The organism is Mycobacterium sp. E2989 (assembly GCF_001667595.1).
Taxonomy (GTDB): Bacteria; Actinomycetota; Actinomycetes; order Mycobacteriales; family Mycobacteriaceae; genus Mycobacterium.
This window is the reverse complement of the sequence record NZ_LZJX01000007.1, coordinates 1-57,173: the sequence shown is the minus strand read 5'-3', so window position 1 is coordinate 57,173 and position 57,173 is coordinate 1. Positions and strand designations below refer to the sequence as shown.

The 57,173-nt window shown below is 69.7% G+C and carries 54 protein-coding genes (1 of these 54 running past the window's edge); 22 read left to right on the top strand and 32 right to left on the bottom strand.

Going from position 1 to position 57,173, the window contains the following annotated elements; translation table 11 throughout:
- The 13 genes from secA to A5680_RS02075 form a co-directional block, all read right to left on the bottom strand.
- On the bottom strand, positions 1-2,771 hold the 5' portion of the coding sequence (gene secA, locus A5680_RS02135; protein ID WP_067815609.1) for a preprotein translocase subunit SecA. The gene continues 55 nt to the left of window position 1, outside the view; the window shows 2,771 of its 2,826 coding nt (coding positions 1-2,771); its start codon is at positions 2,769-2,771; the stop codon falls past the left edge of the window.
- A 91-nt stretch (positions 2,772-2,862) separates the two neighbouring features.
- Positions 2,863-3,534, bottom strand: a complete 672-nt coding sequence (gene hpf / locus A5680_RS02130) for a ribosome hibernation-promoting factor, HPF/YfiA family (RefSeq protein ID WP_055399080.1) — start codon at positions 3,532-3,534, stop codon at positions 2,863-2,865.
- 324 nt (positions 3,535-3,858) lie between these two features.
- Entirely contained in the window at positions 3,859-4,491 is a 633-nt protein-coding gene (locus tag A5680_RS02125) for a ComF family protein (protein ID WP_067815606.1), read from the bottom strand.
- Positions 4,492-4,527: 36 nt separating this feature from the next.
- The gene (gene lpqB, locus A5680_RS02120) at positions 4,528-6,285 is read right to left on the bottom strand and encodes an MtrAB system accessory lipoprotein LpqB (protein ID WP_156349391.1); all 1,758 of its coding nucleotides are present in this window, start codon (positions 6,283-6,285) and stop codon (positions 4,528-4,530) included.
- Complete coding sequence (gene mtrB, locus A5680_RS02115) at positions 6,285-7,970, bottom strand: MtrAB system histidine kinase MtrB (protein WP_082459687.1); 1,686 nt, start codon at positions 7,968-7,970, stop codon at positions 6,285-6,287. Before mtrB ends, lpqB begins: the two co-directional genes overlap by 1 nt.
- 13 nt (positions 7,971-7,983) lie before the next feature.
- Positions 7,984-8,670: a two-component system response regulator MtrA gene (mtrA, locus tag A5680_RS02110; protein ID WP_007168097.1), complete on the bottom strand. Its 687-nt coding sequence runs from the start codon at positions 8,668-8,670 to the stop codon at positions 7,984-7,986.
- Positions 8,671-8,750: 80 nt separating this feature from the next.
- Complete coding sequence (locus A5680_RS02105; protein WP_067815651.1) at positions 8,751-9,383, bottom strand: dTMP kinase; 633 nt, start codon at positions 9,381-9,383, stop codon at positions 8,751-8,753.
- Positions 9,384-9,478: 95 nt separating this feature from the next.
- A complete protein-coding gene (gene ahcY, locus A5680_RS02100) occupies positions 9,479-10,951 on the bottom strand; it encodes an adenosylhomocysteinase (protein ID WP_067815603.1) in 1,473 nt (490 codons plus the stop codon).
- A gap of 97 nt (positions 10,952-11,048) precedes the next feature.
- Positions 11,049-11,672, bottom strand: coding sequence for a TetR family transcriptional regulator (locus A5680_RS02095; RefSeq protein WP_055399178.1), 624 nt, complete (start codon positions 11,670-11,672; stop codon positions 11,049-11,051).
- Between the two features lie 50 nt (positions 11,673-11,722).
- Positions 11,723-11,905, bottom strand: coding sequence for a rubredoxin (locus tag A5680_RS02090; protein ID WP_055399090.1), 183 nt, complete (start codon positions 11,903-11,905; stop codon positions 11,723-11,725).
- Entirely contained in the window at positions 11,902-12,075 is a 174-nt protein-coding gene (locus tag A5680_RS02085) for a rubredoxin (protein ID WP_067815597.1), read from the bottom strand. The genes A5680_RS02090 and A5680_RS02085 overlap by 4 nt, the downstream gene beginning before the upstream one ends.
- Positions 12,072-13,325 carry an alkane 1-monooxygenase gene (locus A5680_RS02080; protein WP_067815594.1) on the bottom strand — a complete coding sequence of 418 codons (1,254 nt, stop codon included), beginning with the start codon at positions 13,323-13,325 and terminating at the stop codon, positions 12,072-12,074. The genes A5680_RS02085 and A5680_RS02080 overlap by 4 nt, the downstream gene beginning before the upstream one ends.
- 249 nt (positions 13,326-13,574) lie before the next feature.
- Positions 13,575-15,086 (bottom strand): APC family permease, encoded by a 1,512-nt coding sequence (locus A5680_RS02075; protein ID WP_067815590.1) that lies wholly within the window; start codon positions 15,084-15,086, stop codon positions 13,575-13,577.
- A 99-nt stretch (positions 15,087-15,185) separates the two neighbouring features.
- Between A5680_RS02075 and A5680_RS02070 the strand changes: the two genes are divergently transcribed.
- On the top strand, positions 15,186-16,574 hold the full coding sequence (locus A5680_RS02070) for an NAD(P)/FAD-dependent oxidoreductase (RefSeq protein WP_197499716.1): 1,389 nt from the start codon (positions 15,186-15,188) through the stop codon (positions 16,572-16,574).
- Here the strand turns inward: A5680_RS02070 and manA are convergent.
- From manA to A5680_RS02050, 4 genes are all read right to left on the bottom strand, one after another.
- A complete protein-coding gene (manA, locus tag A5680_RS02065; protein WP_067815584.1) occupies positions 16,552-17,778 on the bottom strand; it encodes a mannose-6-phosphate isomerase, class I in 1,227 nt (408 codons plus the stop codon). The two genes, A5680_RS02070 and manA, sit on opposite strands and share 23 nt — an antisense overlap.
- A gap of 8 nt (positions 17,779-17,786) precedes the next feature.
- Complete coding sequence (locus tag A5680_RS02060) at positions 17,787-18,887, bottom strand: hypothetical protein (protein WP_055399102.1); 1,101 nt, start codon at positions 18,885-18,887, stop codon at positions 17,787-17,789.
- Complete coding sequence (locus tag A5680_RS02055) at positions 18,884-20,281, bottom strand: phosphomannomutase/phosphoglucomutase (RefSeq protein WP_067815581.1); 1,398 nt, start codon at positions 20,279-20,281, stop codon at positions 18,884-18,886. Before A5680_RS02055 ends, A5680_RS02060 begins: the two co-directional genes overlap by 4 nt.
- Positions 20,282-20,403: 122 nt before the next feature.
- On the bottom strand, positions 20,404-20,865 hold the full coding sequence (locus A5680_RS02050) for a DUF3499 domain-containing protein (RefSeq protein WP_082970233.1): 462 nt from the start codon (positions 20,863-20,865) through the stop codon (positions 20,404-20,406).
- Positions 20,866-21,037: 172 nt separating this feature from the next.
- On the opposite strand from A5680_RS02050, the gene A5680_RS02045 reads away from it, so the two are divergent.
- Complete coding sequence (locus A5680_RS02045; RefSeq protein WP_067815575.1) at positions 21,038-21,460, top strand: metallopeptidase family protein; 423 nt, start codon at positions 21,038-21,040, stop codon at positions 21,458-21,460.
- Between the two features lie 20 nt (positions 21,461-21,480).
- On the opposite strand, the gene A5680_RS02040 is transcribed toward A5680_RS02045, so the two are convergent.
- Complete coding sequence (locus A5680_RS02040) at positions 21,481-21,819, bottom strand: WhiB family transcriptional regulator (RefSeq protein ID WP_055399109.1); 339 nt, start codon at positions 21,817-21,819, stop codon at positions 21,481-21,483.
- A gap of 352 nt (positions 21,820-22,171) precedes the next feature.
- On the opposite strand from A5680_RS02040, the gene cofD reads away from it, so the two are divergent.
- The 4 genes from cofD to A5680_RS02020 are packed head-to-tail and all read left to right on the top strand — an operon-like array spanning position 22,172 to position 26,663.
- The gene (gene cofD / locus A5680_RS02035) at positions 22,172-23,173 is read left to right on the top strand and encodes a 2-phospho-L-lactate transferase (RefSeq protein WP_055399111.1); all 1,002 of its coding nucleotides are present in this window, start codon (positions 22,172-22,174) and stop codon (positions 23,171-23,173) included.
- Positions 23,170-24,510 (top strand): coenzyme F420-0:L-glutamate ligase, encoded by a 1,341-nt coding sequence (locus A5680_RS02030; protein WP_055399113.1) that lies wholly within the window; start codon positions 23,170-23,172, stop codon positions 24,508-24,510. Before cofD ends, A5680_RS02030 begins: the two co-directional genes overlap by 4 nt.
- Before the next feature lie 27 nt (positions 24,511-24,537).
- The gene (locus A5680_RS02025) at positions 24,538-26,121 is read left to right on the top strand and encodes a class I SAM-dependent methyltransferase (RefSeq protein ID WP_067815573.1); all 1,584 of its coding nucleotides are present in this window, start codon (positions 24,538-24,540) and stop codon (positions 26,119-26,121) included.
- Positions 26,118-26,663: an NUDIX hydrolase gene (locus A5680_RS02020; RefSeq protein ID WP_067815570.1), complete on the top strand. Its 546-nt coding sequence runs from the start codon at positions 26,118-26,120 to the stop codon at positions 26,661-26,663. Before A5680_RS02025 ends, A5680_RS02020 begins: the two co-directional genes overlap by 4 nt.
- 54 nt (positions 26,664-26,717) lie before the next feature.
- Here the strand turns inward: A5680_RS02020 and A5680_RS02015 are convergent, their stop codons facing one another.
- The 3 genes from A5680_RS02015 to rfbD are packed head-to-tail and all read right to left on the bottom strand — an operon-like array spanning position 26,718 to position 29,575.
- Entirely contained in the window at positions 26,718-27,797 is a 1,080-nt protein-coding gene (locus A5680_RS02015) for a sugar phosphate nucleotidyltransferase (RefSeq protein ID WP_055399119.1), read from the bottom strand.
- A complete protein-coding gene (locus A5680_RS02010; protein WP_055399121.1) occupies positions 27,790-28,698 on the bottom strand; it encodes a glycosyltransferase family 2 protein in 909 nt (302 codons plus the stop codon). Before A5680_RS02010 ends, A5680_RS02015 begins: the two co-directional genes overlap by 8 nt.
- Positions 28,691-29,575, bottom strand: a complete 885-nt coding sequence (gene rfbD / locus A5680_RS02005) for a dTDP-4-dehydrorhamnose reductase (protein WP_067815567.1) — start codon at positions 29,573-29,575, stop codon at positions 28,691-28,693. The genes A5680_RS02010 and rfbD overlap by 8 nt, the downstream gene beginning before the upstream one ends.
- Positions 29,576-29,674: 99 nt before the next feature.
- Here rfbD and A5680_RS02000 point away from each other — a divergent pair, with 99 nt between their 5' ends.
- The 4 genes from A5680_RS02000 to ctpC all read left to right on the top strand — a co-directional run bounded on the left by A5680_RS02000 (position 29,675) and on the right by ctpC (position 34,414).
- Positions 29,675-31,147 carry an LCP family protein gene (locus A5680_RS02000; protein ID WP_067815564.1) on the top strand — a complete coding sequence of 491 codons (1,473 nt, stop codon included), beginning with the start codon at positions 29,675-29,677 and terminating at the stop codon, positions 31,145-31,147.
- The gene (locus tag A5680_RS01995) at positions 31,135-31,854 is read left to right on the top strand and encodes a TIGR03089 family protein (protein WP_197499715.1); all 720 of its coding nucleotides are present in this window, start codon (positions 31,135-31,137) and stop codon (positions 31,852-31,854) included. The genes A5680_RS02000 and A5680_RS01995 overlap by 13 nt, the downstream gene beginning before the upstream one ends.
- Before the next feature lie 88 nt (positions 31,855-31,942).
- Positions 31,943-32,224 carry a DUF1490 family protein gene (locus tag A5680_RS01990; RefSeq protein WP_055399127.1) on the top strand — a complete coding sequence of 94 codons (282 nt, stop codon included), beginning with the start codon at positions 31,943-31,945 and terminating at the stop codon, positions 32,222-32,224.
- Positions 32,225-32,236: 12 nt separating this feature from the next.
- Entirely contained in the window at positions 32,237-34,414 is a 2,178-nt protein-coding gene (gene ctpC, locus A5680_RS01985; RefSeq protein ID WP_067815561.1) for a manganese-exporting P-type ATPase CtpC, read from the top strand.
- Here ctpC and A5680_RS01980 read toward each other — a convergent pair.
- Positions 34,411-35,067, bottom strand: a complete 657-nt coding sequence (locus tag A5680_RS01980) for a cation transporter (RefSeq protein ID WP_067815557.1) — start codon at positions 35,065-35,067, stop codon at positions 34,411-34,413. The two genes, ctpC and A5680_RS01980, sit on opposite strands and share 4 nt — an antisense overlap.
- 140 nt (positions 35,068-35,207) lie before the next feature.
- Here A5680_RS01980 and A5680_RS01975 point away from each other — a divergent pair, with 140 nt between their 5' ends.
- Positions 35,208-36,401: a CoA transferase gene (locus A5680_RS01975; RefSeq protein WP_067815555.1), complete on the top strand. Its 1,194-nt coding sequence runs from the start codon at positions 35,208-35,210 to the stop codon at positions 36,399-36,401.
- A 4-nt stretch (positions 36,402-36,405) separates the two neighbouring features.
- Here A5680_RS01975 and A5680_RS01970 read toward each other — a convergent pair whose 3' ends face one another.
- The 6 genes from A5680_RS01970 to A5680_RS01945 form a co-directional block, all read right to left on the bottom strand.
- Positions 36,406-36,846: a response regulator gene (locus A5680_RS01970; RefSeq protein ID WP_055399136.1), complete on the bottom strand. Its 441-nt coding sequence runs from the start codon at positions 36,844-36,846 to the stop codon at positions 36,406-36,408.
- Positions 36,843-38,369, bottom strand: coding sequence for a CHASE3 domain-containing protein (locus tag A5680_RS01965; protein WP_369808478.1), 1,527 nt, complete (start codon positions 38,367-38,369; stop codon positions 36,843-36,845). The genes A5680_RS01970 and A5680_RS01965 overlap by 4 nt, the downstream gene beginning before the upstream one ends.
- Before the next feature lie 71 nt (positions 38,370-38,440).
- Positions 38,441-39,631, bottom strand: coding sequence for a PP2C family protein-serine/threonine phosphatase (locus A5680_RS01960; protein WP_055399139.1), 1,191 nt, complete (start codon positions 39,629-39,631; stop codon positions 38,441-38,443).
- Positions 39,632-39,769: 138 nt separating this feature from the next.
- A complete protein-coding gene (locus A5680_RS01955) occupies positions 39,770-40,939 on the bottom strand; it encodes an acyl-CoA dehydrogenase (RefSeq protein WP_067815552.1) in 1,170 nt (389 codons plus the stop codon).
- Between the two features lie 19 nt (positions 40,940-40,958).
- Positions 40,959-41,471 (bottom strand): 5-(carboxyamino)imidazole ribonucleotide mutase, encoded by a 513-nt coding sequence (purE, locus tag A5680_RS01950; RefSeq protein WP_055405323.1) that lies wholly within the window; start codon positions 41,469-41,471, stop codon positions 40,959-40,961.
- A complete protein-coding gene (locus A5680_RS01945; protein ID WP_082459990.1) occupies positions 41,464-42,693 on the bottom strand; it encodes a 5-(carboxyamino)imidazole ribonucleotide synthase in 1,230 nt (409 codons plus the stop codon). Before A5680_RS01945 ends, purE begins: the two co-directional genes overlap by 8 nt.
- Before the next feature lie 97 nt (positions 42,694-42,790).
- Here A5680_RS01945 and A5680_RS01940 point away from each other — a divergent pair, with 97 nt between their 5' ends.
- Complete coding sequence (locus tag A5680_RS01940; protein ID WP_055405325.1) at positions 42,791-43,450, top strand: GtrA family protein; 660 nt, start codon at positions 42,791-42,793, stop codon at positions 43,448-43,450.
- Here the strand turns inward: A5680_RS01940 and A5680_RS01935 are convergent.
- Positions 43,405-43,923, bottom strand: a complete 519-nt coding sequence (locus tag A5680_RS01935) for a PH domain-containing protein (protein WP_055405326.1) — start codon at positions 43,921-43,923, stop codon at positions 43,405-43,407. The genes A5680_RS01940 and A5680_RS01935 overlap by 46 nt on opposite strands.
- 10 nt (positions 43,924-43,933) lie before the next feature.
- Positions 43,934-44,737 (bottom strand): biotin--[acetyl-CoA-carboxylase] ligase, encoded by an 804-nt coding sequence (locus tag A5680_RS01930; protein ID WP_067815549.1) that lies wholly within the window; start codon positions 44,735-44,737, stop codon positions 43,934-43,936.
- Positions 44,738-44,787: 50 nt separating this feature from the next.
- Here A5680_RS01930 and A5680_RS01925 point away from each other — a divergent pair, with 50 nt between their 5' ends.
- The 7 genes from A5680_RS01925 (at position 44,788) to A5680_RS01895 (ending at position 52,152) form a co-directional block, all read left to right on the top strand.
- Positions 44,788-46,428: an acyl-CoA carboxylase subunit beta gene (locus A5680_RS01925; RefSeq protein WP_055405328.1), complete on the top strand. Its 1,641-nt coding sequence runs from the start codon at positions 44,788-44,790 to the stop codon at positions 46,426-46,428.
- Complete coding sequence (locus tag A5680_RS01920) at positions 46,425-46,673, top strand: acyl-CoA carboxylase subunit epsilon (RefSeq protein WP_055405329.1); 249 nt, start codon at positions 46,425-46,427, stop codon at positions 46,671-46,673. The genes A5680_RS01925 and A5680_RS01920 overlap by 4 nt, the downstream gene beginning before the upstream one ends.
- Positions 46,670-47,311 carry a nucleoside triphosphate pyrophosphatase gene (locus A5680_RS01915; protein ID WP_067815546.1) on the top strand — a complete coding sequence of 214 codons (642 nt, stop codon included), beginning with the start codon at positions 46,670-46,672 and terminating at the stop codon, positions 47,309-47,311. The genes A5680_RS01920 and A5680_RS01915 overlap by 4 nt, the downstream gene beginning before the upstream one ends.
- Before the next feature lie 154 nt (positions 47,312-47,465).
- The gene (locus tag A5680_RS01910; RefSeq protein ID WP_067815543.1) at positions 47,466-48,887 is read left to right on the top strand and encodes a serine hydrolase; all 1,422 of its coding nucleotides are present in this window, start codon (positions 47,466-47,468) and stop codon (positions 48,885-48,887) included.
- 38 nt (positions 48,888-48,925) lie between these two features.
- Complete coding sequence (locus A5680_RS01905; protein ID WP_067815540.1) at positions 48,926-49,837, top strand: class I SAM-dependent methyltransferase; 912 nt, start codon at positions 48,926-48,928, stop codon at positions 49,835-49,837.
- A gap of 153 nt (positions 49,838-49,990) precedes the next feature.
- Complete coding sequence (locus A5680_RS01900) at positions 49,991-50,920, top strand: class I SAM-dependent methyltransferase (RefSeq protein ID WP_067815537.1); 930 nt, start codon at positions 49,991-49,993, stop codon at positions 50,918-50,920.
- Between the two features lie 11 nt (positions 50,921-50,931).
- The gene (locus A5680_RS01895; protein WP_067815535.1) at positions 50,932-52,152 is read left to right on the top strand and encodes a peptidoglycan DD-metalloendopeptidase family protein; all 1,221 of its coding nucleotides are present in this window, start codon (positions 50,932-50,934) and stop codon (positions 52,150-52,152) included.
- Between the two features lie 12 nt (positions 52,153-52,164).
- Here the strand turns inward: A5680_RS01895 and A5680_RS01890 are convergent, their stop codons facing one another.
- Together A5680_RS01890 and A5680_RS01885 are read right to left on the bottom strand one after the other, a co-directional pair.
- A complete protein-coding gene (locus tag A5680_RS01890; RefSeq protein WP_067815532.1) occupies positions 52,165-53,208 on the bottom strand; it encodes a hypothetical protein in 1,044 nt (347 codons plus the stop codon).
- Between the two features lie 109 nt (positions 53,209-53,317).
- Positions 53,318-54,301 (bottom strand): NAD-dependent epimerase/dehydratase family protein, encoded by a 984-nt coding sequence (locus A5680_RS01885; protein ID WP_067815529.1) that lies wholly within the window; start codon positions 54,299-54,301, stop codon positions 53,318-53,320.
- A gap of 96 nt (positions 54,302-54,397) precedes the next feature.
- Between A5680_RS01885 and A5680_RS01880 the strand changes: the two genes are divergently transcribed.
- The 3 genes from A5680_RS01880 to A5680_RS01870 all read left to right on the top strand — a co-directional run.
- Positions 54,398-55,291, top strand: coding sequence for a sulfurtransferase (locus tag A5680_RS01880; RefSeq protein ID WP_055405331.1), 894 nt, complete (start codon positions 54,398-54,400; stop codon positions 55,289-55,291).
- Entirely contained in the window at positions 55,288-55,734 is a 447-nt protein-coding gene (locus A5680_RS01875) for a SufE family protein (protein ID WP_055405332.1), read from the top strand. Before A5680_RS01880 ends, A5680_RS01875 begins: the two co-directional genes overlap by 4 nt.
- Positions 55,735-55,833: 99 nt before the next feature.
- A partial coding sequence (locus A5680_RS01870) for an acetyl/propionyl/methylcrotonyl-CoA carboxylase subunit alpha (protein WP_231977541.1) occupies positions 55,834-57,173 on the top strand: 1,340 nt, incomplete at its 3' end.

Below are 57,173 nucleotides of genomic sequence, written 5' to 3'. Positions count from 1 at the left end.
GCCGCACGCCGTTCGCGCCGGGAACCTCCCCCGGACACGCCCGCCGGCGTCTTCTGACCGTTGCCGCCGTTGCGCTGCACCTGCGCCGAGCCGTCCTCCGACGGGCCGGAGTAGGTCATGGCCGGCGCCTCGGTCTCGATTCCCTTGGCGCGCAATTGGGTTGGCGCCTCTTCGCGCGCGGGCGGGGCGGTGTCGCCCTGATCGGCCGCGGCTCCCAGCTCCTTGAGTCCCTCCGGCGTTTCCACCGGGGCGACCTGCGGGCTGGGCACCGCCTCGACCGTCACGTTGAACAGGAAGCCGACCGACTCCTCTTTCATGCCGTCGAGCATGGCCATGAACATGTCGTAACCCTCGCGCTGGTATTCCACCAGCGGGTCGCGCTGCGCCATCGCGCGCAGCCCGATGCCCTCCTTGAGGTAGTCCATCTCGTAGAGGTGTTCGCGCCACTTGCGGTCGATCACGTTGAGCAGCACGTTGCGTTCGAGTTGACGCATCGCGCCCTCGCCGGCGATCTCCTCGAGCTCGGCTTCCCTTGCCCCGTAAGCGCGTTCGGCGTCCTTGAGCAGCTCGTCGAGCAGCTCCTCACGGGTGAGGTCGTCGCGCTCGGAGTCGGCATCCAGACGCATCAACGCGTGGTGGTCGATGCCGACCGGATACAGCGTCTTCAGCGCCGTCCACAGCGCTTCGAGGTCCCAGTCCTCGGCGTAGCCGTCGGCGGTCGCGCCGGTGACGTAGGCGGTGACCACGTCGCGGACCATGTCGAGCGCCTGCTCCTTGAGGTTCTCGCCCTCCAGGATGCGGCGGCGCTCGGCGTAGATCACCTTGCGCTGCTGGTTCATCACCTCGTCGTACTTGAGGACGTTCTTTCTGACCTCGAAGTTCTGCTGCTCGACCTGGGTCTGGGCGCTCTTGATCGCGCGGGTGACCATCTTGGCCTCGATCGGCACGTCGTCGGGCAGGTTCAGCCGGTTCAGCATCGCCTCGAGGGCGGCGCCGTTGAAGCGGCGCATGAGCTCGTCGCCCAGCGACAGGTAGAAGCGCGACTCGCCCGGGTCGCCCTGGCGGCCGGAGCGGCCGCGCAGCTGGTTGTCGATGCGCCGCGACTCGTGGCGTTCGGTGCCCAGCACGTACAGGCCGCCGGCCTCGACCACCTCGGCGGCCTCCTTGCCGGCCTCCTCCTTGACCTTGGGCAGCTCCTCGTGCCACGCGGCCTCGTACTCGTCGGGGGTCTCCACCGGATCCAGGCCGCGCTCGCGCAGCCGCTGGTCGGTGAGGAAGTCGACGTTGCCGCCCAGCACGATGTCGGTGCCGCGGCCGGCCATGTTGGTGGCCACGGTGACCCCGCCGCGCCGGCCGGCCACCGCGACGATGCCGGCCTCCTGCTCGTGGTACTTGGCGTTGAGCACGTTGTGCGGGACGCGGCGCTTCTGGAACTGCCGCGACAGGTACTCGGAGCGCTCGACGCTGGTGGTGCCGATCAGCACCGGCTGGCCCTTCTCGTAGCGCTCGACGACGTCGTCGACCACCGCGATGTACTTGGCCTCCTCGGTCTTGTAGATCAGGTCGGACTGGTCGGCGCGGACCATCGGCTTGTTGGTCGGGATGGACACGACCCCGAGCTTGTAGATCTCGTGCAGCTCGGCCGCCTCGGTCTGGGCGGTACCGGTCATGCCGGCGAGCTTGTCGTAGAGCCGGAAGTAGTTCTGCAGCGTGATGGTGGCCAGCGTCTGGTTCTCGGCCTTGATCTCGACGTGCTCCTTGGCCTCGATGGCCTGGTGCATGCCCTCGTTGTAGCGGCGGCCGTAGAGCACGCGGCCGGTGAACTCGTCGACGATGAGCACTTCGCCGTCGCGGACGATGTAGTCCTTGTCGCGGCTGAACAGCTCCTTGGCCTTCAGCGCGTTGTTGAGGTAACTGACCAGCGGCGAGTTGGCGGCCTCGTAGAGGTTGTCGATGCCGAGCTGGTCCTCGACGAACTCGACGCCCAGCTCGTGCACCCCGACGGTGCGCTTGCGCAGGTCCACCTCGTAGTGGACGTCCTTCTCCATCAGCGGCGCCAGCCGGGCGAACTCCAGGTACCAGTTGGAGGCGCCGTCGGCGGGCCCGGAGATGATCAGCGGGGTGCGGGCCTCGTCGATCAGGATGGAGTCGACCTCGTCGACGATGGCGAAGTTGTGGCCGCGCTGCACCAGGTCGTCGAGCGAATGCGCCATGTTGTCGCGCAGGTAGTCGAAGCCGAACTCGTTGTTGGTGCCGTAGGTGATGTCGGCGGCATACGCCACCCGCCGCTCGTCGGGCGTCATCTGCGCGAGGATCACGCCGACGTCCAGGCCGAGGAAGCGGTGCACGCGGCCCATCCACTCGCTGTCGCGTTTGGCCAGGTAGTCGTTGACCGTGACGACGTGCACGCCCTTGCCGCCGATGCCGTTGAGATAGGCCGGCAGCACCGAGGTCAGCGTCTTGCCCTCACCGGTCTTCATCTCCGCCACGTTGCCGAAGTGCAGCGCCGCGGCGCCCATCACCTGCACGTCGAACGGGCGCTGGTCGAGCACCCGCCAGGCCGCCTCGCGGGCCACCGCGAACGCCTCGGGCAGCAGGTCGTCGAGGCTTTCGCCGTCGGCGTGCCGCTTCTTGAACTCATCGGTCTTGGCGCGCAGCTCCGCGTCGGTGAGCTTTTCGACCTCGTCGGACAGGGTGTTGACGTAGTCAGCCACCCGCTTGAGACGTTTGAGCATGCGACCTTCGCCAAGGCGCAGCAACTTCGACAGCACAGCTATGTCCCCTGTTGGTTGGGAGTCTCTTCTCTTGAAGCGACTCCCATGGTAGGTGACGACGGCGTGATGGCCGTCGACCCGGCGAACGTCAGGACAGCCTGATCAGCCCGTAGTCGTAGGCGTGGCGGCGGTACACCACGCACGGCCGTTCGGTCTGCTTGTCGTGGAACAGGAAGAAGTCGTGCCCGACGAGCTCCATCTCGTAGAGCGCGTCGTCGACCGTCATCGGCCTGGCCGGGTGTTCCTTGGTCCGCACGATCCGGCCGGGCTCGTGGTCGGTGTCGGCGCCGTCATGGTCGACGGTCGGCTCGGGCGTGGGTTCGGGGCGCGGCGGCGGCACGACCGCGGTGGCGGCGGCCAGCGACACCGGGGTCTTGTCGCCGTAGTGGACCTTGCGGCGGTCCTTGGCGCGGCGCAGCCGGTTCTCGAGTTTGTCGACCGCGGACTCGAACGCCGCGTAGAAGCTGTCGGCGCAGGCCTCCGCGCGGCTCACCGGCCCACGGCCGCGGGCGGTGATCTCCACGCGTTGACACGACTTGCGCTGTCGGCGGTTGGGCGCGTGTTTGAGCTCGACATCGAAGAGATAGATGGAGCGATCGAACCGTTCGAGGCGGGCGAGTTTCTGGGAGACGTACACCCGGTAGTGGTCTGGGATTTCAACATTGCGGCCCTTGAAGACGACTTCGGCTTCGGTCGTCGTCGGTTGGGCTTGGCCGTCGGTTTGCGTCGGCGGTGGGTCAAGAATTTGACCGGAATCCACGGATAGCCTTGACATACGTGACAACTCGTTTCTCTTTCACGTCGCACGCGCCCTGCGTGCCCGGCTTGCTGACGACGCGCCGACGAGGTGGGGAGAGCGGGTCTTTTCGGTAAATCACCGCTGCAGGCTGCTCGCCGATGCAAGGTGTCGAATACTCACCCCTTCCCGCGAGTGGGGTCTCAACCTGGGAATGTCGCGACCAGTGAGTCAGACCAGTGAGTCGATTAACGTTGTTCTCGACGTTAGCTCGTGTTCGCCTCGCCATGCCACTGATTTCGCGGAGCTGTTGCGAGTTCTTCACATACTCTTGGCGACCGCCCAGCCTCAGGCGGCCGCGAGCGTCAGCACTGCGGTGACCCGAACCCCCGCCGCCCGCAGTATCCGCACCGATTCGCGGGCCGTCGCCCCGGTGGTGACGACGTCATCGACGATCAAGACCTCGGTGGCCGGGGGCGCGCGGCGCAGCCGCACCCGGCCCGCGACGTTGCGCTCGCGGGCGCCCGTGCCCAGCCCCACCGAGTCGCGAGCGAGCGCCCTCATCCGCAGCGCCGGGGCGACCGTGATGGCCGGGTGGCCCGCCACCGCCGTGCGCACGAGCCTCGTGACCGGGTCGCCGCCGCGCCGGCGAGCCGCCGAACGACGCGTCGGCGCCGGTATCAGGGTCAGCGGGGTCTCGACCATGCCCCACGACAGCAGCCGGTGCACGCCCGTGGCCAGCGCCCCCGCCAACGGGCCGACCAGATCGGCGCGGCCGTGCTCCTTGAGCGCCAGGATCGCCTGCCGGCGGGCGCCGGCGTAGCGGCCGAGCGCGAACACCGGCACCCCCGGGTCGACGCGCGGGCTCACCACATGCGGCTGGTCGGCGGCCACCCTCAGCTCCCGGGCGCAGGCCGCACACCAGCGGGTCGATGGGGCGCCGCAGCCGCCGCACTGCAGCGGCAGGATGAGGTCGAGCATGGGGCCAGTGTCGCGGGCGGGACCGACAACCCCGGGTCAGCCCGGCAGCACCGGCGCCGCCCCGAACACCATCAGCCCGGGCACCTCGGACCAGCCCTGCTGGCCCTCGGCCGCCGCCGCCGAATACTGCAGCACCCCTTGGGACGCGCCGACGTAGACGGTCGAGGGGTTGGCCGCGACCGTCAGCACCGGCATCTGCAGGCCGCGGGCGGGCGCGTCGGAGTTCACCCCGTCGAGGTTGACGTAGGAGACCGGGTGGCTGGGGTCGGTGCGGGTCACCACGATGTCGTCGCCCGTGCGCCAGGACAGCGAGACCACCGAGTTGCCCAGCCCGAAGCCGAGCCGCCGCGGATACGTCAGGGCGTACTGGCCGGCCTGGGTCTGCTCGACGCTGGCCAGGATCACCTGACCGCCGATCACCATCGCGGCGCGCGTGCTGTCGCGGGACAGCTGCAGGTCGGTGATCGGGCCCGGGAACCGGCTGGACACGGCGACGGAATCGACCGGGATGCGGGCGGGTTGGCCCGAGGCCGGTTCCTGGATCGCGCGCAGCACGTTGTTGCCGTCCACCACCACCCAGACCGCGTCGTCCAGCGACCAGCTCGGGCGCGACAGGCCGTGCCCGTCGGCGGACTGCACCGCCTCGCCGCCGAGGTCGCCGATCCACAGCGACGCCGCCTCGTCGGGCGCGCCGCGGTGCAGGGTCACGACCGACGCCACCTGCCGCCCGCTGCGCGACAGCGCCGCGCCGGTCTGGTCGCCCATGCGCCCGAAGGCCCCGGGCACGTTCGCGAAGTGCTGGCCGTCCAGCGACACCAGCGACCCGTTCACCAGGGCATGCAGCCCGGCGCCCGCGCCGTCGGCCACGCCCGGGTCGGTGGCGGCGACGTCGGAGGTGGTCCAGCCCTCGGCGAACCTGTCGTCCAGCGGCGCGCCGTCGGCGTTGATCACATACGGCCCCCGGATGTCCGCCCGGGCCAGCGTCCAAATGATCTGCGCCGCAAGCAAAGCCCGGCTGTGCGGATCGGTGGTGGACAGCTTCTCCAGTTCGATGCGCGCGCCGCCGTAGCCGCGCCCGATGCCGTTCTTGCCGCCGTCGGCGCGGGTCACCGGCCCGCGCAGCCGCAGCGGCGGGGCGAGCAGGTTGCGGACCGTGTGCGCCATCTCGGGCCGCGGTCCGGCGATCAGCTTGGAGACCAACTCGGTGGCCAGCTGATCGTGATCGGCGACCGCGACGTAGCGCGGATCCGGAACCACCGTCTTGCCGGTCGGGTCGGCGAAGTACAGCGTGTTGCGCTTGTAGGTCGACTGGAACTGCTGCCAGTCCAGGAAGACCCCGTTGGGCAGCCGGTCGATCCGCCACCCGCCGGAGGTCTTCACCAACTCGATCGGGCCCGGGTCGGGCAGCACCCCCTCGGCCGTTTCGAACACCCCCATGTCCGACAGCGACCCCAGGATGTCCGCCCGCATGGTCGCCGAAACCCGTTCGGCGGCACGGGTTTCCACGAACACCACGTGGTCGATCAGCAGCGCGCTACCGGCGTCGTCCCAGGAGTTGGAGGCCGACTGGGTCAGGAACTGCCGCGCGGCCAGATGCCGGTTCGCGGGATCGGCTGTGGCCTTGAGGAATTCGCGCAGCAGCACGTCGGGATCCATGCCCGGCGTCGGCTTGGGCAGGTTCGACGGCGCCGGCCGCTCGACCGTGCCGATGGCCTGTGGGGCCGACGAGCTGGGCACGCCGGCGCAGCCCGCCAGCAGCACCGCGAGCAGCAGCAGCCCGATCAGGCGCCGCATCACCCGCTCCTCTCGGCCGGTTCACGCAGCCGCGAGCGTTCTTTCGCCGGCGGCGGGGCCGCCGGGTTCGTGGTGGCCGTCGGCGGGATGGGCTTCATGGGCAGCGGGCTGGTGGTCACCTTGTGGCCGCGAACCAGCGGGAGCGTCAGCCGGAAGCAGGAGCCCTCGCCGGGCTCGCCCCACGCCTCCAGCCGGCCCTGGTGCAGGCGCGCGTCCTCCACGCTGATCGCCAGGCCGAGCCCGGTGCCGCCGGACCGGCGCACCCGCGACGGGTCGGCCCGCCAGAACCGGCTGAACACCAGCTTCTCCTCGCCGGGCCGCAGGCCCACCCCGTAGTCGCGGACGGTGACCGCGACGGTGTCCTCGTCGGCGCCCATCCGGATCTGCACCGGCTTGTGCTCGGCGTGGTCGATGGCGTTGGCGATCAGGTTGCGCAGGATCCGCTCCACCCGCCGGGTGTCGACCTCGGCGATCACCTCCTCGTCGGGCAGGTCGACGAGCAGCTCGATGCCGGCGTCCTCGGCCAGGTGGCCGACGTTGCCGAGCGCGCTCTGCACGGTGGTGCGCAGGTCCACCGCCTCGACGGACAGCTCGGCGACACCGGCGTCGTGGCGCGAGATTTCCAGCAGGTCGTTGAGCAGCGACTCGAACCGGTCCAGCTCGTTGACCATCAGCTCGGTGGACCGGCGCAACGTCGGGTCGAGATCCTCGCTGTGGTCGTAGATCAGGTCGGCGGCCATCCGGACGGTGGTCAGCGGCGTGCGGAGTTCGTGGCTGACGTCGGAGGTGAACCGGCGCTGCAGGTTGCCGAACTCCTCGAGCTGGGTGATCTGGCGGGACAGGCTTTCCGCCATGTCGTTGAAGGACACCGCCAGCCGGGCCATGTCGTCCTCGCCGCGCACCGGCATCCGCTCGGACAGGTGGCCTTCGGCGAACCGTTCGGCGATCCGCGACGCCGACCGCACCGGGACCACCACCTGGCGGGACACCAGCAGGGCGATCCCGGCGAGCAGCACCAGCAGCACGGCGCCGCCGGTGATCATGGTGCCGCGGACCAGCGTGATGGTGGCCTGCTCGTTCTTCAACGGGAAGATCAGGTACAGCTCCAGGTTGGCCACCTGCGAGGAGGCCGGCGTCCCCATGATCAGCGCCGGGCCGGAGAAGCCGTCGGTGTGCACGGTGGCGTACTGGTAGGACGCCTGCCCGGCCTTGACGAACCCGCGCAGGGAATTGGGCACCTGGTCGACGGGCCCGGCCGTGGTGGCCGCGCGCGGCCCGTCCCCCGGCACGATCAGCACCGCGTCGAAGGCGCCGGCCAGCCCCGCGCCGGACGCCGGGTCGGTCTTGGAGGTCAACGTGTTGCGGGCCAGCTGCAGGCTGCTGTCCAGCGAGCGGGTCTCCTCGCCGCTGACGATCCCACCGACGGTGGTGCGCGCCCGCTCGATCTGCTCGATGCCGGCCCTGACCTTCACGTCGAGCACCCGATTGGTGACCTGAGAAGTCAACACGAAGCCGAGCGCCAGGATCACCGCCAGGGACAGTCCGAGCGTCAGCGCGACGACACGCAGCTGCAACGACCGGCGCCACGCAACGGCAACGGCGCGACTCACCGCACCCATGCCGCGGGTCATGGGACCCGAACGCCCCCAGCGGCTCCTAGTCCGTCGCGGCGAGCGCCAAATCAACGACGCTCCCGGATCACGGAGGTCCGGCCTTGTATCCCACTCCTCGAACGGTCAGCACCACGGTCGGATTCTCCGGGTCCTTCTCAACCTTGGCCCGCAGACGCTGGACGTGCACGTTCACCAGGCGGGTGTCCGCCGGGTGCCGGTAGCCCCACACCTGTTCGAGCAGCACATCACGAGTAAACACCTGCCGCGGTTTGCGCGCCAACGCGACCAGCAGGTCGAACTCCAGCGGCGTCAGCGAGATCTGCTCGCCGTTGCGGGTGACCTTGTGCGCCGGCACGTCGATCTCGACGTCGGCGATGGAGAGCATCTCCGCCGGCTCGTCGTCGTTGCGCCGCAGCCGCGCCCGCACCCGCGCCACCAGCTCCTTGGGCTTGAACGGCTTCATGATGTAGTCGTCGGCGCCGGACTCGAGGCCGAGGACCACGTCCACGGTGTCGGTCTTGGCCGTCAGCATGACGATCGGCACGCCCGAATCGGCACGCAACACGCGACAGACGTCGATGCCGTTCATGCCGGGCAGCATCAGGTCCAACAACACCAGATCGGGGCGCAGTTCGCGCACCGCGGTCAGGGCCTGGGTGCCGTCACCGATGACCGCGGTGTCGAAACCCTCCCCACGCAACACGATGGTGAGCATCTCGGCCAGCGAAGCGTCGTCATCGACGACGAGAATCCTTTGCCTCATGGAGTCCATGGTGTCACCAGATCGGGACAAACCCGGCACGCCACACGGGCGTTTCGTGCCCGATACCGCCAAATCGTGACAATTCTGTGCTAACCGGCGGTCAAAGTCGCCGCCAGCTCGGCCGGATCGACGTCCGCGTCGGCGACCAGCCAGGGCCCGCCCCAGTTCGCGGCGGCCAGCTCGGCGTACACCGCGCCGGTGCGCAGCTGAAGTTGGTCGTCGCGCTCGTAGCTGTCGCGGGCCCGCCCGGGGTCGGACTGGGCCCGGCTGCGGGCGCGCTGCCCGGCCAGCTCCACCGGCACCGCGAGCAGCACCTGCCAGTCGGGCGCGGGCAGCCGCAGCCGCCGGTACTCGAGCTCGAGCACCCACGCGGCCGCCGCGCCGGCCGCGTCCTCGTGCAGGCGCGCGGCGCTGTAGGCCGCGTTGGACGCGACGTAGCGATCCAGGATCACCACGTCGTGGTCGCGGCGCAGCGCCTCGATGTCCTCGACGGCCCCGGCCCGGTCGAGCGCGAACAGCATCGCCATCGCGTAGACGGACGACGCCAGGTCCCCGTGCTGGCCGTGCAGGGCCTCGGCCGCGACGTCGGCGGTCACCGATTGGCCGTAACGCGGAAAAGCCGTGATAACCACGGACTTTCCCGCCGCCTGGAAGGCTTTGCGCAGGCCCTCGGACAACGTCCGCTTGCCCGCGCCGTCCACCCCTTCGATCGCGATCAGCACGGCGCCCAGCCTAAGCCCGCCGCCGGACGCCACGTTGGCGTGACACTCGACGCCGGACGCCACGCTGGCGTGACGTTCGGCGAGAAAGCGCTACCTCAGTAGCGGTAGTGGTCGGCCTTGTAGGGGCCGTCGACGTCGACGCCGATGTACTCGGCCTGCTCCTTGGTCAGCTTGGTCAGCGTGCCGCCGAGCGCCTCGACGTGGATGCGGGCCACCTTCTCGTCGAGGTGCTTGGGCAGCCGGTACACCTCGTTGTCGTACTCGTCGTTCTTAGTCCACAGCTCGATCTGGGCGATCACCTGGTTGGAGAAGCTGTTGCTCATCACGAACGACGGGTGGCCGGTGGCGTTGCCCAGGTTCAGCAGCCGGCCCTCCGACAGCAGGATGATCGACTTGCCGCTGTCGGGGAACGTCCACACGTCGACCTGCGGGCGGATGTTGGTCTTGGTGGCGCCGGAGCGCTCCAGCTGGGCCACCTGGATCTCGTTGTCGAAGTGGCCGATGTTGCCCAGCACGGCGTAGTCCTTCATCGCCTTCATGTGCTCGAGGGTGATGATGTCCTTGTTGCCGGTCGCGGTGATGACGATGTCGGCGGTGCCGATCGCGTCCTCGACGGTCTCGACGTCGTAGCCCTCCATCAGCGCCTGCAGCGCGTTGATCGGGTCGATCTCGGTGACGACGACACGCGCGCCCTGGCCCTTGACCGAGTCGGCGCAGCCCTTGCCCACGTCGCCGTAGCCGCAGACCAGCACCTTCTTGCCGCCGATCAGCACGTCGGTGCCGCGGTTGATGCCGTCGATCAGGGAGTGCCGGCAGCCGTACTTGTTGTCGAACTTGGACTTGGTCACCGAGTCGTTGACGTTGATCGCCGGGAAGGCCAGGTCGCCGGCCGCGGCGAACTGGTAGAGCCGCAGCACGCCGGTGGTGGTCTCCTCGGTGACGCCCTTGACGGACTCCGAGATCTTGGTCCACTTGTCCTTGTCGGTCTCGAAGCGGTTGCGCAGCAGCTCCAGGAAGACCTTCCACTCGGTGGGGTCGTCCGCCTCGGCGGGCGGCACCACGCCGGCCTTCTCGTACTGCGCGCCGCGCAGCACCAGCATGGTGGCGTCGCCGCCGTCGTCGAGGATCATGTTGGCCGGCTCGTCGGGCCAGGTCAGCATCTGCTCGGCCGCCCACCAGTACTCCTCGAGCGTCTCGCCCTTCCAGGCGAACACCGGGACGCCCTTGGGCTCCTCTGGCGTGCCGTAGGGGCCGACGACCACCGCGGCGGCGGCGTGGTCCTGGGTGGAGAAGATGTTGCACGACGCCCAGCGAACCTGCGCACCCAGCGAGACGAGGGTCTCGATGAGCACCGCGGTCTGCACGGTCATGTGCAGCGAGCCCGAGATCCGCGCGCCCTTGAGCGGCTGCACTTCGGCGTACTCGCGGCGCAGCGACATCAGACCCGGCATCTCCTGCTCGGAGAGCTCGATGTCCCGGCGACCGTATTCCGCCAACGACAGGTCGGCGACCTTGAAATCGATGCCGTTGCGGACGTCGGCGGTCAGCGAGCTTTCGGTCGTCGTCATAAAAGTTCTCATTCCTTCTGCGGCTTGGGTTCCAAGCGGATTACTTAGCTTAGGTATCCGCTCTTGCGCCACTGTAGTCGGCGGCCCCGGCCCGGCGTCAGGGGACGTTGACGACGCCGTGCCGCTCGGCGAACGGCGTCATCAGCCGCGCCAGGTCCGCCGCCACGTCTCCCCCGCCTTCGGCGGGAGGTGCCCCCAGATCGGCCTCGGGCGGCATCGACACGTAACTCATCGCCAGCCGCACGATCGCCCGCGCCAGGACGCCGGCGTCCTCGTCGCTGGTGGCCACCCAGCTCTGGGTGAAGGCGGTGCTCAGCCGCTCCGACGCCCGGGTGATGATCGGACCGCTGTCGGTGGTGATGATCTGCAGCAGGTCCGGCTTGGCGACGCCGGTCAGCAGGGAGATCACCAGCGGGTCGGCCGCCGACTCCGCGAAGAAGGCGCGAAAACCCTGCAGAAACGCTTCGTAGATGTTGCCGACGTTGGCGTCGATCGCGCCTCCGACCGCGTCGACCAGCCGGTCGGCCAGGCGCAGGGCGTATCCCTGCGCCAGGCCTTGCCGCGAGCCGAATTCGTTGTAGATGGTCTGCCGGCTGATGCCCGCGGCGCGGGCCACGTCCGACAGCGTGATGGCGGACCAGTCGCGGCTGCCGAGCAGTTCGCGCATCGCGTCCAGCACCGAGTCGCGCAGCAGGACGCGCGACGCCTCGGGGTAGGGCATCCGCTTCACAGGCGCGACAATAGCCGCTTTCACTGCGGCGCCGGTGCCGATCACGACCGGGCTATCTCCACCATTTCGAAGTCGGATTTCGCGGCGCCGCAGTCCGGGCAGCTCCAGTCGTCGGGGATGTCGTCCCAACGGGTTCCGGGCGCGATGCCGTCCTCGGGCCAGCCCTTGGCCTCGTCGTACTCGAACCCGCACTGCACGCAGATGAAGAGCTTGTAATCGGTCATCGGATGGCTCCTATTTCTTGGAAATCGATCTTTTCGCGCACCGCGCAATCCGGGCAGCACCAGTCTTCGGGGATGTCGCCGAAGGGCGTGCCCGCGGGAAAGCCTTCCCGCGGATCGCCTTTCGCCTCGTCGTAGGTGTAGTCGCAGCCCGGGCAGCGGTAGGCGGTCATGCCGACGCCCCGTAGCGCGCCAGCACCCGCTCGCGCACCCGCGGGTGGATGTTGACCTTGGTGATGTCGCCGTCGTAGTGCTCGAGCACCCGGTGGTCCATCACCCTGCGCCACAGCGGCGGCACGTAGGTCAGGGAGATCATCGACGCGTAGCCGCTCGGCAGGTTGGGCGCGCCTTCCATGCTGCGCAGCGTCTGGTAGCGGCGAGTGGGGTTGGCGTGGTGGTCGCTGTGCCGCTGCAGGTGGTACAGGAACAGGTTGGTGACGACGTGGTCGGAGTTCCAGCTGTGCACCGGCGCGCAACGCTCGTAGCGACCGTTGGCGTTCTTCTGCCGCAACAGCCCGTAGTGCTCCAGATAGTTGACGGCCTCGAGCAGGCTGAAGCCGAAGACGGCCTGGATGATCACGAACGGGATGAGCGCCGGGCCGAAGACCGCGATCAGCACGCCCCACAACACGATTGACATCAGCCACGCGTTGAGGACGTCGTTGGACAGATACGTCGCCGGGTTCCATGGGTTCTTGTCCTGGCGGCGCAGGCGCTGGGCCTCGAGCCGCAGCGACGAGCGCAGGCTGCCGAACACGCTGCGCGGCAAGAACTCCCAGAAGGTCTCCCCGAAGCGGGCCGACGCGGGGTCTTCCGGCGTCGACACCCGCACGTGGTGGCCGCGGTTGTGCTCGATGTAGAAGTGGCCGTAGCAGGTCTGCGCCAGGGTGATCTTGGACAGCCACCGCTCCAGCGCGTCCTTCTTGTGGCCCATTTCGTGGGCGGTGTTGATGCCGACACCGCCGAGGACGCCCACCGACAGCGCCACGCCCAGCTTGCCCGCCCAGCCCAGCGGGCCGTCAGAGCCAGCCGGGAAGCCCAGCCAGCTCAGGTTCGAGGCGGTGAACAGGTACGCGCCGAAGACCACGCTGAGGTACTGGAAGGGGATGAAGATGTAGGTGCAGTAGCGGTAGTACTTGTCGTTCTCCAGCTGCTCCATCACCTCGTCGGGCGGGTTCTGCCCGTCGGGCCCGAAGCGCAGGTCCAGGATCGGCAGCAGGACGTAGACCAGGATCGGCCCGATCCACAGCGGCGCCTGCGCGGCGGCGTGCCAGCCGAGCTGGTTGAGCCCCCAGACGATCGGCAGCATCACGAACAGCGCCGTCGGGGCGATCAGTCCCATCAGCCAGAGGCGCCGCTTCTTGTCCCGCCAGACGGGCGGCTCGGCCGCTTCCGGGTTTACCTGCCGTTCGACTGTGGTCATATGCCAAACCTCCTTGTGAGTCACACCACGCTTGAGGTTGACAATATCGACTCGTCCGTCTCGTGTCTAGACACAGAGCACTATTTTGTAAACTGATTTGAGCGTGCGGCCACGGCGTCGAACGTGCAGTGAGGTCGCGGACCGGGCCCGTTTCTCGCCCGGGACGCACCGCGAATGCCGCACGCGCACGCGCAAGGCCCGGCGCGCACACCGGACGAGCTGGATTTGCGCCCGCCGGCGCCCGCCGGCCTATGCCGCGGTGGAAGTCGCGTCGGGGTCGGGTTCCTTGTCGGGATGCCCGGCGTCGCGCGTGCCCTGCACGGAGTGCCGGTAGCCGTAGCCGACGTAGATCGCGGTGCCCACCACGAGCCAGACGCCGAACCGCACCCAGGTCAGCGCGGTGAGGTTGAGCATCAGCCACACGCAGGCGCAGATCGACGCGATCGGCAGGGCCGGCACCCATGGCGCCCGGAAGCCGCGCTCCAGGTCGGGGCGGGTGCGTCGCAGCACGACGACGCCGGCCGAGACCAGGACGAACGCGAACAGCGTGCCCACGTTCACCATCTCCTCGAGCTTGGCGATCGGAAACACCGAGGCCGTCGCGGCCACGACGATCGCGACGAGCACGGTGATGCGCACCGGGGTGCCGCGCGAACCGGTCTTGGCCAGCTGCCGCGGCAGGAGGCCGTCGCGCGCCATCGCGAACAGGACGCGGCACTGGCCGAGCATCAGAACCATGACCACGGTGGTCAGTCCGGCGAGCGCCCCGATGGCGATGATCTTGCTGGCCCAGTTGATGCCGTTGGCCGTGAACGCCGTGGCCAGGTTCGCCGGCTTGTGGCCGGGCGCGGTCTTGAGCTGGGTGTAGGACACCATCCCGGACAGCACCACCGACACCGCCACGTAGAGCACGGTCACGATCGCCAGCGACGCCAGGATGCCCCGCGGGACGTCGCGCTGGGGCCGCTTGGTCTCCTCGGCCATGGTGGCGACGATGTCGAACCCGATGAACGCGAAGAACACGATCGAGGCGCCGGCCAGCACGCCGTACCAGCCGTAGTGGCTGCTGTGCGCCCCGGTCAGCAGCGACAGCACCGACTGGTTGACGCCGGAGGCCTCGTGCCCGGCCTCGGGCTTGGGAATGAACGGCGAATAGTTGGAGGCCTTGATATAGAAGGCTCCGACGACGACCACCAGCAGCACCACCGACACCTTGATGCCGGTGATCACCGCGGAGAACCTGGACGACAGCTTGGTGCCCAGCGCGATCAGGGTCGCCACCCCGGCGACGATCAGCAGGGCGCCCCAGTCCAGGTTGACCGACCCGAACTGGCTGGTGCCGCCGGCGAACCCGAACACGTTGCCCAGGTAGCTCGACCACCCCTTGGCCACCACCGCCGCGCCGATGGCCAGTTCCAGCAGCAGGTTCCAGCCGATGATCCAGGCCAGGAACTCGCCGAAGGTGGCATAAGAGAAGGTGTAGGCGCTGCCGGCGACCGGCAGGGTCGAGGCGAACTCGGCGTAGCACAGCGCCGCGAGCGCGCAGGTGACGGCCGCGATCACGAACGAGATCCAGATCGCCGGGCCGGTGATGTCGCCGGTGGTGGACGCGGTCACCGTGAAGATTCCGGCGCCGATCACCACGGCCACCCCGAAGACGACCAGGTCCAGCCAGGTCAGCTCCTTGCGTAGCCGGGTGTCTGGCTCGTCGGTGTCAGCGATCGATTGTTCGACCGACTTCATGCGCCATCGATTGGCCATCCGCCGCCCTTTCCCAACGAGTGGGACCCATTGGTCCGTCACAGTACTGGGTACTCTGCCGAGATGCCGGACACCAAAGCAAACACCAGGGACCACGCGGTGGTCATCGGAGCGAGCATCGCCGGCCTGTGCGCCGCGCGGGTGCTCTCGGACTCCTATGCCCGTGTCACCGTCTACGAACGCGACGAGCTGCCGAGCACGCCGTCGAACCGCGCGACCGTCCCCCAGGACCGGCACCTGCACATGCTGATGGCCCGTGGCGCAATGGAGTTCGAGAGCCTGTTCCCCGGCCTGCTGGAAGACATGGTCGCCGCCGGCGTGCCCATGCTGGAGAACCGGCCGGATTGCATCCACCTCGGCGCCGCCGGGCACGTGCTCGGGACCGGGCACACCCTGCGCGACGAATTCACCGCTTACGTGCCCAGCCGCCCGCACCTGGAGTGGCAGTTGCGCAAACGGGTCCAGGACACCGCCAACGTCACCATCGCGCGGCGCTCGGTGGCCGAACCGCGGTTCGACCCGGTGCGTCAGCGGGTGACCGGGGTGCTGCTGGATCCGGCGGGCGACGGCGGCGGGGAGCCGGAATTCGTTGCCGCGGACCTCGTCGTCGACGCGGCCGGCCGGGGCACGCGGCTGCCGGTGTGGTTGACCCAGTGGGGCTACGAGCGCCCGACGGAGGAAGTCCTCGACATCGGCATCTACTACGCCACCCAGCAGTTCCGCATCCCCGACGGCCTGATCGCGGAGAAGGTGGTGGTCGCCGGCGCCTCGCACGACAAGTCGCTGGGGCTGGGCATGCTGTGCTACGAGGACGGCACCTGGGTGCTGACCACCTTCGGGGTGGCGAATGTCAAACCGCCGCAAACCTTTCCCGAGATGCTGGAGCTGGCCGAGGAGCTGGTGCCGGCGCACGTGAACGCGGCGCTCAAGCAGGCCGACCCCATCGGCGAGCCGGCATTCCACGCCTTCCCGGCCAGCAAGTGGCGGCGCTACGACAAGCTGGACCGCCTACCCGCCGGCATCCTTCCGTTCGGAGACGCCGTGGCCAGTTTCAACCCCACCTTCGGACAGGGCATGACGATGACCTCGCTGCAGGCAGGGCATCTGCGCCGCGCGTTGCAGCTGCCCGACGACGAGGTGGCCGCCGCGCTGAGCCGGGCGACGGCCAAGAGCACGTTCCCGGTCTGGACGATGAACGCCATCGGCGACGTCACCTTCCACCACGCCGAGCCGAAGCAGCCCGCCCCGTGGTGGTGGCGGCCCTCCGGCGCGCTGTTCGACCAGTTCCTGGGGGCCGCGGAGACCGATCCCGTTCTGGCGGAATGGTTTTTGCGGCGGTTCTCGCTGCTGGACAGCCTTTACATGGTTCCGCCGCCGCGCATCGTCGGGCGGACCATCGCGCACAACATGCGGCTGTGGCTGGACGAGCGCCGTCAGGCGGTCCGTGGCGACCGCGGGCGCAATCCTACAGCCCTACGGTCGCCCTGAACAACTTCGTGGGCTCGCGCGCGACCAGCCGGATCGGGGCGTCGTCGGCAGCCACCCACGCGGCCATCCCCCGCTGCAGCGTCAGCGATCCGGACTTGCCGTGCACGGTCGTGCAGCCCTCGGTGCACAGCAGGATCTGCGGGCCCTCGTGGCTGCACGACGCGTCGACCTCGTGACCCAGATACTCACCGTCGAGCTCCAGCAGCGCGACGGCGAACTCGTCGGCCGGGGTCTCGTAGATCAGGCCGAAACCCTCGCGGCGCATCGGGGCCCGCACCTGTTCCTCGGTGGTGGGCGTGAAGTTCAGCACCCGCAACAACTCGGGGACGTCGACGTGCTTGGGGGTCAGGCCGCCGCGTAACACGTTGTCCGAGTTGGCCATCACCTCCAGCGCGAAGCCGCGCAGGTAGGTGTGCAGGCTGCCCGCCGACACGAAGATCGCCTCGCCCGGGGCCAGCGTGATGCGGTTCAGCAGCAGCGCCGCCAGCACGCCGGCGTCGCCGGGGTAGCGCTCCCCCAGCTCCAGCACCGTCTTCACCTCGCCGGCGAATTCCGTTGCCCCGGAGCTGATGTACTGGATGGCACCGTCCAGCACGGCGGGCACCAGCACGTCGATGTCGGGCTGCGGCGCGGTGATCCAGGTGGTGAACAGCGCGCGCAGGCCGTCGGCGTCGGATTGGTCGTTGAGCAGGTCGATGAACGGGTCGAGGTCGGAGACGGCCAGCGCCCGCAGCAGCGCGATGGTGCGCGAGGCCTGGCGGAATCCGGCGAGCGCCTCGAACGGCTGCAGCGCCACCAGCAGTTCGGGTTTGTGCGACGTGTCGCGGTAGTTGCGCACCGGGGAGGTCAGCGGGATGCCCAGCCGCTCCTCCCGCAGGTAACCCTCGGCGGCCTGCGCCGCGCTCGGGTGGGCCTGCAGCGACAGCGGCTCGTCGGCCGCGAGCACCTTGACCAGGAACGGCAGCACGTCACCGAACCGGGCCCGCGCGCCGGGACCGAGCTGGCCCTCCGGGTCGGCGACCAGGGCGTCGAGCAAAGATATCTCGCCCGCGTCCGTTTCCAGCCAGGCCGGGTCGCCGGGGTGGGCGCCGAACCAGAGCTCGGCCTCGGGATGGGCGGCCGGTACCGAACGCCCGGTGAATTCGGCTATGGCGGTACGCGATCCCCAGGCGTACGTACGCAACGCCCCGCGAAGCAGTTCCACTGTTCTATCTATCCCCGCGCCAGGCGCGCGTAAACCGCGGCCATCTCCAGTCGAACGGCCAATACTGCCAGTTGCTGCTCGGCGCTGATGGCACCGCCCAACTTCGGCGCAACCGTCGAGCCGGCCGAGCCGCCGGGTCCGTCGGGCACGTCCTCGGCGGCCAGCAGGTACACGTCGTCGAGCCCGGCCGTCCGGGCGGCCACCACCGTCTGTTCGGCGGACAGGGTGAGGGCCAGCACCAGCAGCCGCTGGGGCAGCGGCCCGTCGATCTGTTCGTCGTGGAAGATCGCGTCGGCGGGATCCGGCAGGCCGCCGGGCCCCCCGGCGCGCAGCGCGACGACGGCGTCCGCCAGCCCGCTGGCGGCGACCACCTGATGGGCCACCCGCAGCAGCACCGAGCTGCCGTGCCGGGCCAGCGCCAGCGTGGCGGCGCAGTCGCCGGTCAACGCGACCTGCCGGCCGGCCAGGCGCGCGGCGATGGTCTTGGCCGGGTTGGTGAACAGCTCGCGGGCCGCGCTGTTGCGCAGCGCCTCGGCGTCCAGCTCGTCGGCCAGCGCCCGCAGGTCGATGCTGGGTCGCTGGTCCACCGCCTGCACGACGGCCAGGCCGGCGGCCAGGTAGCGGCACAACCCGAACTCGTCGGGGATCGGGAGCCGCGGGGCCAGCACCGCCGCCCGCCCCGCCGTGGAATCCCGCAGCGGGCCCTCGTACGGCGCGGCGACGACGACGCGCGCCCCGCGGCGCGCCCCGGTGGCGGCCGCGCTGACCAGCGCGGGATCGCCGGGGTCGTCGCCCGCGACCACCAGCACGTCGAGCGGGCCGATCCACGGCGGCACCTCGGCGGTCAGCGCGATCGGCTCGGAGGCGGCACCGGCCACCGTCGCGGCCACCATGGCGCCGGCGGCCTCGGCGGCCCCGCGGCCGGCGACCCAGATCAGGCTGCGCGGCCGGTCGTCGGACCGCAGCGGGTCCAGCGCGCCCTCGTCGACGGCGGCGGCGACGGCGCGCACCTGCGCCCCGGCCGACGAGGCCGAGCGCAGCAGGCCGTCCCGGTCGGCGGCGAGCAGGCCCTCGGTGTCCTCGAGATCGATCGCCCGCACGGCGTTCACGTCGCGGCCTCCGCGGGGGCGGACTGGCCGCGGATCTCGGCGCTGACCTCGGCGACCACCGCGTCGACGTCCTCGGTGCTGCGCGCCTCCACGTTGAGCCGCAGCAGCGGCTCGGTGTTGGAGCTGCGCAGGTTGAACCAGCTGCCGTCGCCGAGGTCTACGGTCACCCCGTCCACGTGGTCTATGGAGTGGATGCGGCTGCCGAAGCACTTGAGCACCGCCTCGGTGCACAGCGCGGCGTCGGACACCGTGAAGTTGATCTCGCCGGACGATTCGTAGCGCTGGTAGTCGGCGGTCAACTCCGACAACGGCCGGTCCTGCTCGCCGAGGGCGGCCAGCACGTACAGCGCCGCCAGCATCCCGGAGTCCGCGCCCCAGAAGTCACGGAAGTAATAGTGCGCCGAGTGTTCCCCGCCGAAGATGGCGCCGGTGTCGGCCATCATCGCCTTGATATAGGAGTGCCCGACGCGGGAGCGCAGCGGCGTGCCCCCGCGCTCGGTCACCAACTCCGGCACCGCCCGCGAGGTGATGACGTTGTGGATGATGGTGGCGCCGATCTCCCGGCCCAGTTCCCGCGCGGCCACCAGGCTGGTGACCGTCGACGGCGACACCGGGCGGCCGAGTTCGTCGACGACGAAGCAGCGGTCGGCGTCGCCGTCGAAGGCCAGCCCGATGTCGGCGCCGGTCTCGCGGACGTAGGCCTGCAGGTCCACCAGGTTGGCCCGATCCAGCGGGTTGGCCTCGTGATTGGGAAACGAGCCGTCGAGCTCGAAGTACAACGGCAGCAGGGTGATCGAGTCGATCGCGCCGAGCACGGCGGGCGCGGTGAGACCGGCCATGCCGTTGCCGGCGTCCACGGCGACCCGCAGGGGCCGCAGCCCCGAGGTGTTCACCAGCGAGCGCAGGAACGCGCCGTAGTCGTCGAGCACGTCGCGGTCGGTGACGGTTCCGGGTTGTCCGTCGTAGGGCTCGACCCCGGCGATGACGTCCTCGCTGATCGCGCGCAGGCCGCTCTCGGCGCCGACCGGCTTGGCGGCGGCGCGGCAAAGCTTGATGCCGTTGTAGGCCGCCGGGTTGTGGCTCGCGGTGAACATCGCGCCCGGGCAGTCCAGCGACCCCGAGGCGAAGTAGAGCTGATCCGTGGAGGACAGGCCGATCCGCACCACGTCCAGGCCCTGGCCCAGGACCCCGGCCGCGAAGGCCTCGGCCAGCGCCGGCGAACTGTCCCGCATGTCGTGGCCGATCACCACCCGCCCAGCACCCTCGCCGCGCATCAGCTTGGCGAAGGCCGCCCCCAACGCGGTGACCAGAGGCTCGTCGATCTCCTCGCCGACCAGCCCTCGCACGTCGTACGCCTTGACGACACGATGCACAGTCGCGGCGAGCCGAGACATGCGGGGGCCTCCTGACGCCTTGGAATTGCTTCGTTCCTTCGCCTCTTGGCCGTCAGCCTATCGGCCCGGAGGAAACACGGGACCGCAGTGGTGCGCGGGGATTGCCCGCGACGCCGGAACGGCTAGTCACTGGGGTCGGGCAACACCCGCAGATGCCCGCGGCGCCGGCCGGAACGATGCTCGGGCGGCGCCAGCACACTGCTGCTGGGCGCGGTGGCCTGCGACCCGCCGTGATGGACGAGCGGATCGCCGAAGCCGTCAAATCCGTTGCGGGGCGCGCCGGTGCCGTAGGCCGCGCCGCGCTCGCCGGGAGCGCCCTCGCGCACCGCGTCGGCGAGGGCGACCAGGTCGTCCTCATCGGGATGGGTCGGCTCGGTGAAGAGCGGGCCGGCGTGGCGCACGAGATCCCACCCGCGGGGAGCGGTGATCCGGCCGGCGTGGCCGACGCACAGGTCCCACGAATGCGGTTCCCGCGCGGTCGCGAGTGGGCCGACCACCGCCGTCGAGTCCGAGTAGACGAACGTCAAGGTCGCCACGGCGTAGTGCGGACACCCGGGCCGACAACAGCGACGGGGAACGTTCACGCCGAAAGGCTATCGTGCGCAAACGTCCGGGAAGCGCCGGACACGCGCAACGCCTCGGCGCCCGATGTGCAACCGTTACCATCGGCCCGTGGGCGATTCGCGCAGCTCCCCGCACAGGGGCCGGTCTCCGGGCCGGTTCGCCTCCCACCGGTCGTCGCGGCGGGGCCGCGATGTGCGCGGTCCGCTGCTGCCGCCGACGGTGCCGGGCTGGCGCAGCCGGGCCGAGCGGTTCGACATGGCGGTGCTCGAGGCCTACGAACCGATCGAACGACATTGGCAGGCCCGGCTGGCCGAGATGGACGTGGCGGTCGACGAGATTCCCCGCATCGCGGCCAAGGATCCCGACAGCGTGCAGTGGCCGCCGGAGGTGATCGCCGACGGGCCGATCCCGCTGGCGCGATTGATCCCGGCCGGCGTCGACGTCCGCGGCAACGCCACGCGGGCACGAATTGTCTTGTTCCGCAAGCCGATTGAACGACGGGCCAAGGACACCGTCGAGCTCGGTGATTTACTGCACGAAATCTTGGTGGCCCAGGTGGCCATCTACCTCGATGTCGAACCGTCGGTCATCGACCCGACGATCGACGACGAATAAACTCCGGCGGCGCGGGCGCGCTAGATGATGCCGCGCTTGAGGCGCCGACGCTCGCGCTCGGAGAGACCGCCCCAAATGCCGAAGCGCTCGTCGTGCTCCAGGGCGTACTCCAGGCACTCATGACGCACCTCGCACCCCAGGCAGATCTTCTTGGCCTCGCGGGTGGATCCGCCCTTCTCCGGGAAGAAGGCCTCGGGATCCGTTTGGGCGCACAGCGCCCGGTCCTGCCACTGGTCCGCAACGGGCATCGGCATCGGCTCGGGCTCGAATGCGACTGGCGCATCAGGAACCACGGTCAGGTGCGGCCGCGCGGGCAGGGCCGGCGCCGAAGCGATGGGGGTGTGCGGCGTGCTCGCCATGACTCCTCGAAGATGTTCGTAAGACATACGGTCGTCCGCCTCCTCAGTTTGATTGAGAGAGTGAGTGGTTCCCACTTTTCTGATGTGTACAGACAATTCGAACAAGTGATCGAATCTCGGTCTGCGACACCGGAACCGGCCGGCCAACCGGGAAATGACACTGTTGTGATTAGACACGGGTTGACCTGCCGGGTCAAGCATTACGGCGCATTTCCATACCATCTCGTGACCGAATTACGGCGTTTCCGTTGTTTTGCGCATTCGGCGTGTCGATCACACCGCCCGCAACTATGCTTAAGGGCCGCGTAACGGCCCCGACACCGCACGGTCGCCGGGCAGTACTGTCGTCCAAGTGAAGGTCACCGTTCTGGTCGGTGGGGTTGGCGGCGCCCGCTTCCTGCTGGGGGTTCAACAGCTGCTCGGGCTCGGTCAGTTCGAAACGCAACGGCACCCGGATGCGGGAACCAGCAACCACGAACTCAACGCCATCGTCAACATCGGCGACGACGCCTGGATTCATGGACTGCGGGTCTGCCCGGATTTGGACACCTGCATGTACACCTTAGGTGGAGGCGTAGACCCGGAGCGAGGGTGGGGTCACCGCGACGAAACCTGGCACGCCAAAGAGGAATTGGCGCGCTACGGCGTGCAACCGGACTGGTTCGGTCTCGGCGACCGGGATATCGCCACCCACCTGGTGCGCACCCAGATGCTCAACGCCGGCTACCCGCTGTCACAGATCACCACGGCGCTGTGCGACCGCTGGCAACCCGGCGCCCGTCTGCTGCCGGCCAGCGACGACCGCTGCGAGACCCACGTGGTGATCACCGATCCCGACGACGGCAACCGGCGGGCCATCCACTTCCAGGAGTGGTGGGTGCGCTACCGCGCCGACGTGCCCACCCACAGCTTCGCCTTCATCGGCGCCGAAAAGGCCTCCGCCACAAGTGAAGCGGTGGCGGCCATCGCCGACGCCGACGTCATCCTGCTGGCGCCGTCCAATCCGGTGGTGAGCGTCGGCGCCATCCTGGCCGTCCCCGGCATCCGCTCCGCGCTGCGCTCGGCGCGCGCCCCGGTCGTCGGCTACTCGCCGATCATCGGTGGAAAGCCATTGCGCGGCATGGCCGATGCGTGCCTGTCGGTCATCGGGGTCCCATCCACCGCGGAGGCGGTCGGCCGGCACTACGGCGCGCGCCGCGGCACCGGAATCCTCGATTGCTGGCTGGTGCACGAAGGCGATCACGCCGACATCGACGGCGTGGCGGTGACCGCCGTTCCGCTGTTGATGACCGATCCCAAGGCGACGGCCGAGATGGTCGCCGCGGGGCTCGAGCTTGCGGGCGTGACGGCGTGACCGAACACGGCACGGCCGCGGCGATCGAAATCCTGCCCGTCGCGGGGCTGCCCGAATTCCGGCCCGGCGACGACCTGAGCGCGGCGTTGGCCGCGGCCGCCCCCTGGCTGCGCGACGGCGACGTCGTGGTGGTGACGAGCAAGGTGGTGTCCAAGTGCGAGGGCCGGCTGGTGCCGGCGCCGCAGGACGCCGAGGAGCGCGACCAACTCCGCCGCAAACTGGTCGACGACGAGGCGGTGCGGGTGTTGGCGCGCAAGGGGCGCACCCTGATCACCGAGAACCGCATCGGCCTGATCCAGGCCGCCGCGGGCGTGGACGGATCCAACGTGGGCCGCGACGAACTGGCGCTGCTGCCGCTCGACCCGGACGGCAGCGCCGCGGCCCTGCGCGCCGGGCTGGCCCGGCTGCTCGGCGTCGACGTCGCCGTCGTCATCACCGACACCATGGGCCGCGCCTGGCGCAACGGCCAGATCGACGCGGCGGTGGGATCGTCCGGTCTGGCTGTGCTGCACGGCTATTCGGGGTCCGTCGACCGGCACGGCAACGAGCTGGTGGTCACCGAGATCGCGGTCGCCGACGAGGTGGCGGCGGCGGCCGATCTGGTGAAGGGGAAATTGACCGCCATGCCGGTGGCCGTGGTGCGCGGCCTCACGGTGAGCGACGACGGCTCGACCGCGCGGCAGCTGCTGCGGCCCGGCGAGGAGGACCTGTTCTGGCTGGGCACCGCCGAGGCCATCGACCTGGGCCGGCGGCAGGCCCAGCTGTTGCGCCGATCGGTGCGCCGGTTCAGCGCCGAGCCGGTGGCGCCCGAGCTGATCGAAGCCGCCGTCGCCGAGGCCCTCACCGCCCCGGCCCCGCACCACACCCGCCCGGTCCGGTTCGTCTGGCTGCGGGCTCGCGACGCCCGGATCCGGTTGCTGGACCGCATGAAAGACAAGTGGCGCGCCGACCTTTCCGGTGACGGCCGGCCCGCCGACTCGGTGGAGCGCCGGGTGGCGCGCGGCCAGATCCTTTACGACGCACCCGAGGTCGTCATCCCGATGCTGGTCCCCGACGGCGCGCACTCCTATCCCGACGCCGCCCGCACCGAGGCCGAGCACACCATGTTCACCGTCGCGGTCGGGGCGGCCGTGCAGGCGCTGCTGGTCGCGCTGGCAGTGCGGGGGGTGGGCAGCTGCTGGATCGGCTCGACGATCTTCGCCGCCGACCTGGTGCGCGCCGAGCTCGAATTGCCCGCCGACTGGGAGCCGTTGGGCGCCATCGCGATCGGCTACCCGGAGGAAACCGCCGGGCCGCGCGACGCGGTGGACCCCGGGGATTTGCTGATCCGCAAGTGAGCGGCGTCCGTCGGCGATAATCGGCCCATGAGATTCGCGGGCAAGCCGGCGGCGTCCGCCGACAAGGTCCGCGGCGGCTACTACACGCCCGCGCCGGTGGCCCGGTTCCTGGCCCGCTGGGTCGGCGAAGCCGGCCCGCGCATCGTGGAACCCTCCTGCGGCGACGGCGCGATCCTGCGCGAGCTGGCCGCCCTCGGCGGCGGGGCGCGCGGCGTCGAGCTGGTGCCCGCAGAGGCGGCCAAGGCGTGCCGATTCGCCCCCGTCGACGCCGCGAACCTGTTCGCCTGGCTCCCCGCGGCCGAGCCGGGCGGCTGGGACGGGGTCGCGGGGAATCCGCCCTACATCCGGTTCGGCAACTGGGCGCCCGAGCAGCGCGACCCCGCGCTGGAACTGATGAGGCGCGCGGGTTTGCGGCCGACCCGGCTGACCAACGCGTGGGTCCCCTTCGTGGTGGCGAGCTCGATCCTGGTGCGCGAGGGCGGCCGGGTGGGGCTGGTGCTGCCCGCCGAGTTGCTCCAGGTCTCTTACGCCGCGCAGCTGCGCGAGTTCCTGCTGGGCCGCTTCGCCGACATCACGCTGGTCACGTTCGAGCGCCTGATCTTCGACGGCATCCTGCAGGAGGTCGTGCTGTTCTGCGGGGTCGCCGGCGCCGGGCCGGCGCGCATCCGCACGGTCCACCTCGCCGGCGCCGACGCGCTCGCGGACGCGGACTTCGACGTCGAGGCGGCTCCCGCGTTGTTGCACGAAAACGAGAAGTGGACCAAGTACTTCCTGGACCCGGCCGCGATCCGGCTGCTGCGCACGCTCAAGCGATCGCCGGCCCTGACCCGGCTCGGGTCGGTCGCCGCGGTGGACGTGGGCATCGTGACGGGCCGCAACAGCTTCTTCACCTTCACCGACGCGCAGGCCCGCGAACTCGGGCTGCTCCCCCACTGCGTCCCGCTCGTGTCGCGCAGCGCGCAGCTGTCCGGACTGGTCTACGACACCGATTGCCGGGCAGGCGATGTCGCGGCCGGGCGACGGACCTGGCTGCTCGACGCGCCGCGCGAGCCGGACGACCCCGCGCTGATCGCACACATCCGGGCCGGTGAGTCCGCCGGCGTGCACCGGGGCTACAAATGCTCGATCCGCAAGCCGTGGTGGACCACGCCGTCGCCGTGGGTCCCGGATCTGTTCCTGCTGCGACAGATTCACCTGGCGCCGCGCCTGACCGTCAACGCCGCCGCCGCGACGAGCACCGACACCGTGCACCGGCTGCGCCTGAGCGCGGGCTCCGATTTCGAAGACGCGACCGCGCTGGCCGCCGTCTTCCACAACAGCGTGACGTTCGCCTTCGCCGAGATCATCGGCCGCAGCTACGGCGGGGGCATCCTGGAGCTCGAACCCCGCGAAGCCGAGCAGCTGCCCATTCCCCCACCGGCGCTCGCCGGCCCGGGCCTCGCCGGCGACGTCGATGTGTTGTTGAAGGCCAACGAGATCGAGAAGGCGCTCGACCTCGTCGACCGCCACGTGCTGATCGACGGGCTGGGGCTGCGGCCCGAGGCGGTGGCGGACTGCCGCGCGGCCTGGGCGTCGCTGCGGGATCGCCGGAAACGGCGGGGTTCCCGGTGAGCGTGCGGGAGTCGGTGATCGCGTTGCTGACCGATTGGCGGGCGCCCGACGCGGCCCAGGATTCGTTGCGGCACGCGGTGCTGGCCTTCGTGCTCGCCCGACCGGACGCCTGCCGGCGCGAGTGCGTGCCGGGCCACGTCACCGCCTCGGCGCTGGTGGTCGACCACACCGGCGACCGGGTGCTGCTCACCTTGCACCCGCGGGTGGGCCGCTGGGTGCAGCTGGGCGGCCACTGCGACGAAGACGACGGCGACATCGTCGCCGCCGCGCTGCGGGAGGCCACCGAGGAGTCCGGCGTCACCGGTCTGCGCATCGAGCCCGAGCTGGCCGCCATCCACGTGCACCCGGTCACCTGTTCACTGGGCGTACCCACCCGGCACCTGGACCTGCAGTTCGTGGCCCACGCACCGCCCGGCGCGCGGATCGCGATCAGCGACGAATCCGACGATTTGCGGTGGTGGCCCGCCGACGCGCTGCCGGACGGCAGCGACCACGCGCTGGCGTACCTCGTCGCCCGCGCGACGGGCCGAGCGTCACGCTAGCGCGGCCGTCGGCGTCGAGCGCTACGCCAGCGTGACGTTCGAGAGGATGCGGCCTCACACGTCGGACGAGTAGCGGATCCCGCCGTCGGGAATCGAGACGCCGGGCCACACCCGGGCGCCGCGCAGCAGCTCGCAGCGCGCCCCGATGTCGGCGCCGTCGCCGATCACGCCGTCGCGGATCAGCGCCCGCGGCCCGATGCGCGCGCCGAAGCCGATGATCGAGCGCTCGATCACGCTGCCGGCCTCGACCTTGACGCCGTCGAAGATCACCGCGCCGTCCAGCCGGACGCCGGGGCCGATCTCGGCGCCCCGCCCGACGACGGTGCCGCCCACCAGCACCGCGCCCGGTGACACCGCGGCGCCGTCGTGCACCAGCTGCTCGCCGCGGTGGCCGTGCAGGGCCGGCGACGACACGATCCCCCGGACCAGGTCGGCCGAGCCCCGGACGAAGTCCTCCGGCGTGCCCATGTCGCGCCAGTAGCTGGCGTCGACGTAGCCGCACACCTTGACGTCCGGATCGGAGAGCAGGGCCGGGAACACCTCGCGTTCCACCGACACCTCGCGGCCCCGCGGGATCCGGTCGATGATGTCGCGGGCGAACACGTAGGTGCCGGCGTTGATCTGGTCGGTCGGCGGGTCCTGCGTCTTCTCCAGGAAGGCGGTGACCCGGCCGTCCTCGTCGGTGGTCACGCAGCCGAAGGCCCGCGGGTCGCCCACCCGCACCAGGTGCAACGTGACGTCGGCCTGCTGGGCCCGGTGGAACTCGATCATCTGGCCGAGGTCGGACCCGGCGAGGACGTCGCCGTTGAACACCATCACGGTGTCGTGCCGCAGGTGCCCGGCGACGTTGGCGATGCCGCCCCCGGTGCCCAGCGGCCGCTCCTCGGTGACGTATTCGATCTGCAGGCCCAGCTTGGACCCGTCGCCGAACTCGGCCTCGAACACCGCGGCCTGGTACGAGGTGCTCAGGATGACGTGCTCGATGCCCGCCGCGGCGATCCTCGACAGCAGATGGGTCAGAAACGGCAGCCCGGCCGTGGGCAGCATGGGCTTGGGCGCCGACAGCGTCAGCGGCCGCAGCCGGGTGCCCTTGCCGCCGACCAGGACCACGGCATCGACCTGGGGGTTAGCCATGTGAGCGCCGCCCTTCCGCCAGTTTGCGTCTCCGGTCGCGCAGCGCGCCGCGCACCATCAGGCGGGAGCGCAGCGCCAGCGAGGCCCGCAGCGTCCACCGCAGCGGCGCCCGCCACCAGCCCGAATGCCGGTCCGCCAGGAACAGGTAGGTGCTCTGGTGGTGTGCCGCCAGGTGGCTGGCCGGGTCGTGCCCGGTGGAGTGGCCCTTGTGGTGCAGCACCTCGGCCGACGGCACGTAGACGCTCAGCCAGCCGGCCCTGCCGAGCCGGTCACCCAGGTCGACGTCCTCCATATACATGAAGTAGCGCTCGTCGAACCCGCCGACCTGGCCGAAGGCCGACCGGCGCACCAGCAGGCACGAGCCCGACAGCCAGCCCACCACCCGCTCGCTGGGCTCCTGCCGTTCCTGGCGGTAGGCCGCCGTCCACGGGTTGCGCTTCCAGAACGGCCCGACGACCGCGTGCATGCCGCCGCGGACCAGGCTGGGCAGGTGGCGCGCCGACGGGTAAACCGAGCCGTCGGGATCGCGGATCAGCGGGCCCAGCGCGCCGGCCCGCGGCCAGCGGGCGGCGGCGTCCAGCAGGGCGTCGATGCTGCCCGGCCCCCACTGCACGTCCGGGTTGGCCACGATCACCCAGTCGGCGTCGACGTCCGCCGACTCGGCGAGCTGCGCGACCGCGCGGTTCACCGCGGTGCCGTAGCCGAGGTTGGCCCCGGTGTGGAACAGCCGCACGTTCGGGTACCGCTCGACGGCGGCCTGCGGGGTGCCGTCGGTGGAGCCGTTGTCGGCCATCAGCACGCACACCGGCCGCTCGGTGGCCAGCGACAGCGAGGCCAGGAAGCGCTCGAGGTGTGGGCCCGGTGAGTAGGTCACCGTCACGACCGGCAGAACGTCAGTCACGCGTAGAGGGTAACGGTCGAGCGGCCGCCAGCGCCGCGACAAGCGCAGGGCGCCAGGGCCTTAACGGTCGCAGCCCGGCCGCGGCGGACTGCCGGCCGGACAGCGCGGTGTAGGGCGGGCGCGGCGCCGGCCTGGGGAACTCCGCGGTGCTGACCGGCTGCACCCGCTCCGGGTCGGCGCCGCATTCGGCGAACACCGCGCGCGCCTGCTCGAAGCGGGACACCGCGCCCTCGTTGGCGGCGTGCAGGATGGGCCCGGGCACGTCGTCGTCGATGACCTGCAGCAGCGCGGCGGCCAGGTCGCCCACGTAGGTCGGTGACCCGATCTGGTCGGCGACCACCCGCACCGGGCCGTCACCAGCGGCCAGCCGGCGCATCACGGCGACGAAGTCCTTGCCGGTGCCGCCGGTGTAGACCCACGCGGTGCGCACCACGACCGCCTCGGGCAGCGCCGCCAGCACGGCCCGCTCGCCGGCGAGCTTGCTGCGGGCGTACACGCCCTGCGGGGCGGTCGGGTCGTCGGGCTCGTAGGGGCGCGGCTGCGCGCCGCCGAAGTCGCCGTTGAACACGTAGTCGGTGGAGACGTGGATCAACCGGGCGTCGGCGCCGGCGCAAGCCTTGGCCATGTGCTCGGGGCCCTCGGCGTTGACGGCGTAGGCGCCGGCCTCGTCGCTCTCGGCGCCGTCGACGTCGGTGTACGCCGCGCAGTTGATCACCACGTCGCCGCGCTCGATGATCCGCTCGGCGGCGGCCGGGTCGGTGATGTCCCACTCCGACGACGTCAGCGCCAGCACGTCCCGCTCCTGATCGGCCGCCAGCGCGCGCAAATGGGCGCCCAGCTGCCCACCGGCGCCGGCGATCACAATCCTGCTCGACATGGTTTGAGTCTGGCATGCCCGGGAAAGCGCGGGCGAACGCCCGGGGCGCGCGGGGCTTCGCTACCCACGAAGCACGTGTGCCGCAAGTAATCTAGTGGGATGCCTGTGCAACGTGTGGTTCGTGTGATTGCCACTGCGCTCACGCTCGTCGTCGTTCTCGGCACCGGGCTGGCGTGGAGCAACGTCCGCTCGTTCGAGGACGGCATCTTCCACATGTCCGCACCCTCGCTGGGCAAGGGCGGCGACGACGGCGCGATCGACATCCTGCTGGTGGGCCTCGACAGCCGCACCGACGCCCACGGCAACCCGCTGTCCGCCGACGAGCTGGCCTCGCTGCGGGTCGGCGACGAGGAGGCGACCAACACCGACACGATCATCCTGATCCGCATCCCCAACAACGGGAAGTCGGCGACCGCCATCTCGATCCCCCGCGACTCCTACGTCGCCGCGCCGGGCCTGGGCAAGACGAAGATCAACGGCGTCTACGGCCAGGCCCGCGAGGCCAAGCGCACCAGCCTGGTCAAGGCCGGCGACTCGGCCGCGGACGCCGCGGCACAAGGCACCGAGGCCGGCCGCGAGGCGCTGATCAAGACCGTCGCCGACCTCACCGGCGTCACCGTCGACCACTACGCCGAGATCGGCCTGCTCGGCTTCTCCCTGATCACCGACGCGCTGGGCGGCGTCGACGTCTGCCTCAAAGAGCCGGTGTTCGAACCGCTTTCGGGCGCCGACTTCCCGGCCGGCCAGCAGCGGCTCGACGGGCCGGAGGCGCTCAGCTTCGTCCGGCAGCGCCACGAGCTGCCGCGCGGCGACCTGGACCGGGTGGTGCGTCAGCAGGTGGTGATGGCCTCGCTGGCCCACCGCGTCATCTCCGGCAAGACGCTGTCCAGCCCCACCACGCTGAAGCGGCTGGAGGCGGCCGTGCAGCGCTCGGTGGTGATCTCGTCGGGCTGGGACGTGATGGACTTCGTCCAGCAGATGCAGAAGCTGGCCGGCGGCAACGTCGCGTTCGCCACCATCCCGGTGCTCGACGGCGCCGGCTGGAGCGACGACGGCATGCAAAGCGTGGTGCGGGTGGACCCGCACCAGGTCGCCGACTGGGTCAGCGGGCTGCTGCACGAGCAGGAGCAGGGCAAGACCGAGGAGATCGCCTACACCCCGGCCAAGACCACCGCCAGCGTGGTCAACGACACCGACATCAACGGGCTGGCGTCGGCGGTCTCACAGGTGTTGACCGCCAAGGGATTTGGCGCGGGCACGGTCGGCAACAACGACGGCGGCCACGTCAAGGGCAGCCAGGTGCGCGCCGCCAAGACCGACGACCTGGGCGCCCAGGAGGTGGCCAAGGAGCTGGGCGGGTTGCCGGTGGTCGCGGATCCGTCGCTGGCGCCGGGCTCGGTGCGGGTGGTGCTGGGCAACGACTACAGCGGGCCGGGCTCGGGGCTTTCCGGCACCGGCTCGGTGATGCCGGCCCGGGTGTCCAACGTCGGTTCGGTGGCGGCCGACCCGAACGTCCCGGCGCCGTCGCCGATCCTGACGGCCGGTTCCGACAAGCCCGAGTGCATCAACTGAGCACGCTCTCCGCCGCGATCCTCGACCCGATGCTGCGGGCCGACCCGGTGGGCCCGCGCATCACCTACTACGACGACGCGACCGGCGAGCGCATCGAGTTGTCGGCGGTGACGCTGGCCAACTGGGCCGCCAAGACCGGCAACCTGTTGCGCGACGAACTGGGCGCCGGGCCGGGCAGCCGGGTCGCTATCCTGCTGCCGGCGCACTGGCAGACCGCGGCCGTGCTGTTCGGGGTGTGGTGGGTCGGCGCCGAGGCGGTCCTCGGGGCGCACGGCCCGGCCGACGTCGCGCTGTGCACCGCCGACCGGCTGGACGAGGCGGACGAGCTGGGCGCCGCCGAGGTGGCGGTGCTGTCGCTGGATCCGTTCGGGCGCCCCGCCGGCGACCTGCCGATCGGCGTCACCGACTACGCCACGGCCGTGCGGGTGCACGGCGACCAGATCGTTCCCGAAAGCCGTCCCGGCCCCGCGCTCGAAGGGCGATCAGTCGACGAGGTGCTGGCCGATTGCGAAAGATCGGCTGCCGCAAGGGAATTGACCCCCCGCGACCGGGTGCTGTGCACCGCATCCTGGACGCGACCCGACGACCTGGTGGACGGCCTGCTGGCGATACTGGCCGCCGGCGGGTCGCTGGTACAGGTGGCCAACCCCGACGCGTCGGCGCTGGCGCGCCGGATCGAGACGGAGAAGGTCACCAAGACGCTGTAGCCGCCGATTCATATTGATATCGCTATATTTCAATGTTAACGTCGAGCGAGCATCAGCTGACGCGGCGACGATACGGAGGTCCGGGCAAATGGCGGGGTACGCGCTCTTGGCGAAGGCGGCATCGACGGTGGTCACCGGCCTGGTCGGCGTGACGGCCTACGAGGTGGTGCGCAAGGGGTTGGCCAAGGCGCCGCTGCACGAGACCGCGGTGTCGGCGGCGGAGCTGGGGCTGCGTGGAACCCGCAAGGCCGAGGAGGCCGCCGAGTCGGCGCGGCTGAAGCTCGCCGACGTGATGGCCGAAGCCCGCGAACGCATCGGCGAGGAAGCGCCCACACCGGCCGTCGCGGACGTCCACCAGCACGACCACTGATCTTTCGCGGACATGCCCGCCCATCTGGCCGTGGTGCCCGACATCGCCACGAATGACGCCGCGCTGCGGGTCATTTCGGACGCCGCCGGCCGCATGCGGGTCTCCGTCGAATGGCTGCGGGGCGATTCGCGCCGCGCGGTGGCCGTCGAGGAGGGGGTCGCCGCGCAGGACGGCGTGCGCGTGGTGCACGCCTACCCGCGCACCGGTTCCGTGGTCGTCTGGTATTCGCCCCGGCGCTGCGACCGCGCCGCGGTGCTGGCCGCGATCGGCTCCGCCGCCCACGTCGCGGCGGAGCTGATCCCGGCGCGCGCGCCGCATTCGTCGGAGATCCGCAACACCGACGTGTTGCGGATGGTCGTCGGCGGCGCGGCGCTGGCCCTGCTCGGCGTCCGGCGCTACGTGTTCGCCCGGCCGCCGCTGCTCGGCCCCAACGGCCGGGTGCTGGCCACCGGGGTCACGATCTTCACCGGCTACCCGTTCCTGCGCGGCGCCCTGCGCTCGCTGCGCTCGGGGCGCGCCGGCACCGACGCCCTGGTGTCGGCGGCGACGGTGGCGAGCCTGGTGCTGCGGGAGAACGTGGTGGCCCTGACCGTGCTCTGGCTGCTCAACATCGGCGAATACCTGCAGGACCTCACCCTGCGCCGCACCCGGCGGGCCATCTCGGAGCTGCTGCGCGGCAGCCAGGACACCGCGTGGGTCCGGCTGGCCGACGGCCAGGAGGTGCAGGTCCCCATCGACAGCGTGCAGATCGGCGACGAGGTGATCATCCACGACCACGTCGCGATACCGGTCGACGGCGAGGTGGTCGACGGCGACGCGATCGTGAACCAGTCCGCGATCACCGGCGAGAACCTGCCCGTTTCGGTGATGGTCGGCGCGCACGTGCACGCCGGATCGGTCGTGGTGCGCGGCCGGTTGGTGGTGCGCGCCCAGGCTGTCGGCAACCAGACCGCGATCGGGCGCATCATCGCCCGGGTGGAGGAGGCCCAACACGACCGGGCGCCCATCCAGACCGTCGGCGAAAACTTCTCCCGCCGTTTCGTTCCCACCTCGTTCGTCGTCTCGGCCCTGACCCTGGCGGTCACCGGCGACGTGCGCCGCGCGATGACGATGCTGCTGATCGCGTGCCCCTGCGCGGTGGGCCTGTCCACGCCGACGGCGATCAGCGCCGCGATCGGCAACGGCGCGCGCCGCGGCATCCTGATCAAGGGCGGATCCCACCTCGAACAGGCCGGCCGGGTGGACGCCATCGTGTTCGACAAGACCGGCACGCTGACCGTCGGCCGTCCGGTGGTCACCAACATCATTGCCCTGCACAAGGATTGGGAGCCCGAGGGGGTGCTGGCGTACGCGGCCAGCTCGGAGATCCACTCCCGCCATCCGCTGGCCGAGGCGGTGATCCGCTCGACCGAGGAGCGGCACATCACCATCCCGCCGCACGAGGAGTGCGAGGTGCTGGTGGGCCTGGGCATGCGCACCTGGGCCGACGGCCGCACCCTGCTGCTGGGCAGCCCCGGGCTGTTGCGCGCCGAGAAGGTGCGGGTGTCGAAGAAGGCGTCGGAGTGGGTGGACAAGCTGCGCCGGCAGGCCGAGACCCCGCTTCTGCTCGCCGTCGACGGCAAGCTGGTGGGGCTGATCAGCCTGCGCGACGAGGTGCGGCCCGAGGCCGTCGAGGTGCTGAAGCGCTTGCGGGACAGCGGAATTCGCAGGATCGTGATGCTCACCGGGGACCATCCCGACATCGCCCGGGTGGTCGCCGAGGAGCTGGGGATCGACGAGTGGCGCGCCGAGGTGATGCCCGAGGACAAGCTCGAGGTGGTGCGCTCGCTGCAGAACGACGGCCACGTGGTCGGCATGGTCGGCGACGGCATCAACGACGCGCCGGCCCTGGCGGCCGCCGACATCGGGATCGCCATGGGCCTGGCCGGAACCGACGTCGCCGTGGAGACCGCCGACGTGGCGCTGGCCAACGACGACCTGCATCGGCTGCTCGACGTGCGGGACCTGGGCGCTCGCGCGGTGGACGTCATCCGGGAGAACTACGGCATGTCGATCGCCGTCAACGCCGCCGGGCTGATCATCGGCGCGGGCGGCGCGCTGTCCCCCGTGCTGGCCGCGATCCTGCACAACGCGTCGTCGGTCGCGGTGGTGGCCAACAGTTCCCGACTGATTCGGTATCGGTTGGATTAGCAGCAGCACGCGTGGCCGCGCCAGGCGCGCACGCCCTGCCAGGCCGCGACGCCGGCGATGCCCAGCCCGACCGCCGGGTCGATCCACCACCCGCCGGACCACAGCGCCGTCGCCGCCAGCCCGACGAGCACCCCGGCCGCCTGCGCGGCGCACAGGTAGTTCTGGATCCCCTCGGCCTCGGTGGCGCCGGAGTCCAGCCGCGCGCCCAGCCGGCGGTTGGCCCGGCCCAGCATCGGCATCAGCAGCAACCCGGCGGCCGCGAGCGCGATGCCGATCGGCGACGCCTCGGGATGGCGCTCGCCGATCAGCTCGCGGATCGACTCGGCGGCGATGTAGGGGGCGGTCAGCCAGAACGACACCGCCACGCCGCGCTGCGCGTGCCGCTCGGCGTGGGCGGAGAAGGTCCGCGCGCCGCTGAACCGCCACACCACCATCGCGCTGGCCAGCGCCTCGGACACCCCGCCAAGGGCCCACCCGGTCAGCGCCACCGACCCCACGGCGAGGCCCTGCCACAGGCCGATGCCGCCCTCGACGAGCACCGCGACCAGGCTGACCCACGCCAGGCGCCGGGCCCAATCGGCATCGCGCCGCCACCCGGCGTCCCGCGTCGCGGCGACGGTGCATTCATCGGCGACGGCGGGGAACGTGGTCATCTGCGCGAGGCTAGCGGCGATCGGCCGCGCTCGCGCGCCCTGACACGAGGTGGTAACACAACCGTGTCAAAGGCCCCCTGAATCGGCTGCCGGCCGACACGGGTTACCTTTGCAGCGCACCACGGCACGGAAGGCCACCCATGGCAAACAGCACCCCCGCCAAGCCACTTGACGGATTCCGGGTACTCGATTTCACCCAGAACATCGCCGGGCCGCTGGCCGGGCAGGTGCTGGCCGACCTGGGCGCCGAGGTGATCAAGGTCGAGGCGCCGCTGGGCGAGGCGGCCCGGCAGATCACCGCGGTCCTGCCCGGGCGCCCGCCGCTGCCCACGCTGTTTCTGCCCCACAACCGGGGCAAGAAGTCGGTGGCGGTGGACCTCACCGACGACGAGGCCAAGCAGCAGATCCTGCGGCTGGTCGACACCGCCGACGTCGTCCTGGAGGGGTTTCGCCCCGGCGTGATGGAGCGCATGGGCCTGGGCCCCGACGACTTGCGGGCCCGCAACCCCCGCCTCATCTACGCGCGCCTGTCGGCCTACGGCGGCAACGGCCCGCACGGCAGCAGGCCCGGCGTCGATCTGATGGTCGCCTCGGAGTCGGGCATGTCCACCGGCATGCCGACGCCGACCGGCAAGCCGCAGATCATCCCGTTCCAGCTCGTCGACGCCGCCAGCGGTCACGTGCTGGCCCAGGCGGTGCTGGCCGCGCTGCTCAATCGCGAGCGCCACGGGGTGGCCGACGTGGTGCGAGTCGCCATGTACGACGTCGCGGTGAACCTGCAGGCCAGCCAGCTCACCATCCACCTGAACAAGCCCAACGCGGCGCCCAAGCCCGACGCCGCGCCAAAAGCCAAGAAGCGCAAGGGAGTTGGCTTCGCCACCCAACCGTCCGACGCGTTCAAGGCCGCCGACGGGTACCTGGTGATCAGCGCGTACGTGCCCAAGCACTGGGCGAAGCTGTGCCAGCTCATCGGCCGTCCCGACCTGCTGACCGACGAGCGGTTCATCGACCAGCGTTCGCGCGCAATGAATTACCCCGAGTTGACCGACGAGCTCGAGTCGGCGCTCGCCACCAAAACCGCCGCGGAATGGGTGGAGCTGCTCCAGGAAGGCGGCCTGATGGCCTGCCTGGCGTACACCTGGAAGCAGGTGGTCGACACCCCGCTGTTCGCCGAGAACGAGCTCGCGTTGCGGGTGGGCAGCGGCGACGACGCGATCACCGTGGTCCGCATGCCCGCGCGCTATTCGAGCTTCGACGCGGTGGTCACCGACCCCCCGCCCGCGCCGGGGCAGCACAACGACGAGTTCCTCGGCGCGCCCCAGGCCGCGCCGTAAGCCGTCACAGGCTGGGCAGGCGAACCACCTGGACGAAGAACTCGTCGATCTGCCGGACCGCCTTCATGAACTGGTCCAGGTCAACGGGTTTGGTGACATAGGCGTTGGCATGCAGCTTGTAGCTGCGCAGGATGTCCTCCTCGGCCGAGGACGTGGTGAGCACCACCACCGGGATGCGGGCCAGGTCCGGGTCCGACTTGATCTTCTCCAGCAGCTGGCGGCCGTCGTACTTGGGCAGGTTCAGGTCAAGCAGGATGAGGTCGGGCCGCGGCGCGTCCTCGAACTGGCCGCGTCGATAGAGGTAGTCGAGGCCCTCCTCGCCGTCGTGCGCGACGTGCAGCCGGTTCTTGAGCTTGTTGTGCTCGAACGCTTCTCGCGTGATGAGCTCGTCTCCCGGGTCGTCTTCGACGAGCAGGATGTCGATGGCTCTACCGTCGGATGTCACTGATGCGCTCCTTCCAAAGCGTCTGAGTCTGCTTGCTCGGCGACTGCGGGCATGGGGAGGGTGAACTCGAACCGGGTGCCGTCGGTGCGGGTGGTGTCGATCCGGATCGTGCCGCCATGGTGCTCGACGATCTTCTTGACCAGCGCGAGCCCGACGCCGGTCCCGGCGTACACGTCGCGGCCGTGCAGGCGCTGGAAGATGACGAAGACCTTGTCGGCGAATTCCTCGGGGATGCCGATGCCGTTGTCCGACACGCTGATCACCCATTCGCCGTCGCGACTGCCGGTGCCGGCTTCGCATTCGATCACGACGCGCGGCCGGCGATCCTTGTGCCGGAACTTCACCGCGTTGCCAATGAGGTTCTGCCACAACATGGTCAGCAGCATCGGGTCGCCCTTGATCTGCGGAAGACGCTCCGGGCGCACGATTTCGGCGTCCGACTCCTCGATCGCAGTGGCCAGATTGGCGATGCCGGAATCCAGCGTCGTGTCGAGTTCCACGTCGGCCTCCGTGGTGCCCAGCCGGCCCACGCGCGAGAAGGTGAGCAGATCGTTGATCAGCGCCTGCATCCGTTTGGCGCCGTCGACCGCGAAGCCGATGTATTCGATGCCGCGCTCGTCGAGCTGGTCGCCGTAGCGGCGCTCCAGCAGCTGGCAGAACGAGGCGACCTTGCGCAGCGGCTCCTGCAGGTCGTGCGACGCGACGTAGGCGAATTGCTCGAGTTCGGTGTTGGACCTTCGCAGTTCGGCGGCCTGCTCATCCAACTGCGCCTGGGCCGCACGCGATACGTCCAGTTCCTCGACCATCCGCTTGCGCATGTTCTCCACGTCGAGCGCCATGTCGCGAACGTCCTTGGGCCGCTTGGGCGGCGCGATGTTCTCCTCGAAATTGCCGTTGGTGATCCGCCGGCACGCCGCGGCCAGCGCCGCGAGCGGTCGCGCGACGGTGTCCCGGATCAAGAATCCCAGCAGGGCGGCGGTGACGAAGAACAACAGCACCATCGCGAAGAGCGCCCTGTCGCGCCACGCGTCGGTGCGTTTGAGGTCGCCGGCCGCGGCCGCCCGCGCCGCGGACAGGTTGGCATTCTGCTTGTCGAAAAGCGTTCGCAGATGGTCGAATTGGGCCTTACCGCGCTCCGCGGACGGTTTGTTCGTGACGTTCTTGCCGTTGGGGATCACGTCGGCGATCACCGGCTCGGCATAGCTTGCGCGCCAGTTGCCCGCGGCGTTCTCGATCGCGTCCAGGTCGCCGATGAGGTCGGGCCGCTGACCCAGCCGCCGCCGGATCTCTTCCGCCGCGGCCTGTTCGGCGTGCTGCCCGTCGTAGTACGGGGTCAGAAACTGCCGATCCCCGGCGATCAGATAGCCACGGATGCCCGTCTCCTGGTCGCGCAACGCGGCCTGCAGCTCGAAGGCCGCCACCCGCGCAGGCTGGATGTTGTCGACGAGCTGGTGCGTCATGTCGTCGGTGCGGTTCAGCAGCAGCGCACCGACGACCGCGCCGGCCAGCACCATCACACCCATGCTGATCAGCACGACGGCCTGCCACCCGCGCACGGTGAGCTCCGAGAGACGCAGGCCGCGCAACGTCGCGGTCACGCGGTGGTCCTTTCGATCCGCAGCACGGCGATGTCGTCGGTGAGCCCGCCGTGGGACTGGGCGAGCCCCTGGGCGCCGTCGATCAACGCGTCGACGAACTCCGGGCCGGGCTTGTCCGCGTGCGCCCGGGCCAGCTCGAGCAGGCCGTCCTCGCCGAGGCGTTGGTTGCCGCGTCCGGCATAGCCCTCGAACAGCCCGTCCGTCAGCAGCAGCAGGCCCTGCCCCGCCGGCAGGTCCATCTCGTAGCGGGGCCAGTCGTCGGCGCGCAGCCCCAGCGCCGGGCCCCCCGGCGGCTCCACCCATTCGACGGTCCCGTCGCGCTGCAACAGCATCGCCGGGTGGCCGGCACGGATGGCGGTGATGCGCGGGCCATCGGCCGGGATCTCCAGGCCGAGCACCGTCGCGAAAACCCCTGTGCCCGTTCGCTCGGAGTGCAGCACCCGCTCCAGCTGACGCATCAGTTCCACGCCGTGCACGCCGGCGAGGGTGAGCGCGCGAAATGCGATCCGCAGCGCCGCGCCGAGCGCGGCCTCGTGCGGCCCGTGGCCGGCGACGTCGCCGATCAGGACGTGGACCACCCGGTCGGGCGTCTGGACGACGTCGTAGAAGTCGCCACAGAGCAACGCATTCTCCCGGCTGGGCCGGTACCGGGCGACGATGTCGACCCCGGGGTGGTCCAGCAGCAGGGGCGAGGGCAGCAGGCCGCGTTCCAGCAACGCGTTCTCGCGGGCACGCAGCTGGGTCGCGTGTAGGTCGGCGGCGATTAGCTCCGCGCGCTTGCGCTCGATCGCGTACAGCAGCGCCCGGCGCAGCATCTCGGGCTCGACGCGGCCCTTGACCAGGTAGTCCTGCGCACCCGCCGCGACCGCGGAGGCTCCGAAGTACTCGTCGTTCAGCCCGGTCAGCACGACGATCGGGACGGTGGCATCGCGCTGCGCGATGCGGTCCAGCGCGTCGATGCCGTTGGCGTCGGGCAGGTGCAGGTCCAGCAGCACGCAGTCGGGGCGGGCGGACGCCAGCTCGCGCTCGGCGTGCGCCATCGACTGCGCCCACACCACCCGGATGTCGGCCAGCGCGTCGGCGATCAGTTCCTCCACCAGCAGGGCGTCGGCACGGTCATCCTCGACCAGCAGCAACGACAGGGACTGCCAACTCGCCGCCGGCGTCACGGGAGCGCCCGCGGGCATCAAATCCCGGTCACCCGTCGACGCGCAAAGGAAGTCGCGCTGTTCACTTCGACCCCCCTGGCTGCGGAACGACCCATCTGGACGACTCTACGGTGGCCGTACGGCCCGAGAGCGGTTAACCGCCGGAGATCCTATAGGTCAACGCAGCAACGCCCGCGACATGACCACCCGCTGAATCTGGTTGGTCCCCTCATAGATCTGGGTGATCTTCGCGTCGCGCATCATCCGCTCTACCGGGAAGTCGACCGTGTAGCCGGCGCCGCCGAAGAGCTGCACCGCGTCGGTGGTCACTTCCATGGCCACGTCGGAGGCCCAGCACTTGGACGCCGCGGAGATGAACCCGAGGTTGGATTCGCCGCGCTCGGCGCGGGCGGCCGCGTGGTACACCATCAGCCGGGCGGACTCGAGCTTCATGGCCATGTCGGCCAGCATGAACTGGACGCCCTGGTTGTCGCTGACCGGGCTGCCGAATTGCTTGCGGTCCTTGGTGTATGCGATGGCGGCGTCCAACGCACCCTGGGCGATGCCGACCGCCTGGGCGCCGATGGTCGGCCGGGTGTGGTCCAGCGTCGCCAGCGCGGTCTTGAAGCCGGTGCCCGGCTCGCCGATGATCCGGTCCCCCGGGATGCGGCAGTTCTCGAAGTACAGCTCGGTGGTGGGCGAACCCTTGATGCCGAGCTTGCGCTCCTTCGGGCCGACGGTGAACCCCTCGTCGTCGGCATGCACCATGAACGACGAGATGCCGTTGGCGCCCTTGTCCGGGTCGGTCACCGCCATGACCGTGTACCAGCTCGACTTGCCGCCGTTGGTGATCCAGCACTTGGCGCCGTTGAGGATCCAGTCGTCGCCGTCGGCCTTGGCCCGGGTCCGCATCGAGGCCGCGTCGCTGCCGGCCTCCCGCTCGCTCAGCGCGTAGGACGCCATCGCGGTGCCGTCGGCGATCGACGGCAACACCTGCTTCTTCAGCTCGTCGGAGCCGCGCAGGATCAGCCCCATGGTGCCCAGCTTGTTCACCGCGGGAATCAACGACGCCGACGCGTCGACGCGCGCGACCTCCTCGATCACGATGCACGCCGCCACCGAATCGGCGCCCTGGCCGCCGTACTCCTCCGGGACGTGCACAGCGTTGAAGCCCGACGCGTTCAGCGCCTCCAGCGCCTCGTCCGGGAAGCGCGAGTTCTCGTCCACATCGGCGGCGTGCGGGGCGATCTCCTTTTCCGCCAGCGCGCGGATCGCGGCCCGCAACTCGTTGTGCTCCTCGGGCAACTGGAACAGATCAAACGTGGGGTCTCCGGCCCAACCAGCCATCCTGGCCTCCTCTTTGCTACTAGCCGGTAACTTTACCCTGGCGCTGCTGCAGCGCCTCATCCTTGGCCCGCACGGCCTCGGCCAGCTGCTCTTGGAAGTCGGCGATCCGCGCCCGCAGCGCGGGGTCCGACGAGCCGAGGATGCGCACGGCGAGCAGGCCCGCGTTGCGGGCGCCGCCGATCGAGACCGTGGCCACCGGGACGCCCGCCGGCATCTGCACGATCGACAGCAACGAGTCCAGGCCGTCGAGCCGGCCCAGCGGCACCGGCACGCCGATCACCGGCAGCGGGGTCGCCGACGCGACCATCCCGGGCAGGTGGGCGGCGCCGCCGGCGCCGGCGATGATCACCTCGAGGCCGCGGCCGGCCGCGGTGCGCGCGTAGTCGAACATCACCTGCGGGGTGCGGTGCGCCGAGACCACCCGGACCTCGGTCGGGATGTCGAACTCCGCCAGCGCCTCGGCGGCGTCGGCCATCACCGACCAGTCGCTGTCGCTGCCCATGATCACGCCGACCCTGGGGGTGCTAGTCATGCGGATCCCATCCGTCCGTCCAAATCCCGTGTGACAACCAGTGTGCCGCGAGCTCGGCACGCTCCCGCAACGCGGGCAACTCCGCCACGTCGGTGCCGAGGAAATTGATGTGCCCGACCTTGCGGCCGGGCCGTTCCTCCTTGCCGTACAGGTGGACCCGGGCGTCGGGCATCCGCGCGAAGAGGTGGTGCAACCGCTCGTCGACGCTCATCGCCGGGGCGTCCCGCGCGCCCAGCACGTTGGCCATCACGGTCACCGGCGCCAGCGCGTCGGTGTCGCCGAGCGGATAGTCCAGCACCGCGCGCACGTGCTGCTCGAACTGGCTGGTGCGCGACCCGTCCATGGTCCAGTGGCCGGAGTTGTGCGGCCGCATCGCCAGTTCGTTGACCAGCAACTCGCCGTCGACCGTCTCGAACAACTCGACCGCGAGCACCCCGACGACGCCGAGCTCGGCGGCCAGCCGCAGCGCCAGCTGCTGGGCCTCGGCGGCCCGCGCGGGCGCCAGCTCCGGCGCGGGCGCGATCACCTGCACGCAGATCCCGTCCCGCTGCACGGTCTCGACAACCGGCCACGCCGCGCCCTGGCCGAACGGCGACCGGGCCACCAGCGCCGACAGCTCGCGGCGCAGGTTCACCTGCTCCTCGGCCATCACCGGCACCCCGTCCCCCAGGAAACTGGCCGCGATCTCGCGGGCGTGCGACGGGTCGCGGGCCATCCGCACCCCGCGGCCGTCGTAACCGCCACGGACCGCTTTCACCACCACGGGGCCGGCGATGCGCCGCGCGAAGGCGTCCAGTTCGTCGACGCTACGGATCTCGGCGTAGCGGGGCACCGCGGCGCCGAGGGCCTCCATCCGTCGCCGCATGACCAGCTTGTCCTGGGCGTGCACCAGCGCCTGCGGCGGCGGCGCCACGTTGACGCCCTCGGCGACCAGCTTGTCCAGGAGTTCGGTCGGCACGTGCTCGTGGTCGAACGTCAGCACGGTGGCCCCCGCCGCGACCCGGCGCAGGTCCTCGAGGTCGGCGTGCGAGCCGATCACCACGTCGGGCGTGACCTGCGCGGCCGACTCGTCGGGCGCGGTGGCCAGCACCCGAAGCGTCTGCCCCAACGCGATCGCGGCCTGGTGGGTCATCCGGGCAAGCTGGCCGCCGCCGACCATGGCGACCAACGGCGCTGCTGCGGGGGCGCCCCCCGCCGGGGGTGTACTCGGCACGGCGTTCATGGTGTCACGGCGCGCGCGGTGTGTTGACCGGCGGTGACACCGAATCGTTATGTACGATTTTGCGTCGATTTTGTGTCCGTCCGTACACTGACCACTTGTGCCCTTCGCCGAAGCCGCAATCGAGCGTATGCCCGGGTTTATTCAGCCCTATTTGCTGCGCCACCACGAACTGATCAAATTCGCCATCGTCGGCGGCACCACGTTCGTGATCGACTCGGCGATTTTCTACACGCTGAAGCTGACAATTCTGGACTACAAGCCGGTCACCGCGAAGGTCATCGCCGGCATCGTCGCGGTCATCGCGTCCTACGTGTTGAACCGGGAGTGGAGCTTCCGCGATCGCGGCGGCCGCGAACGCCACCACGAGGCGCTGCTGTTCTTCGCGTTCAGCGGGGTGGGGGTGCTGCTGTCGATGGCGCCGCTGTGGTTCTCCAGCTACGTTCTGCAGCTGCGCGAGCCGACGGTGTCGCTGACCGTGGAGAACATCGCCGACTTCATCTCCGCCTACATCATCGGCAACCTGCTGCAGATGGCGTTCCGCTTCTGGGCGTTCCGGCGCTGGGTGTTCCCCGACGAGTTCGCGCGCAACCCCGACAAGGCCCTGGAATCCGCCCTCACCGCCGGCGGCATCGCCGAGATGCTCGAGGACGAGATCGAGGGCGGCAACGTCACGCTGCTGCGCGCCTGGCGCAACCGGGCCGGCCGGTCGGCTCAGCTGGGCGACTCGTCCGAACCGAGGGTGTCGAAGACTTCGTGATACAGCAGCGCGTGCACCTCGCGCAGCCGCGGAATGTCGTAGAACTCCAACGGATCCTGTGACGCCGATTCGATAATCAGCGTCCCGGTGCGAAACATCCGTTCGGTGATCCGGTCGCGGAATTCCACGCTGTTGATCCGCGCCAGCGGAATATCGATCCCGGTGCGGGTCAGCACGCCGTGCCGAAACATCACCCGCCGGTTGGTCACCACGAAATGGGTGGTCAGCCAGGTCAAGAACGGCCACAGCGTCAGCCAGCCGACGATCACCAGCCAGATGCCCCAGATCACCCCGTAGATGATGTTTTTGGCCAGCTGCCCCCAATGCGTCGAGTTGAGGTACCCGGACCCGAACGACGCGAGCGCGGTGACCAGCAGCAGGACCACGACCGGCCAGATCAAGCGCTTCCAGTGCGGGTGGCGGTGGACGATCACCTGTTCGCCGGCGGCCAGGACGTTATCCGGGTAGCTCACCCGCCCGAAGCTACCGCAAATGCACCACGTCACCGGCCGAAACGACGACGGTTTGGCCGCCGGCCTCGATGCACAGCCTGCCCTGGTCGTCGACCGCGGTCGCGGCGCCGACGATTTCCTTGCCGCCCGGCAGGTGCGCCCGCACCCGGGTGCCGACGGTCAGGCTGCGCGCCCGATAGTCGGCGGCCAGCGCCCAGTCGGCCCCGCGTGCGGCGCGCCAGGCCACGATCCGCCGGCCCAGCTCGGACAGCAACCCGGACACCAGCCGGGTCCGGTCGGGCGCCGGCACGCCCAGGTCGAGCAGCGAGGTGGCCCCATCGATGCCGGCTGGAGCCTCAAACACGTTGAGCCCCAAGCCGATAACCACTACCGGCCGCGCCACCTCGGCCAGGATGCCCGCGAGCTTGCCCGGCGGGTCACCCGCCAGCACGTCGTTGGGCCACTTGAGCCCCACCGGGACGCCGGCGAGCAGCGGGGCCACCGCGTCGACCACGGCCACCCCGGTGGCCAGCGGCAGCCAGCCCCAGCCGGCCGTCGGCACGTCGACGATGCTGACGCCGACCGACATCGTGATCTGCGCCCGCGGGGCGGCCGACCAGCCGCGGCCGTGCCGCCCGCGCCCGGCGGTCTGGTGCTCGGCGATCAGCACGGCCCCGGCCACGTCGGTGCCCGACGCCGCTTGCGCCAGCAGGTCGGCGTTGGTGGAGCCGGTGTGTTCGACGACGTCGAGCCGGCGCCAGCCGAGTCCGGTGCCGATCAGCTCGGCGGGCAGCGCGGCCGCGTCGAGTGGCGCCGGGGGCTCGTCGGTGTCCATCAGGCCCAGCCTAAACAGCGCCCCCGGGGCTGCCGATAACATCGGATGCCATGACAAGCGTTACCGACCACACAGCGGAGCCGGCCGCCGAACACACCATCGACATCCACACCACGGCGGGCAAGCTCGCCGAGCTGCACAAGCGCCGGGAAGAGTCGCTGCACCCGGTGGGTGAAGAGGCCGTCGACAAGGTTCACGCCAAGGGCAAGCTGACCGCCCGCGAGCGCATCTACGCCCTGCTGGACGAGGACTCGTTCGTCGAGCTCGACGCGCTGGCGCGGCACCGCAGCAAGAACTTCGGCCTGGAGAACAACCGCCCGCTCGGCGACGGCGTGGTCACCGGTTACGGCACCATCGACGGCCGCGAGGTGTGCATCTTCAGCCAGGACGCCACCGTGTTCGGCGGCAGCCTCGGCGAGGTGTACGGCGAGAAGATCGTCAAGGTCCAGGAGTTGGCGATCAAGACCGGCCGCCCGCTGATCGGCATCAACGACGGCGCCGGCGCGCGGATTCAGGAGGGCGTCGTCTCGCTCGGCCTGTACAGCAAGATCTTCCGCAACAACATCCTGGCATCCGGTGTGATCCCGCAGATCTCGCTGATCATGGGCGCGGCCGCCGGCGGGCACGTCTACTCCCCCGCCCTGACCGACTTCGTGGTGATGGTCGACCAGACCAGCCAGATGTTCATCACCGGGCCCGACGTCATCAAGACCGTCACGGGCGAGGACGTCACGATGGAGGAGCTCGGTGGCGCCCACACCCACATGGCCAAGTCCGGCACGCTGCACTACGTCGCCTCCGGCGAGCAGGACGCCTTCGACTGGGTGCGCGACCTGCTGAGCTACCTGCCGCCCAACAACGCGACCGACCCGCCGCGCTACGCCGAGCCCGTCCCCGAGGGCGCCATCGAGGACAACCTCACCGACGAGGACCTCGAGCTGGACACGCTGATCCCGGACTCGGCCAACCAGCCGTACGACATGCACGAGGTGATCACCCGCATCCTCGACGACGACGAGTTCCTCGAGATCCAGAACGGCTACGCCACCAACATCGTCGTCGGGTTCGGCCGCATCGAGGGCCGCCCGGTCGGCATCGTGGCCAACCAGCCCACCCAGTTCGCGGGCTGCCTGGACATCAACGCCTCGGAGAAGGCGGCGCGGTTCGTGCGGACCTGCGACTGCTTCAACATCCCGATCATCATGCTGGTGGACGTGCCGGGCTTCCTGCCGGGCACGGGTCAGGAATACAACGGCATCATCCGGCGCGGCGCCAAGCTGCTGTTCGCCTACGGCGAGGCCACCGTTCCGAAGATCACCGTCATCACCCGCAAGGCCTACGGCGGCGCGTACTGCGTCATGGGCTCCAAGGACATGGGCTGCGACGTCAACATCGCCTGGCCGACGGCCCAGATCGCGGTGATGGGCGCGTCGGGCGCCGTCGGCTTCGTCTACCGCAAGCAGCTGGCCGAGGCGGCCAAGGAGGGCAAGGACGTCGACGAGCTGCGGTTGCAGCTGCAGCAGGAGTACGAGGACACGCTGGTGAACCCGTACGTCGCCGCCGAGCGCGGGTACGTCGACGCGGTGATCCCGCCGTCGCACACCCGCGGCTACATCGGCACGGCGCTGCGCCTGCTGGAACGCAAGATCAGCCACCTGCCGCCGAAGAAGCACGGGAACATCCCACTGTGAGCGACGAAAACGATTCCCAGACAACAGAAACCGCGCACGAGCCGCACATCCACGTGCTCAAGGGTCACCCCACCGACGAGGAGCTGGCCGCCCTGGTCGCCGCGCTCGGCGTCGTCGGCGGGGGCGTGCCCGAACCCCGCGAGCCCGAGCCCACCCGCTGGGGGCTGCCGGTGGACCGGCTGCGTTTCCCGATGTCCAACTACCAGCGGCTCACCATGCAGCAGATGACGCACATGAGGCATTGACCCGCCTGGTCCTGGGCTCGGCGTCGTCGGGTCGCCTGAAGGTGCTGCGCCAGGCCGGCGTCGATCCGCTGGTCGTGGTTTCCGGCGTGGACGAGGACGCCATCGTCGCCGGGCGGGGGCCCGACGCCGCGCCGGCCGAGGTGGTGTGCGCGCTGGCGACGGCCAAAGCCGAGCGCGTGGCGGGCGAGCTGGACGCCGCGGTAGCCGCGGATTGCGTTGTCCTGGGCTGTGATTCGATGCTTTACCTCGACGGCGAGCTGTGCGGCAAGCCCGGGTCCCCCGACGCCGCGGCGGCCCAGTGGCGCCGCATGGGTGGCCGGTCCGGCCGGCTGCACACCGGGCACTGCCTGCTGCGGCTCAGCGGTGCCGCGATCACCCACCGTGAAGCGCAATCCGCTTGCACCACAGTGCATTTCGCCACGCCCACGGACGCGGACCTGCGGGCGTACGTCGCCGCCGGTGAGCCGCTGCACGTGGCCGGCGGGTTCACCCTGGACGGGCTGGGCGGCTGGTTCGTCGACGGCATCGACGGTGACCCGTCCAACGTGATCGGCGTGAGCCTGCCGCTGCTGCGCGCGCTGCTGGAGCGGGTGGGCCTGTCGGTGGCCGGCGTGTGGGCGGCCAATCCGCTGGGCTAGCGGCTCGGGCCCACGCCGGCTGGTCGGGCAATGGGGCCCCAAGCGGGCCAACCGAATCCAGGCCCCAGCGCGCCGAGTTGGACTATATTGATCGCCATGCGGACGATACCGCCGAAGCCCAAGACAAGCTTTCCGCGCTAGTTCGAATCCGCCGATGACCTCGACAGAATCCAGGGACCACGCAGATCTCGGCGCAGCGTTCGACGAGCTCGATGCCAAGATCAACGCGGGCATGACGGCCCATGCGATTCCGGGCGTCGCGGTTGCCGTCTGGGCCGGCGGCCAGGAATACGTCAGGGGCTACGGGGTCACCAATGTCGACCACCCGCTGCCCGTCGACGGCGACACGATTTTCCGAATCGGTTCCACCACAAAGACTTTCACGGGCACCGCGTTGATGCGGCTGGTCGAGCAGGGCCAGGTGGACCTGGATTCACCCGTGCGCCGCTACCTCCCGGACTTCGCGGTGGCCGACGAGTCGGCCAGCGCCGCGGTGACCGTGCGCCAACTGCTCAACCACACCGGGGGCTGGGACGGCCGCAACGGCCAGGACTTCGGGCGCGGCGATGACGCGGTGGCGCGCTACGTCAACGCGATGACACGTTTACCGCAGCTGACCCCACCGGGAACCGCGTTCGCCTACAACAATTCGGCTCTCGTGGTCGCGGGCCGCATCATCGAGCTCATCACCGGGAAAACCTACGAGTCCGCGGCGCAGGCACTGGTGCTCGACCCGCTGCAGCTGCCCCACACCCGCTACTTTTCCGATGAGATCATCGGCCTGAACGTGGCGGCACCCCACAAGGTGGTCGACGGCAAACCGGTGGTCGATACCGGCTTTTGGGCATTCCCACGCAGCTGCAACCCCACCGGTGGCTTGATGTCCACAGCGCGAGATCAACTGCGCTACGCACGGTTCCACCTCGGCGACGGCACGGCGCCCAACGGCGAGCAGATCCTGAGCCGACGATCGCTGGAGGCGATGCGCTCGAACCCGGGCGCGGGCGGAACGCTTTTTGTCGAGCTGACCGGGATGGGCGTGACCTGGATGCTGCGGCCCTCCGCACAGGATGTCACCGTCGTCGAGCACGGGGGCACCTGGAAGGGGCAACGCTCCGGTTTCGTCATGGTGCCCGATCGCAACTTCGCCATGACCGTGCTGACCAATTCCGATGGCGGATTCCATCTGATCAACGAACTCTTCGCCTGCGACTGGGCGCTGCGCAGGTTCGCCGGGCTCACCAACCTGCCCGCCATCCCGCTGCACATGGACGCCGCCGACCTGGAGCCCTACGAGGGCCGCTACATCGCCGAGCAAGTCTCCCAAGACGGCACCATCGAGCAGACGGTCATCGACTTCCGGGCCAGGGACGGCCGGCTCGCCGGCACCATGGACATCGTCGGTGCCGAGCCGGATAGCGTCAAACTGGGCCTGGCCTTCTACCGGCCCGACTATGGGCTCGACCTCGGCCCCGACCACGAGCCCACCGCCAGTCGATCCAACTTCGTCCGCGGACCGGACGGCAACATCGCCTGGTTCTGCAGCCAACACGGGCGCCTGTTCCGACGGCAATAGCGCGGCGCCGACGAATCCAGCGGGGCTAAGGTGGGCTGATGTCGCGCACGGACGACGACAACTGGGATCTGGCGTCCAGCGTGGGTGTCACCGCGACCATTGTCGCGGCCGGGCGCGCGATGGCCACCAGGGACCCGCGTGCTTTGATCGACGACCCGTTCGCCGAACCTCTGGTCCGCGCGGTGGGCCTGGATCTGTTCACCAAGCTGATGGACGGCGAACTCGACATGTCGGCGATCGCGGACGTCTCACCGGCCGTGGCGCAGGCAATGGTCGACGGAAACGCGGTGCGCACGAAGTACTTTGACGACTACTTCCTCGACGCCACGGCTCGGGGTATTCGGCAGGTGGCGATCCTCGCGGCCGGGTTGGACGCCAGGGCCTACCGGCTGCCGTGGCCGACCGGAACGGTGGTGTACGAGATCGACCAGCCTCCGGTGATGGAGTTCAAGACGACGACCCTGGCGGACCTGGGCGCCGAGCCTTCCGCTACTCGGCGCGCCGTGCCGATCGACTTGCGCGCCGATTGGCCAACGGCATTGCAAGTCGCCGGCTTCGACTCGGCGGCACCGACGGCGTGGCTGGCCGAGGGGCTGCTGATCTACCTGAAGCCGGACGACCAGGACCGGCTGTTCGACGACATCACCGCACTCAGCGCGCCCGGGAGCATGGTCGCCACCGAATTCGTATCCAGCATCGTCGATTTCGGCGCTGATCGAGCGCGGACCATTTCCAACCCATTCCGCGACCACGGCGTCGACGTCGACCTGGCTTCGTTGGTCTACACCGGCCCGCGCAACCACGTCCTGGACTACCTCGGCGCCAGGGGTTGGCAGCTCGAAGGCGTGCCGCTGGCAGAACTGTTCCGGCGCAGCGGCCTCGACGAGCCCGCTGCCGACGACGACGACACCGTCTTCATCAGCGGCAGCCTGACCGGCCAGCCACGGTAACCAAACCCCGCGTCCCCCGATCAGGGGACGAAGCGTTCATCACCATTGCGGGCCGATCGGCGGAGTTCCGCCAGGCCGAATCTTCCTAAATTCGAAGTGTCCAAACTCGGCAGTCCCTCAGCCGGGGAGATCCCACGCCAGAAAGGCGGAACTGTGATGCGCAAAGACGGCGACAGCTGGGATCTGGCCAGCCATGTCGGCGCGACCGCGACGCTGGTCGCCGCGGGCCGCGCCCGGGCCACCAATTCGCCCGAGCGGTTGATCGAGGACCCGTTCGCCGAGCCGTTGGTCCGGGCGGTGGGTGTCGAGTTCCTTACCAAGTGGGCCACCGGCGAGCTCCGCGCGTCCGACGTGGACGAGCCCGAAGCGGCCTGGGGTCTGCAGCGAATGACGACCGATTTGGTGGCCCGCACGCGCTATTTCGATCACTTCCTTACCGACGCGACGGCCACCGGAATTCGGCAGGTGGTGATCCTGGCGTCTGGGCTCGACGCGCGGGGCTACCGACTGCCGTGGCCGTCGGGCACGGTGGTGTTCGAGATCGATCAGCCGGACGTGCTGCGGTTCAAGGCCGAAACGCTGGCACGGCTGGGCGCGGAGCCCACGGCGCAGCTGCGGATGGTGCCGGCCGACCTGCGCGACGATTGGCCGGCCGCGCTGCTGCGTCGCGGATTCGACCCGGCGTTACCGACCGCCTGGATCGCCGAAGGATTGTTCGGTTACCTCCCCCCGGAAGCTCAGGATCGCCTGCTGGACAACGTCACCGGTCTCAGCGCGCCGCGAAGCCGGATGGCCATCGAGGCGTTCGTGGGGTCGGCGGAGCTGGACTCCGGGCGGGTCCAGGAGATCATCCGCGGCGCGACTCGCACCTGGCGCGAGCATGGATTCGATCTGGACATCTGCTCGCTGAACTATCCCGGGGCGCGCAACGAGGTCTCCGGCTATCTCGACAACCGCGGGTGGCGGTCGACGGGGATCACGGCCGCGCAGCTGCTGGCCGATCACAACCTGCTCGGGACGCCCGGCGATGAGAACTCGCCCTCCGACAAGCCCAGCTACTACACTTCGGTTCTCGCTGCATAAAGGGGAACACATTGCGGATTCTGGCGGTCACGCGTGCCCAGAATGCCGGGAAGACCTTGGCCGAAACGCTGGACTCGCTGGCCACCTTCTGCGACGACATCTACGCGATCGACGACCGCAGCACCGACGACACCGCCGCGATTCTCGCGAACCATCCCGCGGTCACCAACGTTGTTCGGGCACGGGCAGATCTACCGTCCACACCGTGGCTGATCCCCGAGTCCACCGGGCTGGACCTGCTGTACCGGATGGCCGATTTCTGTCGCCCGGACTGGGTGGTGATGGTCGACGCCGACTGGATTTTCCACATTGACGTCGACATCCGTGCGGTGCTCGCGCACACGCCCGACGACGTCGCGGCGCTGATGTGTCCGATGGCTTCCCGCTGGGACGATCCGCAATACCCGGACATGGTGCCGGTGATGGGCACCGCCGAGGCGATGCGCGGGCCGTTTTGGCGCTGGTACCCGGGCCTGTATGCGGGACCCAAGTTGATGCACAATTCGCACTGGCCGGCCAACATCACCGAGCACGGCCGGATAGGGCAGCTGGACGGTATTCGCTTGACGCACAACGGGTGGTCGACGCTGGAGGAACGGATTTCGCGGGTCAGGCACTACATACGGCTCGATCCGGATTTCCGGCACAACTTCGGTGTGGCCTATGACCGCTCCCTGCTGTTCGGCTACGCACTCGACGAGGTCGACCTCCTCAAAGCGGACTACCTGCGGCGGGTGCGCGGCGACTTCGACCCGACGGAGCCGGGTGCGCGGCTGCCGATCGACGCGGAGCCACGCGCGATCGGCCGCGGGTACGGGCCCCGCGCGGACGGTTTCCATCCCGGTGTCGACTTCGCCGCCGACCCGGGCAGCCCGGTCTACGCCGTCACATCCGGAACTGTCTGCCGCGCAAGCGATGTCGATCAACTTCAGTCGGTGGTCATTTCCAACGGGGACATCGAAATCCGCTACGTGTTTCGTCCCGGTGATGACCGGCGTATCGCGGTCGGTGATCGGATAAGCGCGGGAACCCGCATCGGCAGCCTCGGCGCCGAAGACCAATCAACCGACGGCTACCTGCATTTCGAGACGCGGGTGGGCCGCCAACACGTCAACCCGCTGCGCTACCTGGGCAACATGGGGCTGCGGCCCTGGCCGCCGCCGGGGCGGCTGCGCGCGGTATCGGGCAGCTACCCGCCCGCCACACCGTGCACCATCACCGCCGACGAGTGACCTTGGGCGACCTCAACGCGGCGCGAGTGCTGTCGGTCGGCAGGCCGTGACCCGTTCCAGCAGAGCGCGGGCGGCCCGGATCGTCGAGCGGACCTCCTGCAGCAGTTTGGCGGGATGCTGCAGGTCCGTCTCGTGCAGTCCTTGGTAGCGGTCGATGCCAAAACCCACCGTCTCGATCCGGATTCCGAACGGCACGGTCAAAGTTCGCAGCGCGTCGAAGTTCTGATAAGGCACGAACGGCTGGCCGGTCACCAGTAGACAATTCGATCGCTGCATGTCGAGTGTCCGCGCGGTGAAGGTGAAGGTGTCCGCGGAGGTCGCGCGGCGGTTGTCCGGGTCCGGCGACGGTGCCTCGATCAGCGTCACGGGCAGCCCGAGGTCATTGCTGTCTTCGCCGAAGCGCCAGACCATCTGGCCCCGATGCGGGTCGCCGGCCCGCAGCCGCGCCCGCCGTACCACCTCGTGGGTGTCCATCCCGAACGCGTCCGCCGCGGCGGCCGCCAGCAGATCGAACTCGGTACGCGCGCCCGGCGCACAGGATGCGACCGCGTCGTCTTCGGACGGCAACAGCCGTCGAGAAGCGGCGGCCAGCACGATATGACCGACGCGATGCTTCTCAGCCAGGTCCCGCGCCAACCGGGCCCGGAGCAGGTTCGAGTAACGTGCGGTGCCGATCACCAGCATGTAGTCGAACGTTGTTTGCGTGGGCCATGTTTCGTCCGTCAGGCCCAGCCGTCGCGCCAGCGTCGTGATGGTGTCCAGTTGCCCATCTTCGAGGTCAAGCGGGGGGATCATCCATCGTGCCCCGCCGCCGGCGTCTTGGCAGTGCACCCGCTCGCCGGTGCGTGCCCTCGTCCGGCTCCGGTAGTCCCATACCGCGCTGAACTCGTCCAGGGCGGCCAACCGGGCTGCCAGATTGTCGTGCCGCGGGAAAACTCCGCCGAACATCTCAACCAACTGCGCCAGCGCGTCATGCGCACTCCACGCGTCGACCTCCCTGAGCAGCGGCGTCAAGAACTCGCCGCCGGGTGTCGACACCTCAGCCGGACCGTTCACTTCAATTCCGTGCTCCTCGAACGAGCCATGACACCATCCGCATTCAGTAAGCCTAACTGCGGTGAACTGTGTCCGGATGCGCCTTTTTCGGAAAGCGGAGATCGCGCAATCACCGTGGCGACAAGACGCCTCCGAACCCGTCGTGTTCGTAGGCGTACTGGGGCTGATCCTTCGCCCATTGGATATACCGGTCGATGCCTTCCCAGATACCGACTTGGGGCCGAAATCCGATGCTCTTCGCGAGTTCGATGTTGGCCGGGAAGCGAGCGACTTCGCCGGCGCGCGCTTCGCGGTGTGCGATCCTGGCGCCGAACTTTCCGGCGATGTATTCGACGATGTCCTTCACCCGGGTGTTTGTGCCGCTCGCGAAATTGATCGCCTGTCCGCGAAGCGCGGGATTGTGCAGCACGAGGTTGTATGCGCGGACGATGTCGCTGACGTACAGATAGTCGCGCGTTGACGAACCGTCGCCGAAGATCGTGAGGTCTTCCCCGTTGATGGCCTGCCGGACGAGTCGTGGAATCAGCGCACCGAATCGCCCGGTTTTCTGGCGCACCCCAAAGATGTTGAACGGGCGGACAATTGTGACGTCGAGACCGTAGGAGCGGTAGTAGGAATAGCACAACCGGTCGGCCGCCGCCTTCGAGGCGCCGTAGGGGCTGTTCGGTTTCAGCTCCGCCCTCTCGTCAAGAAGCTCGCCCTCCTGCAGATTGTGTCCGTCGCCGTACACTTCGCAGGTCGACACGTAAATCAGCCGATTCTTGTAGCGCCGGACGGCCTCCAGCACGCGGTAGGTGCCCATGACATTGGTTTCGAGAAAGCTCTCCGGTTCACCGAGAGACTGATCCACATTGATATTGGCGGCCAGATGAAAAACGACGTGGTGATCGCGCACCGCGCGATGCACGGTTTCCCCGTCGGTCACCGACCCCGAGATAAATGCCGCTCGCTCGTGCGAACGAAAGTCACTGGTGTTTCGGGTCGCACTCTTCGACGACGTATTCAGGACCGTCACCCAATGCCCGTCCGCCAGTAGCGACTCGGATAGATGACTGCCCTGAAAGCCCGCGCCCCCCGTGACAAGTATCTCCATTTGATTTGGCCCCTCGCGTTTGACGCAGTAATGGCCAGTTTAATCGATGCCGACGGCCCCAAACCCGCTTTCTGCGCTGGCGGTAGGCTCGAGAGCGTGGCCTTACCTCCCGATCCAAGCCCGACGCTGTCCGACTACGCCCACCCCGAACGGCTGGTCACCGCCGACTGGGTCTCCGCCAACCTGGGCACCCCCGGCCTGGTGATCGTCGAATCCGACGAGGACGTCCTGCTCTACGACGTCGGCCACATCCCCGGCGCGGTCAAGATCGACTGGCACACCGACCTCAACGACCCGAGGGTCCGCGACTACATCAACGGCGAGCAGTTCGCCGAATTGATGGACCGCAAGGGCATCTCGCGCGACGACACCGTGGTGATCTACGGCGACAAGAGCAACTGGTGGGCCGCCTACGCGCTGTGGGTCTTCACGCTGTTCGGCCACCCGGACGTGCGCCTGCTCAACGGCGGGCGCGACCTGTGGCTGGCCGAGCGCCGGGAGACCACCCTGGACGTGCCGACCAAGACCTCCACCGGCTACCCCGTCGTCGCGCGCAACGACGAGCCCATCCGGGCGTTCAAGGACGACGTGCTCGCCATCCTGGGCAGCCAGCCGCTGATCGACGTGCGTTCACCGGACGAGTACACCGGCAAGCGCACCCACATGCCCGAGTACCCCGAGGAAGGCGTGCTGCGCGGCGGCCACATCCCCACCGCCCGGTCCATCCCGTGGGCTAAGGCGGTCGACGAGAGCGGTCGCTTCCGCAGCCGCGCGGAGCTCGAGGAGCTCTACGACTTCATCGACCCCGACGACAAGACGGTCGTCTACTGCCGCATCGGCGAGCGGTCCAGCCACACCTGGTTCGTGCTCACCTACCTGCTGGGCAAGCCAGGGGTGCGCAATTACGACGGATCGTGGACCGAGTGGGGCAACACCGTGCGCACGCCGATCGTCGGGGGTGAAGAGCCGGGGACAGTTCCGGTCCGATGAGCCTGCCCGCCCCGCTGGCCGAGGTCGTGTCCGACTTCGCCGAAGTGCAAGGCCAGGACAAGCTGGCGCTGCTGCTGGAATTCGCCAACGAACTCCCGCCCCTGCCACCCGAATTGGAGGAGCGGGCCATGGAGCCCGTGCCCGAGTGCCAGACGCCGCTGTTCCTGCACGTCGACGCCAGCGACCCGGACCGGGTGCGGCTGCACTTCAGCGCGCCCGCCGAGGCGCCGACCACCCGGGGGTTCGCCTCGATCCTGGCGGCCGGTCTCGACGAGCAACCCGCGGCCGACATCCTGGCGGTGCCCGAGGATTTCTACACCGACCTGGGGTTGGCCGCGCTGATCAGCCCGCTGCGGTTGCGCGGGATGTCGGCGATGCTCGCGCGCATCAAGCGGCGGCTGCGCGAATCGGGCCAGAATTCCGGCACCGCCTCATCGGCCTGACGGCGCGGCGCTTAGACTTCCCAGTCAGTGTAAGAAACTCTCTTAAAGAAGCCCACGGCGGAAACACGTCCGCTTGAGATATGCCAAACAGGAGGCGCAGTGGCTAGTCACGCCAGCTCGAGGATCTCCAAAGTGCTTGTCGCCAACCGCGGCGAGATCGCTGTCCGGGTGATCCGCGCGGCCCGCGATGCGGGTCTGGCCAGCGTGGCGGTGTACGCCGAACCCGACGCCGACGCGCCGCACGTGCGGCTGGCCGACGAGGCGTTCGCCCTGGGTGGCCAGACCTCCGCGGAGTCGTACCTGGACTTCGGCAAGCTGCTCGACGCGGCGGCCAAGTCGGGAGCCAACGCGGTGCACCCCGGCTACGGGTTCCTCTCGGAGAACGCCGATTTCGCGCAGGCGGTCATCGACGCCGGCCTGATCTGGATCGGCCCCAGCCCGCAGTCCATCCGCGACCTCGGCGACAAGGTGACCGCCCGCCACATCGCCGCGCGCGCCCAGGCGCCCCTGGTGCCCGGCACCCCCGACCCCGTCAAGGACGCCGACGAGGTGGTCGCCTTCGCCGAGGAGTACGGCGTCCCGATCGCCATCAAGGCGGCGTTCGGCGGCGGCGGCCGCGGCATGAAGGTGGCCCGCACCATCGAGGAGATTCCCCACCTGTACGAGTCGGCGGTCCGCGAGGCCGTCGCCGCCTTCGGCCGCGGCGAGTGCTTCGTCGAGCGCTACCTGGACAAGCCGCGCCACGTCGAGGCGCAGGTGATCGCCGACCAGCACGGCAACGTCATCGTGGCCGGCACCCGCGACTGCTCCCTGCAGCGCCGGTTCCAGAAGCTGGTGGAGGAGGCGCCCGCGCCGTTCCTGACCGACGCCCAGCGCAAAGAGATCCACGAGTCGGCCAAGCGCATCTGCAAGGAGGCGCACTACTACGGCGCCGGGACGGTGGAGTACCTGGTCGGCCAGGACGGCCTGATCTCGTTCCTGGAGGTCAACACCCGCCTGCAGGTCGAGCACCCGGTCACCGAGGAGACCGCCGGCATCGACCTGGTGTTGCAGCAGTTCAAGATCGCCAACGGCGAAAAGCTGGACCTCACCGAGGATCCCACGCCGCGCGGCCACGCCATCGAGTTCCGGATCAACGGCGAGGACGCCGGCCGCGGCTTCCTGCCGGCGCCCGGCCCGGTGACCAAGTACGAGACGCCCAGCGGGCCGGGGGTCCGGCTGGATTCCGGTGTCGAGGCCGGTTCGGTGATCGGCGGCCAGTTCGACTCGATGCTGGCCAAGCTGATCGTGTACGGCGCCACCCGCGAGGAGGCGCTGGCCCGCTCGCGCCGTGCCCTCGACGAGTTCCACGTCGAGGGGCTGGCCACCGGTGAAGGGCTCGATGGTGTTGTTCCACTCGGTCTCGATCCAGCGGGTGTGCACCGAGAAGCCGTTCTCGT

What these genes read in the sequence shown, in the direction of transcription:
- A5680_RS01905 (WP_067815540.1), top strand. Translation starts at nt 48,926, where the DNA reads ATGTCGCGCACGGACGACGACAACTGGGATCTGGCGTCCAGCGTGGGT.
- A5680_RS02075 (WP_067815590.1), bottom strand. Translation starts at nt 15,086, where the DNA reads ATGGCCAATCGATGGCGCATGAAGTCGGTCGAACAATCGATCGCTGAC.
- A5680_RS02015 (WP_055399119.1), bottom strand. Translation starts at nt 27,797, where the DNA reads ATGGCTAACCCCCAGGTCGATGCCGTGGTCCTGGTCGGCGGCAAGGGC.
- rfbD (WP_067815567.1), bottom strand. Translation starts at nt 29,575, where the DNA reads ATGTCGAGCAGGATTGTGATCGCCGGCGCCGGTGGGCAGCTGGGCGCC.
- A5680_RS02085 (WP_067815597.1), bottom strand. Translation starts at nt 12,075, where the DNA reads ATGACCGCCTACCGCTGCCCGGGCTGCGACTACACCTACGACGAGGCG.
- A5680_RS01960 (WP_055399139.1), bottom strand. Translation starts at nt 39,631, where the DNA reads ATGCCCGCGGGCGCTCCCGTGACGCCGGCGGCGAGTTGGCAGTCCCTG.
- A5680_RS01990 (WP_055399127.1), top strand. Translation starts at nt 31,943, where the DNA reads ATGGCGGGGTACGCGCTCTTGGCGAAGGCGGCATCGACGGTGGTCACC.
- A5680_RS02040 (WP_055399109.1), bottom strand. Translation starts at nt 21,819, where the DNA reads ATGGCGAGCACGCCGCACACCCCCATCGCTTCGGCGCCGGCCCTGCCC.
- A5680_RS01930 (WP_067815549.1), bottom strand. Translation starts at nt 44,737, where the DNA reads ATGGACACCGACGAGCCCCCGGCGCCACTCGACGCGGCCGCGCTGCCC.
- mtrA (WP_007168097.1), bottom strand. Translation starts at nt 8,670, where the DNA reads ATGGACTCCATGAGGCAAAGGATTCTCGTCGTCGATGACGACGCTTCG.
- A5680_RS02055 (WP_067815581.1), bottom strand. Translation starts at nt 20,281, where the DNA reads ATGTCTCGGCTCGCCGCGACTGTGCATCGTGTCGTCAAGGCGTACGAC.
- ctpC (WP_067815561.1), top strand. Translation starts at nt 32,237, where the DNA reads ATGCCCGCCCATCTGGCCGTGGTGCCCGACATCGCCACGAATGACGCC.
- A5680_RS01875 (WP_055405332.1), top strand. Translation starts at nt 55,288, where the DNA reads ATGAGCCTGCCCGCCCCGCTGGCCGAGGTCGTGTCCGACTTCGCCGAA.
- A5680_RS01925 (WP_055405328.1), top strand. Translation starts at nt 44,788, where the DNA reads ATGACAAGCGTTACCGACCACACAGCGGAGCCGGCCGCCGAACACACC.
- lpqB (WP_156349391.1), bottom strand. Translation starts at nt 6,285, where the DNA reads ATGCGGCGCCTGATCGGGCTGCTGCTGCTCGCGGTGCTGCTGGCGGGC.
- A5680_RS02125 (WP_067815606.1), bottom strand. Translation starts at nt 4,491, where the DNA reads ATGCTCGACCTCATCCTGCCGCTGCAGTGCGGCGGCTGCGGCGCCCCA.
- A5680_RS02095 (WP_055399178.1), bottom strand. Translation starts at nt 11,672, where the DNA reads ATGCCCTACCCCGAGGCGTCGCGCGTCCTGCTGCGCGACTCGGTGCTG.
- A5680_RS01910 (WP_067815543.1), top strand. Translation starts at nt 47,466, where the DNA reads ATGACCTCGACAGAATCCAGGGACCACGCAGATCTCGGCGCAGCGTTC.
- A5680_RS01885 (WP_067815529.1), bottom strand. Translation starts at nt 54,301, where the DNA reads ATGGAGATACTTGTCACGGGGGGCGCGGGCTTTCAGGGCAGTCATCTA.
- A5680_RS01945 (WP_082459990.1), bottom strand. Translation starts at nt 42,693, where the DNA reads ATGAACGCCGTGCCGAGTACACCCCCGGCGGGGGGCGCCCCCGCAGCA.
- A5680_RS01955 (WP_067815552.1), bottom strand. Translation starts at nt 40,939, where the DNA reads ATGGCTGGTTGGGCCGGAGACCCCACGTTTGATCTGTTCCAGTTGCCC.
- A5680_RS01980 (WP_067815557.1), bottom strand. Translation starts at nt 35,067, where the DNA reads ATGACCACGTTCCCCGCCGTCGCCGATGAATGCACCGTCGCCGCGACG.
- A5680_RS02025 (WP_067815573.1), top strand. Translation starts at nt 24,538, where the DNA reads ATGAGATTCGCGGGCAAGCCGGCGGCGTCCGCCGACAAGGTCCGCGGC.
- A5680_RS01975 (WP_067815555.1), top strand. Translation starts at nt 35,208, where the DNA reads ATGGCAAACAGCACCCCCGCCAAGCCACTTGACGGATTCCGGGTACTC.
- A5680_RS02090 (WP_055399090.1), bottom strand. Translation starts at nt 11,905, where the DNA reads ATGACCGATTACAAGCTCTTCATCTGCGTGCAGTGCGGGTTCGAGTAC.
- A5680_RS01965 (WP_369808478.1), bottom strand. Translation starts at nt 38,369, where the DNA reads ATGGGTGTGATGGTGCTGGCCGGCGCGGTCGTCGGTGCGCTGCTGCTG.
- ahcY (WP_067815603.1), bottom strand. Translation starts at nt 10,951, where the DNA reads ATGACGACGACCGAAAGCTCGCTGACCGCCGACGTCCGCAACGGCATC.
- A5680_RS02080 (WP_067815594.1), bottom strand. Translation starts at nt 13,325, where the DNA reads ATGACCACAGTCGAACGGCAGGTAAACCCGGAAGCGGCCGAGCCGCCC.
- A5680_RS02000 (WP_067815564.1), top strand. Translation starts at nt 29,675, where the DNA reads ATGCCTGTGCAACGTGTGGTTCGTGTGATTGCCACTGCGCTCACGCTC.
- purE (WP_055405323.1), bottom strand. Translation starts at nt 41,471, where the DNA reads ATGACTAGCACCCCCAGGGTCGGCGTGATCATGGGCAGCGACAGCGAC.